This window comes from Streptomyces sp. NPDC051104 (assembly GCF_040682835.1).
GTDB lineage: Bacteria > Actinomycetota > Actinomycetes > Streptomycetales > Streptomycetaceae > Streptomyces > Streptomyces cynarae.
The window spans coordinates 43,929-101,599 of the sequence record NZ_JBFBBS010000009.1; the positions used below are offsets into that span (position 1 = coordinate 43,929).

Annotated in this window: 42 protein-coding genes and 11 pseudogenes (1 of these 53 only partly in view); 35 read left to right on the top strand and 18 right to left on the bottom strand. The window is 71.5% G+C overall.

Going from position 1 to position 57,671, the window contains the following annotated elements; translation table 11 throughout:
* From AB0N14_RS15825 to AB0N14_RS15845, 5 genes are all read left to right on the top strand, one after another.
* Positions 1-2,405, top strand: a 2,405-nt coding sequence (locus AB0N14_RS15825) for a Pls/PosA family non-ribosomal peptide synthetase (protein ID WP_366026227.1), incomplete at its 5' end; no start/stop codon positions are given.
* A 482-nt stretch (positions 2,406-2,887) separates the two neighbouring features.
* Positions 2,888-3,037: a hypothetical protein gene (locus tag AB0N14_RS15830; protein WP_366026228.1), complete on the top strand. Its 150-nt coding sequence runs from the start codon at positions 2,888-2,890 to the stop codon at positions 3,035-3,037.
* A 30-nt stretch (positions 3,038-3,067) separates the two neighbouring features.
* Positions 3,068-4,063 (top strand): TauD/TfdA family dioxygenase, encoded by a 996-nt coding sequence (locus tag AB0N14_RS15835; RefSeq protein WP_366026229.1) that lies wholly within the window; start codon positions 3,068-3,070, stop codon positions 4,061-4,063.
* A 194-nt stretch (positions 4,064-4,257) separates the two neighbouring features.
* On the top strand, positions 4,258-5,853 hold the full coding sequence (locus tag AB0N14_RS15840) for an acyl-CoA ligase (AMP-forming), exosortase A system-associated (RefSeq protein WP_366026230.1): 1,596 nt from the start codon (positions 4,258-4,260) through the stop codon (positions 5,851-5,853).
* A gap of 137 nt (positions 5,854-5,990) precedes the next feature.
* Entirely contained in the window at positions 5,991-6,263 is a 273-nt protein-coding gene (locus AB0N14_RS15845; protein ID WP_366026231.1) for an acyl carrier protein, read from the top strand.
* Between the two features lie 47 nt (positions 6,264-6,310).
* Here AB0N14_RS15845 and AB0N14_RS15850 read toward each other — a convergent pair.
* The 4 genes and pseudogenes from AB0N14_RS15850 to AB0N14_RS15865 all read right to left on the bottom strand — a co-directional run.
* Positions 6,311-6,627, bottom strand: a pseudogene (locus tag AB0N14_RS15850) (transposase); the annotation flags it as partial.
* Positions 6,628-6,643: 16 nt separating this feature from the next.
* Positions 6,644-6,907: pseudogene (locus AB0N14_RS15855) on the bottom strand (GTPase RsgA); the annotation flags it as partial.
* Positions 6,908-6,938: 31 nt separating this feature from the next.
* Positions 6,939-8,441 (bottom strand): cellulose-binding domain-containing protein, encoded by a 1,503-nt coding sequence (locus tag AB0N14_RS15860; protein WP_366026232.1) that lies wholly within the window; start codon positions 8,439-8,441, stop codon positions 6,939-6,941.
* A gap of 217 nt (positions 8,442-8,658) precedes the next feature.
* On the bottom strand, positions 8,659-10,014 hold the full coding sequence (locus AB0N14_RS15865; RefSeq protein ID WP_366026234.1) for a radical SAM protein: 1,356 nt from the start codon (positions 10,012-10,014) through the stop codon (positions 8,659-8,661).
* 223 nt (positions 10,015-10,237) lie between these two features.
* Between AB0N14_RS15865 and AB0N14_RS15870 the strand changes: the two genes are divergently transcribed.
* The 7 genes and pseudogenes from AB0N14_RS15870 to AB0N14_RS15900 form a co-directional block, all read left to right on the top strand.
* Complete coding sequence (locus AB0N14_RS15870) at positions 10,238-11,482, top strand: D-arabinono-1,4-lactone oxidase (RefSeq protein WP_366026235.1); 1,245 nt, start codon at positions 10,238-10,240, stop codon at positions 11,480-11,482.
* Positions 11,483-11,544: 62 nt separating this feature from the next.
* Positions 11,545-11,700: pseudogene (locus AB0N14_RS15875) on the top strand (transcriptional regulator); the annotation flags it as partial.
* A gap of 18 nt (positions 11,701-11,718) precedes the next feature.
* Complete coding sequence (locus tag AB0N14_RS15880; protein WP_366026236.1) at positions 11,719-12,129, top strand: glycoside hydrolase; 411 nt, start codon at positions 11,719-11,721, stop codon at positions 12,127-12,129.
* 26 nt (positions 12,130-12,155) lie between these two features.
* The gene (locus AB0N14_RS15885) at positions 12,156-12,638 is read left to right on the top strand and encodes a ricin-type beta-trefoil lectin domain protein (RefSeq protein ID WP_366026237.1); all 483 of its coding nucleotides are present in this window, start codon (positions 12,156-12,158) and stop codon (positions 12,636-12,638) included.
* A pseudogene (locus AB0N14_RS15890) lies at positions 12,530-12,937 on the top strand (carbohydrate ABC transporter permease); the annotation flags it as partial. The gene AB0N14_RS15885 and the pseudogene AB0N14_RS15890, both read left to right, overlap by 109 nt.
* Before the next feature lies 1 nt (position 12,938).
* Positions 12,939-14,893: pseudogene (locus AB0N14_RS15895) on the top strand (glycoside hydrolase family 2 TIM barrel-domain containing protein); the annotation flags it as partial.
* 282 nt (positions 14,894-15,175) lie between these two features.
* Positions 15,176-15,271: pseudogene (locus tag AB0N14_RS15900) on the top strand (ABC transporter); the annotation flags it as partial.
* A gap of 41 nt (positions 15,272-15,312) precedes the next feature.
* Here the strand turns inward: AB0N14_RS15900 and AB0N14_RS15905 are convergent.
* Positions 15,313-16,554 carry an MFS transporter gene (locus tag AB0N14_RS15905; RefSeq protein WP_366026238.1) on the bottom strand — a complete coding sequence of 414 codons (1,242 nt, stop codon included), beginning with the start codon at positions 16,552-16,554 and terminating at the stop codon, positions 15,313-15,315.
* 367 nt (positions 16,555-16,921) lie between these two features.
* On the opposite strand from AB0N14_RS15905, the gene AB0N14_RS15910 reads away from it, so the two are divergent.
* Positions 16,922-17,239 carry an endo-1,4-beta-xylanase gene (locus tag AB0N14_RS15910; protein ID WP_366026415.1) on the top strand — a complete coding sequence of 106 codons (318 nt, stop codon included), beginning with the start codon at positions 16,922-16,924 and terminating at the stop codon, positions 17,237-17,239.
* On the opposite strand, the gene AB0N14_RS15915 is transcribed toward AB0N14_RS15910, so the two are convergent.
* The gene (locus tag AB0N14_RS15915; protein WP_366026239.1) at positions 17,236-17,880 is read right to left on the bottom strand and encodes a CBS domain-containing protein; all 645 of its coding nucleotides are present in this window, start codon (positions 17,878-17,880) and stop codon (positions 17,236-17,238) included. The genes AB0N14_RS15910 and AB0N14_RS15915 overlap by 4 nt on opposite strands.
* A 240-nt stretch (positions 17,881-18,120) precedes the next feature.
* Here AB0N14_RS15915 and AB0N14_RS15920 point away from each other — a divergent pair, with 240 nt between their 5' ends.
* The 3 genes from AB0N14_RS15920 (at position 18,121) to AB0N14_RS15930 (ending at position 20,569) form a co-directional block, all read left to right on the top strand.
* The gene (locus AB0N14_RS15920) at positions 18,121-18,708 is read left to right on the top strand and encodes a WHG domain-containing protein (RefSeq protein ID WP_366026240.1); all 588 of its coding nucleotides are present in this window, start codon (positions 18,121-18,123) and stop codon (positions 18,706-18,708) included.
* Positions 18,701-19,525 carry an alpha/beta hydrolase gene (locus AB0N14_RS15925; protein WP_366026241.1) on the top strand — a complete coding sequence of 275 codons (825 nt, stop codon included), beginning with the start codon at positions 18,701-18,703 and terminating at the stop codon, positions 19,523-19,525. Before AB0N14_RS15920 ends, AB0N14_RS15925 begins: the two co-directional genes overlap by 8 nt.
* Positions 19,526-19,588: 63 nt before the next feature.
* Positions 19,589-20,569, top strand: coding sequence for a phosphotransferase (locus tag AB0N14_RS15930; protein ID WP_366026242.1), 981 nt, complete (start codon positions 19,589-19,591; stop codon positions 20,567-20,569).
* An 83-nt stretch (positions 20,570-20,652) separates the two neighbouring features.
* Here AB0N14_RS15930 and AB0N14_RS15935 read toward each other — a convergent pair.
* From AB0N14_RS15935 to AB0N14_RS15950, 4 genes and pseudogenes are all read right to left on the bottom strand, one after another.
* Positions 20,653-21,215: pseudogene (locus tag AB0N14_RS15935) on the bottom strand (cellulase family glycosylhydrolase); the annotation flags it as partial.
* 71 nt (positions 21,216-21,286) lie between these two features.
* Positions 21,287-22,528, bottom strand: coding sequence for an ATP-grasp domain-containing protein (locus tag AB0N14_RS15940; protein ID WP_366026243.1), 1,242 nt, complete (start codon positions 22,526-22,528; stop codon positions 21,287-21,289).
* A 146-nt stretch (positions 22,529-22,674) separates the two neighbouring features.
* Entirely contained in the window at positions 22,675-23,415 is a 741-nt protein-coding gene (locus AB0N14_RS15945) for an SDR family oxidoreductase (RefSeq protein ID WP_366026244.1), read from the bottom strand.
* The gene (locus AB0N14_RS15950) at positions 23,415-24,755 is read right to left on the bottom strand and encodes a peptide ligase PGM1-related protein (protein ID WP_366026245.1); all 1,341 of its coding nucleotides are present in this window, start codon (positions 24,753-24,755) and stop codon (positions 23,415-23,417) included. Before AB0N14_RS15950 ends, AB0N14_RS15945 begins: the two co-directional genes overlap by 1 nt.
* 216 nt (positions 24,756-24,971) lie before the next feature.
* Here AB0N14_RS15950 and AB0N14_RS15955 point away from each other — a divergent pair, with 216 nt between their 5' ends.
* The 6 genes from AB0N14_RS15955 to AB0N14_RS15980 all read left to right on the top strand — a co-directional run bounded on the left by AB0N14_RS15955 (position 24,972) and on the right by AB0N14_RS15980 (position 33,219).
* Complete coding sequence (locus AB0N14_RS15955; protein ID WP_366026246.1) at positions 24,972-26,216, top strand: 3-deoxy-7-phosphoheptulonate synthase; 1,245 nt, start codon at positions 24,972-24,974, stop codon at positions 26,214-26,216.
* On the top strand, positions 26,213-26,869 hold the full coding sequence (locus AB0N14_RS15960; protein WP_366026247.1) for an isochorismatase family protein: 657 nt from the start codon (positions 26,213-26,215) through the stop codon (positions 26,867-26,869). Before AB0N14_RS15955 ends, AB0N14_RS15960 begins: the two co-directional genes overlap by 4 nt.
* Positions 26,866-28,800: an anthranilate synthase family protein gene (locus AB0N14_RS15965; protein WP_366026248.1), complete on the top strand. Its 1,935-nt coding sequence runs from the start codon at positions 26,866-26,868 to the stop codon at positions 28,798-28,800. The genes AB0N14_RS15960 and AB0N14_RS15965 overlap by 4 nt, the downstream gene beginning before the upstream one ends.
* Positions 28,801-28,837: 37 nt before the next feature.
* Positions 28,838-30,034: a hypothetical protein gene (locus AB0N14_RS15970; RefSeq protein ID WP_366026249.1), complete on the top strand. Its 1,197-nt coding sequence runs from the start codon at positions 28,838-28,840 to the stop codon at positions 30,032-30,034.
* Entirely contained in the window at positions 30,031-31,500 is a 1,470-nt protein-coding gene (locus AB0N14_RS15975) for an FAD-dependent oxidoreductase (RefSeq protein ID WP_366026250.1), read from the top strand. Before AB0N14_RS15970 ends, AB0N14_RS15975 begins: the two co-directional genes overlap by 4 nt.
* A gap of 132 nt (positions 31,501-31,632) precedes the next feature.
* Positions 31,633-33,219: a LuxR C-terminal-related transcriptional regulator gene (locus tag AB0N14_RS15980; protein ID WP_366026251.1), complete on the top strand. Its 1,587-nt coding sequence runs from the start codon at positions 31,633-31,635 to the stop codon at positions 33,217-33,219.
* A 42-nt stretch (positions 33,220-33,261) separates the two neighbouring features.
* On the opposite strand, the pseudogene AB0N14_RS15985 reads toward AB0N14_RS15980, so the two are convergent.
* The 3 genes and pseudogenes from AB0N14_RS15985 to AB0N14_RS15995 all read right to left on the bottom strand — a co-directional run.
* Positions 33,262-33,489 (bottom strand): annotated as a pseudogene (locus tag AB0N14_RS15985) (isocitrate lyase/phosphoenolpyruvate mutase family protein); the annotation flags it as partial.
* Complete coding sequence (locus AB0N14_RS15990) at positions 33,483-34,127, bottom strand: hypothetical protein (protein ID WP_366026252.1); 645 nt, start codon at positions 34,125-34,127, stop codon at positions 33,483-33,485. The gene AB0N14_RS15990 and the pseudogene AB0N14_RS15985, both read right to left, overlap by 7 nt.
* Before the next feature lie 153 nt (positions 34,128-34,280).
* Positions 34,281-35,040, bottom strand: a pseudogene (locus tag AB0N14_RS15995) (rhamnogalacturonan acetylesterase); the annotation flags it as partial.
* 41 nt (positions 35,041-35,081) lie between these two features.
* Here AB0N14_RS15995 and AB0N14_RS16000 point away from each other — a divergent pair.
* The 5 genes and pseudogenes from AB0N14_RS16000 to AB0N14_RS16020 all read left to right on the top strand — a co-directional run bounded on the left by AB0N14_RS16000 (position 35,082) and on the right by AB0N14_RS16020 (position 38,976).
* Entirely contained in the window at positions 35,082-36,620 is a 1,539-nt protein-coding gene (locus AB0N14_RS16000; protein WP_366026253.1) for a rhamnogalacturonan lyase B N-terminal domain-containing protein, read from the top strand.
* A 332-nt stretch (positions 36,621-36,952) separates the two neighbouring features.
* The gene (locus tag AB0N14_RS16005) at positions 36,953-37,327 is read left to right on the top strand and encodes a VOC family protein (protein WP_366026254.1); all 375 of its coding nucleotides are present in this window, start codon (positions 36,953-36,955) and stop codon (positions 37,325-37,327) included.
* A 106-nt stretch (positions 37,328-37,433) separates the two neighbouring features.
* Complete coding sequence (locus AB0N14_RS16010; RefSeq protein ID WP_366026255.1) at positions 37,434-37,970, top strand: GNAT family protein; 537 nt, start codon at positions 37,434-37,436, stop codon at positions 37,968-37,970.
* Between the two features lie 126 nt (positions 37,971-38,096).
* Positions 38,097-38,236: pseudogene (locus tag AB0N14_RS16015) on the top strand (IS5/IS1182 family transposase); the annotation flags it as partial.
* Positions 38,237-38,448: 212 nt separating this feature from the next.
* Positions 38,449-38,976, top strand: coding sequence for a DUF1062 domain-containing protein (locus AB0N14_RS16020; RefSeq protein WP_366026256.1), 528 nt, complete (start codon positions 38,449-38,451; stop codon positions 38,974-38,976).
* A gap of 97 nt (positions 38,977-39,073) precedes the next feature.
* Here the strand turns inward: AB0N14_RS16020 and AB0N14_RS16025 are convergent, their stop codons facing one another.
* Positions 39,074-39,997, bottom strand: coding sequence for a LysR substrate-binding domain-containing protein (locus tag AB0N14_RS16025; protein WP_366026257.1), 924 nt, complete (start codon positions 39,995-39,997; stop codon positions 39,074-39,076).
* A gap of 96 nt (positions 39,998-40,093) precedes the next feature.
* On the opposite strand from AB0N14_RS16025, the gene AB0N14_RS16030 reads away from it, so the two are divergent.
* The 4 genes from AB0N14_RS16030 to mmuM all read left to right on the top strand — a co-directional run bounded on the left by AB0N14_RS16030 (position 40,094) and on the right by mmuM (position 49,477).
* Positions 40,094-40,921, top strand: a complete 828-nt coding sequence (locus AB0N14_RS16030; protein ID WP_366026258.1) for an oxidoreductase — start codon at positions 40,094-40,096, stop codon at positions 40,919-40,921.
* 515 nt (positions 40,922-41,436) lie between these two features.
* Positions 41,437-45,714, top strand: a complete 4,278-nt coding sequence (locus tag AB0N14_RS16035; protein ID WP_366026259.1) for a HAMP domain-containing protein — start codon at positions 41,437-41,439, stop codon at positions 45,712-45,714.
* Between the two features lie 221 nt (positions 45,715-45,935).
* Entirely contained in the window at positions 45,936-48,467 is a 2,532-nt protein-coding gene (locus AB0N14_RS16040) for a SpoIIE family protein phosphatase (protein ID WP_366026260.1), read from the top strand.
* 80 nt (positions 48,468-48,547) lie between these two features.
* Entirely contained in the window at positions 48,548-49,477 is a 930-nt protein-coding gene (gene mmuM, locus AB0N14_RS16045) for a homocysteine S-methyltransferase (protein ID WP_366026261.1), read from the top strand.
* A 93-nt stretch (positions 49,478-49,570) separates the two neighbouring features.
* On the opposite strand, the gene AB0N14_RS16050 is transcribed toward mmuM, so the two are convergent.
* Positions 49,571-51,175, bottom strand: coding sequence for a carboxylesterase family protein (locus AB0N14_RS16050; RefSeq protein ID WP_366026262.1), 1,605 nt, complete (start codon positions 51,173-51,175; stop codon positions 49,571-49,573).
* A 155-nt stretch (positions 51,176-51,330) separates the two neighbouring features.
* Between AB0N14_RS16050 and AB0N14_RS16055 the strand changes: the two are divergent.
* Positions 51,331-51,456, top strand: a pseudogene (locus tag AB0N14_RS16055) (LacI family transcriptional regulator); the annotation flags it as partial.
* Here the strand turns inward: AB0N14_RS16055 and AB0N14_RS16060 are convergent.
* Positions 51,444-52,100, bottom strand: coding sequence for a ThuA domain-containing protein (locus AB0N14_RS16060; RefSeq protein WP_366026263.1), 657 nt, complete (start codon positions 52,098-52,100; stop codon positions 51,444-51,446). The pseudogene AB0N14_RS16055 and the gene AB0N14_RS16060 overlap by 13 nt on opposite strands.
* 124 nt (positions 52,101-52,224) lie before the next feature.
* Here AB0N14_RS16060 and AB0N14_RS16065 point away from each other — a divergent pair, with 124 nt between their 5' ends.
* Positions 52,225-52,626 carry a VOC family protein gene (locus tag AB0N14_RS16065; RefSeq protein WP_366026264.1) on the top strand — a complete coding sequence of 134 codons (402 nt, stop codon included), beginning with the start codon at positions 52,225-52,227 and terminating at the stop codon, positions 52,624-52,626.
* Here the strand turns inward: AB0N14_RS16065 and AB0N14_RS16070 are convergent.
* A complete protein-coding gene (locus AB0N14_RS16070) occupies positions 52,609-53,322 on the bottom strand; it encodes a helix-turn-helix transcriptional regulator (protein WP_366026265.1) in 714 nt (237 codons plus the stop codon). The genes AB0N14_RS16065 and AB0N14_RS16070 overlap by 18 nt on opposite strands.
* Before the next feature lie 22 nt (positions 53,323-53,344).
* Entirely contained in the window at positions 53,345-54,502 is a 1,158-nt protein-coding gene (locus AB0N14_RS16075; RefSeq protein WP_366026266.1) for a YihY/virulence factor BrkB family protein, read from the bottom strand.
* Between the two features lie 118 nt (positions 54,503-54,620).
* On the opposite strand from AB0N14_RS16075, the gene AB0N14_RS16080 reads away from it, so the two are divergent.
* Both AB0N14_RS16080 and AB0N14_RS16085 read left to right on the top strand, forming a co-directional pair.
* Positions 54,621-56,255, top strand: coding sequence for an acyl-CoA dehydrogenase family protein (locus AB0N14_RS16080; protein ID WP_366026267.1), 1,635 nt, complete (start codon positions 54,621-54,623; stop codon positions 56,253-56,255).
* A 302-nt stretch (positions 56,256-56,557) separates the two neighbouring features.
* Positions 56,558-57,671, top strand: partial view of a GAF domain-containing protein gene (locus AB0N14_RS16085; protein WP_366026268.1) — the 5' portion only. It continues 176 nt past the right edge of the window; only the first 1,114 of its 1,290 coding nucleotides appear in the window; the start codon lies at positions 56,558-56,560; its stop codon lies off the right edge, out of view.

Sequence of the window (57,671 nt, forward strand, 5' to 3'; positions counted from 1 at the left end):
CCCGGGCGCGCAAGCAGGCCGACCTGCCCTCCGTGTCGATGCCGGACGTCTACAAGCACCCGACGATTCGAAGACTTGCAGCCGCCCTCGCCAACACCACTACCGACACCAAAACCAGGCCTGCCTCGCAGCCAACTCCGGCGGCTCTCATTGAGCCGCCGAGGCGGGCGCGCAATGGTGAGTACGTCCTTTGCGGGGCGTTGCAGCTCCTGTTCCTCCTCGGCTACCCCGCCCTTACCGCGATCGTCGCGGTGAAGGGCTACGCATGGGCCTCGTCCAGCCCGAACCCGGTCGGCATCTACCTGCGGGCGGTCGCGTACGGCGGCGCGATGTTCCTCGGCCTCTGCGCCCTTCCGATCCTTCTCAAGTGGCTGCTTATTGGCCGGTGGAAGCCGCAGCAGATCCGCGTCTGGAGCATGGCGTACTTCCGCTTCTGGCTCGTCAAGACCCTGGTGCAGCGGAACCCGATGGCGCTGTTCGTCGGTTCACCGCTCTACGTGCTCTACCTGAGGGCACTGGGCGCGAAGGTCGGGCGCGGCGCCGTCATCTTCTCCAGGAACGTGCCCGTGTGCACCGACCTGCTCAGCATCGGCGACGGCGCGGTGATCCGGAAGGATTCGTTCTTCAACGGCTACCGGGCCCACAACGGCATCATCCAGACGGGCGCGGTCAGCCTTGGCAAGGACGCGCTCGTCGGCGAGATGACGGTGCTCGACATCTGGACCTCACTGGGTGACGGGGCCCAATTGGGGCACTCCTCCTCGCTGCACGCCGGACAGACCGTGCCCGACGGGGAGCGCTGGCACGGCTCCCCCGCGCAGCCGACCGACGTTGACTGCCAGCGGATCCCCACGATGGACGTCACCACCCGGCGACGGGTCGTCTTCGCGACCGTGCAGCTGGTGAACCTGCTTCTGGTGGGTACGCCGCTGATGTTCGTCATCGTGGTCCTCGCGCTCACGAAGATCCCGCAGCTCGTCACGCTGTTGGCCGCGGGACCGGTCTCCTTCACGAGCTGGGCGTTCTACCGCGACGACGCGCTGGTCATGTCCGCCGTGCTCTTCTTCGGCGCCGTGCTCGTCGGCCTCGTGTTCGTGGGAACCGTTCCGCGCGTGCTGAACCTCTTCATCAAGCCGGACAAGGTCTACCCGCTGTACGGATTCCACTACTGGATCCACCGCGCGATCGCCCGCACGAGCAACAGCAGGTTCCACGTAACTCTCTTCGGTGGCACCTCATACATCGTCCACTACCTGCGTTGGCTGGGCTACGACCTTCGCGGGGTGCGGCAGACCGGTTCGAACTTCGGCGAAATGGTCAAGCACGACACCCCGTTCCTCAGCGCGGTCGGCAGCGGAACGATGGTCGCGGACGGGCTGTCCGTCATCAATGCCGATTACTCGAACACGTCTTTCCGGGTGTCCCGCGTGTCGATTGGGGCAGAGAACTTCCTCGGGAACATGATCGCCTATCCCGCGCAGGGCAAGACGGGCGACAACTGCCTCCTCGCGACGAAGGTCATGGCTCCCCTCGACGGACAGGTGCGGGAAGGCGTGGGCCTGCTGGGCGCGCCCAGCTTCGTGATCCCGCGGTCGGTCAAGCGTGACAAGCAACTCGACCTGGGGAGCAAGGACGAGCTGCACCGCCGCCTCCGGGCCAAGAACGTCTACAACACCATCAGCATGGCGCTGTTCCTGCTGGTGCGCTGGATCTTCATCTTCATCGTCACCGTGCTCTACCTGGCCGCCATCGACCTCTGGGGCTCCCTGGGTGCGCTCGCGTTTGCACTGGCCACCGCCGGGGTCTTCGTCTTCACCGTCGCCTACAACGTCCTGGTCGACCGGCTGGTCCGGCCGCTGCAGGCCTTGCGGCCGCAGGGCTGCTCGATCTACGACCGCGCCTTCTGGCGGCACGAACGCTTCTGGAAAGTGAGTTCCCTCGCCTATGTCCTCGTCTTCAACGGCACCCCGCTCAAGAACGTGATCTGGCGGCTGCTGGGTATGCGGATCGGCCGCCGGGTCTTCGACGACGGCCTCCGCGTGCCCGAGCGGACGTTCACCACGATCGGGGACGACTGCACCCTCAATGTGGACACCATCATTCAGTGCCACTCGCAGGAGGACGGAGGATTCAAGTCGGACCGCATCGTGATCGGTGCTGACTGCACGCTCGGTGTCGGCGCATTCGTCCACTACGGCGTGACAATGGGCGACGGCGCGGTGCTTGCCACCAGCTCCTTCCTCATGAAGGGCGAGGAAATGCCACCGCACGCACTGTGGGGCGGGAACCCGGCCAAGAAGATGCGCGAGCAGTCGGCTGACCTTTCAGGTGCGCAGGATCAGCCTCGACGACTGCGCCGCCGTGCTCGTCCGCGGCGACTGACACCCGGCAAACGTGCATCGTAGGGACGATTCGATGGACAATCGGATTGAAACCGGCCGGGAGTTCTGGCGGGCTGTCCTGCGCGCGGGCCGCGCGACCGCGATCCCGCGGTGGACGCTCGACCCGGCACCGGGCGTCGCCGAGCACGTCGCGACCCTTGATGACGACCTCGCGGCAGGCGTGCGCCGGCCGGCCTATGAGCTGGAGCTGCCGCTGCACTCGGCGGCGCCGGCCGCGCACGCGAAGGTGCTGGCGGCGCTGTCCGGCGAGCAGGACGTGGTGATCGGCTACGCGGCCGGGCCCGGTGGGCGGCCGCTGCCCCGCCCGCTCACGACCGAAGCCCGCTCCTGGCGGTCGCTGCTGCAGGACACCGCTCGGGTCGAGTCGGGACCTGCTACAGCAACAGGGACTTCGCGCTGGACGAGTTCAAGCGCGAGCCGGGCGTGGCCGGGCCGGCGTTCGAGACCGAGTTCGACCCGATCGGTGCGGCACGTCGCTGTCGGCGGTGCGGCTGGCGATCGCCCTGGACCGCGCAGTCTCCCTAGAGGACCTCACCCACCACCCGGTCCTCGCCGATCTGGCCGTGCTGGTCGACGACAGGCTCGAGACAGCACCGGGCGTGCCATGTGTCACCGAATCGGTGGCTCCTTCCTGAGTGGACATCGAGGAACCAAGGAGAAACGAGATGTCGTCCTCTTCCCAGGCGGCGCTGCTCGAGGTGGACCTGCGACCCGGCAAACCGCCGATCCTCCACACCAGGCCTGCCGACGACGCGGTGCGCTGGGCAGCCGAGCACCGCGTGGCGCTGCGCGCGGTGGTCGCCGAGCACGGATCGGTCCTCGTCCGCGACCTCGGGCTGCGCGACGCGGCCGAGACCGTCGCCGTCTTCCACCAACTGGCCCGCACAGGTGTGATGACCGAGAGAGAGGCCTTCGCCTCCCGGCGGACCTACGCAGAGGGCGTGTACTCCTCCTCGAAGTGGCCGCCGAACCAGCCGATGTGCATGCACCACGAACTGAGCTACCGGCTGGAGTTTCCCGGCCTGATGCTCTTCGCGTGCCTGTCCGCGCCCGCCAAGGGCGGGGCGACCGGCGTGGCGGACTCGACGGCCGCGCTCGACGCGCTGCCCGGTGACCTCGTTGAACGGTTCGAGCGGGAGGGCTGGATGCTCGTCCGCAACTACAACGAGGAGATCGGCACGTCGGTCGCCGAGGCGTTCGGCACCGAGGACCGTGGCGCGGTCGAGAGCTACTGCCGCGCCAATGCCATCGAGTTCGAGTGGCAACCCGATGGAGGGCTGTGCACCTGGCAGCGCCGCAGCGCGGTGGTGCGGCACCCGGTCACCGGGCGGCGCTGCTGGTTCAACCAGATCGCCTTCCTCAACGAGTGGACGCTCGACCCCGAGGTGCACGAGTTCCTAGTCGACACCTACGGCGCCGAGGGGTTGCCGTTCACCACCCGCTTCGGGGGCGGCGACCCGATAGGCGAGGACGTCGTGCAGCTGCTCAACGAGGTGTACAAGGCCAAAACCATGCGGGAGCCCTGGCAGGCGGGCGATCTGATGCTCGTCGACAACATCCGCAGCGCACACAGCAGGGAGCCCTTCACCGGACCGCGTGAAGTCCTGGTCGGGATGGTCGACCCGGTGCGCCTGGCCGACTGCTCGCCGACCGTCAGGTGAACGCCGGATGACCACGTCCCTCGTGCGACCGTTGGCGGTCGTCTCCGGTGCCCAGGTCCACCGCGCGAGCTGTCGAACCCCCGCGTCCAGCGCCCAGGCGATCCCGGCCCTGCCCTCGGAGACGAGCCGGCGCAGGGCAGGGGGCTGGGATTCGTCGGCTGCCAGGCAAAGGCGACAGAAAGGAATCCGCCGAAATGATCACCCGATTGCCGGACCTCGTTGCGAGATCCGCCCAACGCAACTCCGGTGCGCCCGCCCTGACCGCACGGACGACCACGGTCTCCTACACCGATCTGCACGAGCGGACGGAGCTCGCAGCCGCCGGCCTGCGCGACCTCGGCCTCGATGGTGGCGAGCGCGTCGCGGTCTTCCTCGACAAGAGGATCGAGACCGTCGTGGCGCTGCTCGCCTGCTCGCGGGCCGGTGGCGTGTTCGTCCCGGTGAATCCCGCGCTGCGGGCCGGACAGGTGAGGCACATCCTCGACGACTGCGCCGTGCGGGTACTGGTGACCTCCACGGACCGGCTGCGGACCCTGCGCGCCGAGCTCGCCGCCTGCAAGTCACTCTCCCACGTCCTCGTGCTGGGCGACTGGCTTGTTGAGGACGAGGAAGCCCCTTACCGCGTGCTCCCATGGTCGATGGTCGCCGAGGGCGCGAGCCAGGCCGTGTGTCCTCCGACGGGCGGCGTCGACACGGATGTGGCCGCGATCCTCTACACGTCGGGGAGCACCGGGGCCCCGAAGGGCGTCGTGCTGTCGCACCGCAACCTCGTCGTCGGCGCGGAGAGCGTCAGCACTTACCTGAACAACACGGCAGAGGACCGAATCCTGGCCGTTCTCCCGCTGAGCTTCGACGCCGGACTGAGCCAATTGACGACCGGCTTCTGCGTCGGCGCCCATGTGGTGCTCGCCAACTACCTGCTGCCGGGGGATGTCGTCCGGCCGTGCGCGAAGCACCGCATCACCGGGCTGGTGGGCATACCGCCGCTATGGATCCAGCTCGCAGCCCAGACGTGGCCGTCCGAGGCCGTGGCCGGGGTGCGCTACTTCGCAAACACCGGGGGGCGACTCCCGCGCGTTACCCTGGAACGACTGCGAGCGATCTTCCCGACCGCAGCGCCATACCTGATGTACGGCCTCACAGAGGCGTTCCGCTCCACCTACCTCGATCCCCGGGAGGTCGACCGGCGGCCCGATTCGATCGGCAAGGCCATCCCGAACGCCGAGATACTCGTGGTCCGGGAGGACGGCGGCCTGTGTGGTCCGGGAGAGCCGGGTGAACTGGTGCACCGAGGTCCGCTTGTCACGTTGGGTTATTGGAATGACGCGGAGCGCACGGCCGAGCGGTTCCGGCCGCCGCCGAACCGTCCGGTCGAGTTGTGTACGCCCGAGCTGGCGGTCTGGTCCGGCGATGTCGTCGTCCGCGACGAGGAGGGCTTCCTGTACTTCGTCGGACGGCGTGACGACATGATCAAGACACGGGGATATCGGGTCAGCCCGCAAGAGATCGAGGAAGTGGCGTACGAGACTGGCCTGGTCCACGATGCCGTCGCGCTCGGCCTCGAGGACGAGGCACTTGGCCACCGGACCGTCCTCGTCGTGACACCTTGCGATCCCGCCGGCTTCGACCCGGCCGCGGTGACCGCACGCCTGCGGCAGGAACTACCCGGCTACATGGTGCCCGCCGAGGTGGTGGTTCTTGATGTCCTGCCTCGAACGCCGAACGGCAAATTCGACCGGGCATTCCTTCGCCACGAGCTCACCGCCTCCCGCCCTCAGGACCCCGCATGACCGCAGGCTCTTCGCGCACAGGCCCGCGCCTAAGGGATGACGGCCAGTCCCACAGCGTTCCTCGGCCATTCGACACCGACGGAGGTGTCGGTGTGGCGCAGGCCGCCGGGTCTGAACGACCGATGAGGAGAAGCCATATGACTCGCTCGCCAGAGATCTCGCAGGCGATTTTCGAGGACGTCAAGGCCGTCGTGGTGGTCACGCTGGACATCGAGGACCAGGCCGATGACCTCGGGCCGGAGACGGGACTGTACGGCAATCTTCCTGAGCTCGACTCGCTCACCGTCGTCAAGCTCATCGTCGCATTGCGGAAACGGTTCGGGATCGAGATCGAGATCGACGAGATCGTCGGTGACACCTTCGAAACCCTCGGGCGGCTCGCGGCCTTCGTGGAGTCCAAGGTGCGCTGAGAGGCGCTCCGCGGAGTCGAGTACAGGGCGTGTTTTCAATGTGCTGGTCACAGCCACTCATTGATGACGGCATTGCGGACAGTCGCCTCGTAGCGGACGGTGAGCTTGTCGTACCGCGTGGCGACCGCACGGTGCCTTTTGAGGCGATTGATGCCGCACTCGACCGCGTGGCGCTCGCGGTAGTCGACCGCGTCGAACTTCGGCGGGCGTCCGCCGCGGTAGCCGCGCTCCTTGCGGTCGGTGATCTGATCGTGCTTCTCGGGGACGTGCACTGGATTTGGCTTCGCCGCAGATAGGCGCGGTTCGCGCGGGAGCCGTACGCCTTGTCCGCGCGGACCTTGTCCGGCTTGGTGCACGGACGGCCCGGCCCGAGCCGGCGCGACCTGCCCCTCGGACCGCTTGGAGGAGGTGGAGCGCACGAAGGCGGTACGGCGCGGCAGATACGTCCGTACGCAGCGGGGGTTGCCCTCGGGTTCGACGGCGACCCAGTCGCCGGTGCACACGACCCGCAGGGGGCCGTGCGGGGTGACGAAGGCGGTGTCGGCGCGCAGCGGCCCGTCGGCGGTGACCACGTCGCACTGGCCTTGGTCGACGCGGACGACGCGCCCGGCGATCAGCCCCGCCGCCTTAGCCCGCCGCCTCAGCGGCCGGTCAACACCTTTTTTTCCGGCGGGTTCAGCTCACCGTAGTGCAGCGCGCCCCGTTCACCGTGAAGGCACGCGGCTGCGCGTTGCTGCCGTGCCAGGAGGAGAGGAAGCCGACCGTGAACGTGCCGTTCGCGGCGACCCGCTTGTTGTAGTCGGCGGCCTTCACGGTGACCTCGGGGCCGTCCTGGGCGTAGGTGCCGTCCCACATCTGGGTGATGCGCTGGCCGTCCTGGAACGTCCAGCCGATGCGCCAGTCGGCGAGCGCCCTGGTCGAGGTCACCGTGACCGTGGCCTGGGCCTGGAAGCCGTCCGGCCACTGGTTCACCACCTCGTACTTCACCCGGCACGTCGGCGGGGTGGCCTTGTCGGGGCCGGAGGCGGTGGACGGGTCGTCGACCGGGCTCGTCGACGTGCCCTGCGGTTCGGTGTCGGAGTCCCCGCTCCTCGTCGCGCTGTGGGAGCCGGCCGGACGGGAGGTGGCGGAGGCGCCGGCCGTGCCGTTGCCGGCGGACGGGCCGCGGGGCGACGAGGACAGCCCCGGTGCGGTGACCGACTGGCCGGTCACCGCGCTGCCCGCGGTGGTGTCGTCCCCGTCCGAGCTGCCCAGTTGCAGCAGCGAGACGGTGAGCGCGAGCGCGGACACGATCACGGCGGCGGCGAGGATCCCGGTGCGGCCGATCCGGGACCGTGCCTGGTCCCCCACGGTGATGCCCCGGTCCGTGCCCGCGTCCGCGCGCCCGCCGGTCAGTCCGGCCTCCGCCGCCCGGCGGCGCCGCTCCAGATAGGCGAGCCCGCCCCAGCCGATCACCCCGCTCGCGAGTGCGGCGGGCGTGCCGCCGCCGTGCAGCCTGAGGCAGGCCGCCGCCTCCGCGCACTCCACGCAGGTCGCGAGGTGCCGGGAGAGGTCCTCGGGCGTCTCCGCGCCCGAGGAGCGGGTGACCGCGTCGAGCAGCCGGGCGTAGCTGCGGCAGTCGGGGTCCATGGGCGTGTCGAGGTGGTTGCGCTGGCAACGGTCCCGGAACAGGGCCCGTACCTGGGCCAGTTCCTCGGCGGCGGACGCCGGGTCCAGGCCGAGCCGGCGGGCCACCTCGGGCAGCGGCAGCGCCTCGACCTCCGCGAGCCACAGCAGGGCCGCGTCCGCTTCCTGCATGTCCTTCAGGCCGCGCAGGGCGAGCGGGCGCTGGAGGGGCGGCCCGGTGTAGCGGGCGGCGTGGTCGGAGTTGAGCCACAGTCGCAGGTCGGGGTCGAGGTGGTGTCCCCTGCCCTCCGTCTCCCAGGCCGCGGCGGTGGTGCGCACCGAGGTCAGCAGCAGGGGGATCCGGGGCAGGCGTGGCACGCGGCGCCCGGTGGCCTTCCCCTGGGCCTGGCCCGCGCGGACCTCCTGGATGCCGTGGGAGAAGGCCTCGGTGGCCAGCTGCCTGCCGACGGCCGAACCGGACGTGCACAGGTCGGCGTACGACAGGACCGCGTCCCAGCACTCCGAGAACAGTGCGGCCTCGGCGGCGTCCTGGGGGGTCGGCAGGTCGGGCATGGGGGGCTCCTGCGTCAACTGCTTCCACAAGCCAAGCCAACTCACCCGAGAGACAAGGGAGTTGAGGGTCGCCTCAACGACAGGCCCAGAGCCTTTCACGACTCCCACACAACTGACAAGCGGCGTATTCAAATGCCGTTGCCGGTGGTTGCGCGCTGTGGAGTTGTACGACCACGACCCCGCTGCGACTCAGCGCGCGGGGCCCGTGATCGCATTGTTACGCATGTGCCGGTTCTTCGACCTTTTCGCCCACGGCTTCGTCCGCCGGGAGACTGTCCATGAACGAACTGACGGAGAACACCGCCCGGCCCGGGCCGGGCGGGCCGTAGCCGGGGGGCGAGGACAGCCCGAAGTCGTCCATGGTGGCGCGGTAGGCCTCCAGCAGCCGGATGTGGTACTCCAGCGGCGCGCCCTGCGGGTTGGCCTTGCCGAGCGGGGTCGTGGGCTCCGGGCACCAGGTGGTGAAGCGGGGCGTGATGCCGTGCGACATGAAGAAGCGCAGGCCCTCGGTGGTGGAGGCGATGGCCTCGTCGACCGTGGCGAAGCCGAAGGGCTCGGCCATCTCCACGCCCGCGACGAAGTTGGGGATCACGTTGCGCGCGCCGAAGACCTCCGCGGAGTCGAGGATGCGCCGGTGCCACTCGTCCCGGCCGACGTAACGCTCCTTGCCGGGGCAGTAGAGCTCGAACAGGCGGCGGTCCCACACCTCGAAGTTGGGGTGGTAGATCTGGACGCCGTAGTCCTTGAAGCGCTGTACGTCGTCCTTCGGCAGCGCCTGCGCGACCACCTTGCCGATCCAGCGGCCGGGGAAGCGCTCCTCGATGGCCTTGGCGTAGTGCCCGTAGAAGTCGGCCTCGTCACGGCCGGCCACCTTGGAGGTGATCGCGCCGCCGGTGAGGGTGTAGGCCGTGGACGCCTTCTGGGCGTCGTAGCGGTCGATGATCTCGAGCGCCTCCAGCACCTCCTCGACGTCCTTGACGCCCGTGTACGGCCGCCCGGCCGCCTTGTGCTGGCGCCAGTTGTGGTTGATGTCGCAGTACTGGCACTCCTCCTTGGCGCCGAAGTACTGGCAGACCCGGAAGACGGTCAGATAGATCAGGTAGCCCCACTGGATGGTGGGGGCGACCTCCATCACGGACTTCCCGTTGGAGAGGGTGTGCCGGTAGTACTCCGGCATGGGCGGCACGCCGACGTCCGCGATCCGCCTGCCGTCGAGGTACAGCCCGAGCAGGCCCTCGTCGTCGGCGGCGACCCGGTACGGCGAGGCGGGGTTCACCCGTACGGAGACGACGGTCCGCCGCAGGTCGTAGGGGCCGCCGGTGAGGATGATCTCCTCGGGCGGACGGCGCAGCGCGGCCTCGCCCAGCTCCGGCAGGGTGCCGTGGTCGAAGGAGAAGATGAAGTACGACTTCGGCTTTACGTCGCCGGCGGCCTCGTTGGCGGTGTCACTGAGCGCCGACTGGTCGAAGGCGACTCCACCCCGCAGCAGGTCCTCCTTGAAGACGGCCTCCCGCGGCACGTGCGGGAAACGCTCCATCAGGTCCTCGACCAGCGCGGTGCGACTGTCACCCATCCCGTTCTCCTCGCTCCCGGCGTGCATTGCTCGACTCCTCACGGTATGCCTCCGCCGGACGGCCGGACGTGCCGGGTCCCCGCCCGACGCACACGTTGCCCACTTCTGCCGCTTTTCGCCCTGTTCGCAGGTCGGGTTCAGCATGCGAACGGGGCTTGATCACCCAGTGCCGTTCGGCTGGGATTCCGGTAGCCACTGGCATTCCCCGGGGAGGGACGACGGCATGACCGAGACCGTGACCAACTGGGCCGGCAACATCACCTACGCCGCCAAGGAACTGCACCGCCCGCACTCACTTCAGGCGCTGCGCTCGCTCGTCGCGGACAGCGCGGCCGTGCGGGTGCTCGGCAGCGGGCACTCGTTCAACGAGATCGCCGAACCGGGCGCCGACGGCGTCCTGCTCTCCCTCGTCGCCCTGCCGGACGAGGTCGACGTCGACACGGCGGCCCGCACGGTGCGCGTCGGCGGTGGAGTCCGGTACGCCGAGCTCGCCCGGGTGGTCCACGAGCACGGGCTCGCGCTGCACAACATGGCCTCCCTGCCGCACATCTCGGTGGCGGGCTCGGTGGCGACCGGCACCCACGGCTCGGGCGTCACCAACGGCTCGCTCGCCTCGGCCGTGCGCGAGGTGGAGCTGGTCACCGCGGACGGGTCGACGGTACTGATCTCCCGGGGCGAGCCCCGGTTCGACGGTGCCGTGACCTCCCTCGGCGCGCTCGGCGTGGTCACGGCCCTCTCCCTCGACCTGGAGCCGTCGTACGAGGTCGAACAGCACGTCTTCACCGAGCTGCCCCTGGAGGGCCTCGACTACGAGACCGTGGCGGCGACCGCGTACAGCGTGAGCCTGTTCACCGACTGGCGCGCCCCGGGCTTCAGGCAGGTGTGGCTCAAGCGCCGCACGGACCAGCCGCTGCCCGACTTCCCGTGGGCCTCCCCGGCCACCGAGGCGATGCACCCGGTGCCGGGCATGCCCGCGGTCAACTGCACCGAACAGTTCGGCGTCCCGGGCCCCTGGCACGAGCGGCTGCCGCACTTCCGGGCGGACTTCACCCCGAGCAGCGGCGCCGAGCTGCAGTCCGAGTACCTGCTGCCGCGCCCGTACGCGCCGGCGGCACTGCAGGCCCTCGACGCGATCCGGGCGACGGTCGCCCCCGTGCTGCAGACCTGCGAGGTGCGGACGGTTGCCGCCGACGCGCAGTGGCTGAGTCCGGCGTACGGGCGGGACACCGTGGCGCTGCACTTCACCTGGGTCGAGGACACGGCGGCCGTGCTGCCCGTGGTGCGGCGGGTCGAGGAGGCGCTGGACGGTTTGGAGGCGCGGCCGCACTGGGGCAAGATCTTCACTCTGCCTCCGCAGGTGCTCCGCGAGCGCTACCCGCGGCTGGAGGACTTCACGGCGCTGGCGGCGGAGCTGGACCCGGCGGGCAAGTTCCGGAACGCGTTCGTGCGGGAGGTTCTCGGCTTTTGAGACAGGGGCGCGGCCGACTTCCCCGACTTCCTAAACCCCCTTTCCTAAGCCTTGTAGAAAGCCCGGTCCCGGCGTAGCAGATCGTCCTGTCCCCCATCCCCACCGACCCGGTGTGCCTCGGAGCCGCGACCTTCGCCCTCGAAGGCGCGCTCCAGTCGGTCAGCCAGAGGCCCAGAAGCGCCACCCTCACGAGGAGCCGTACCGCGCCACCTTCATGACGACGGAAGGGACGCACGTTGACGCGCACCAGCAGATCCACGATCCGTTCCCCCCGCAGATCCGTCCGCGCGACAGCCGCAGCCGCACTCGCTGTCACGGGCGCCCTGATCTCCGCCCCACCCGCGGGCGCCGCCGAACCCCAGGCGGCCGAGGTCTCCCCGCACGCCGCTCAGAGCATCGACAACATCGGCGCCTCCGGTGCCTGGTGGGTCAACGACCTCCAGCACTTCTCGCCGGCCGTCCAGGCCCGGGTCGCGGGGCTGCTCTTCTCGAAGGAGGGCCTGGACCTCAGCTCGTACCGCTACAACATCGGCGGTGGCGGCGTCGCGGTCACCACCCCGGCCCGCGCCGCCGAGGACTTCCTGAACGCCGACGGCACCTATGACTGGAACAGGGACAAGGGCGCAACACCACCGGCACGGCGCTGAACCTGCACTTCAACAGCAAGGCGCCGGTGCGGGCCGAGAAGGCGGTCAGGACGTCGGCCACGGAGAACTGGGCCTCGGTCGACAAGCCGGCCGTGAACGGCTCCACGGTCTCCGCCACGCTCGCCGGGCGCTCGATCACGACCTTCGTGCTCGACCAGCGCGGGCACGCCACGACGGCCGTGAGGGGCGCCTTGAAGGGCGCGCAGTCCGGCAAGTGCCTGACGGCGGGCGCCTCGGGTGCCGCGATCGACACCTGCACGGGCGGGACCGAGCAGTCCTGGTCGTACGACGCGGACGGCACCCTGAAGGGCGCGAACGGCTATCTGACCGCCGGAAGTTCGGGGCTCACCGCCGCCGCCGACCACACCGGTGACGCCACCCAGCGGTGGCTGCTCAACGCGAGTGGTTCTCCAGCCACATCCAGTGGAGCAACATCGCCGAGCCGTTCCACGACGTCACCGTCGACTTCGGCCGCTCGCTCGTCAACTCCGCGATCGTCGCGGTACTGACGACGGTCGGCACCCTCCTGGTCTGCTCCCTCGCCGGCTACGGCCTCGCCCGCATCCCCTACCGCCACGCCAACAAGGTCTTCTACGCGGTCCTGGCGACCCTGATAGTCCCCACGGCCGTCACCTTCGTGCCGAATTTCGTCCTCGTGTCGTCACTCGGCTGGGTGGACTCCTACCGCGGACTCATCATCCCGGGCCTCTTCAGCGGTTTTACCTGCTTCCTGTTCCGGCAGTACTTCCTCGGGTTCCCCAAGGAGCTGGAGGAGGCGGCGCGCGTGGACGGGCTCAGCTACTGGGGTGGGCGTCAACCGGCACGAGTGGCACCCGGAGAAGGGCCGCGCGCTCGACCTGGAGACGATGCGCGAGGACGTGCTGCTGATGAAGCGGCACAACATCAACGCCGTCCGCACCTCCCACTACCCGCCGCACCCGGCCTTCCTGGACCTGTGCGACGAGTACGGCCTGTGGGTCATCGACGAGTGCGACCTGGAGACCCACGGCTTCGTCGAGCAGGCCTGGCGCGACAACCCGGTCGACGACGACCGCTGGACCCCGGCGCTGCTCGACCGGGCCGCCCGTATGGTCGAGCGCGACAAGAACCACCCGTCGGTCGTGATCTGGTCCCTCGGCAACGAGGCCGGCACCGGGCGCGGGCTGACGGCGATGGCCGAGTGGATCCACGGGCGTGACTCCTCACGGCTGGTGCACTACGAGGGCGACATCAACTGCCGTGACACGGACCTGTACTCGCGGATGTACGCGAGCCACGCCGAGGTGGAGCAGATCGGCCGCCACCTGGACGGGGGCACCCACAAGCGGCGTGAGCTGCCGTTCATCCTGTGCGAGTACGGGCACGCCATGGGCAACGGCCCCGGCGGCATCGCCGACTACCAGCGGCTGTTCGAGTCCTACGACCGGCTCCAGGGCGGCTTCATCTGGGAGTGGATCGACCACGGCATCAAGCACCCGGAGCTGGGCTACGCCTACGGCGGCGACTTCGGCGAGGAGCTGCACGACGGGAACTTCGTCTGCGACGGTCTGCTGTTCCCGGACCGTGAGCCGTCGCCGGGCCTCGTCGAGTACAAGAAGGTGATCGAGCCGGTCCGCGTCGAGGGCGACGGTGACGGCGGTACCGTGCGGATCCGCAACGCCCACGACTTCGCGGATCTCTCCGCGCTCGCCTTCGAGTGGTCCTTCCAGGTCGACGGCGAGACCGTGGAGTCGGGCTCGCTGTCGGTGCCGGTGCTCGCGGCCGGAGAGTCGGCGGAGGTCAAGCTGCCCGAGCCCCCCCCGAGGTGCGCCGCGGTGAGACGCAGTGGACGGTGCGGGCGGTGCTGGCGGCGGACACCGCGTGGGGCACGAAGGGCCACCAGGTGGCGTGGGGCCAGTTCCCGGTCACCGGACGTGTGCCGGTCCCGGCCGCCGGGGGCCTGGCTCCCGTGCTCACCGACGGCCGGATCACCCTCGGCCCGGGCACCTTCGACGCCCGCACGGGCGCGCTGACGGCCGTCGGCGGCGTGGACGTGACCGGCCTGCGCCTGGACGTGTGGCGGGCCACCACCGACAACGACAACCGCGCCGAGTGGCAGACCGACCTCCGCTACGGCTTCATGTGGCGCAAGCTGGGCCTGCACCGCATGCGGCACCGTCTGGACGCGGTGGAGCTCGGCGACGGGGCACTGACCGTGCGGACCCGGGTGGCGCCCGCCGCCTGGGAGGTGGGCCTCGCCACCGTGTACCGCTGGTCGTCGGACGGGGAGAGGCTGCGGCTGGCCGTGTCCGTCACACCCGAGGGCGACTGGACGGTGCCGCTGCCCCGGCTCGGCATCCGGTTCGGGCTGTCCGGCGGGGCGGACAGGGTCACCTGGTTCGGGGGCGGCCCCGGCGAGGCGTACCCGGACACCAGGTCGGCCTCTCAGCTCGGCCGCTGGGAGTCCACGGTCGACGGGCTGCAGACGCCGTACGTGCGCCCGCAGGAGAACGGCGCCCGCGCCGACGTCCGGTGGGCGGAGATCGGCGGGCTGCGCATCGAGGGCGACCCGGAGTTCTTCTTCACCGCCCGGCGCTGGACGACAGAGCAGCTGGACGCCGCCCGGCACCGCACCGACCTCACGCCCGGCGACACGGTGTGGGTCACCCTCGACCACGGCCAGCACGGTATCGGTTCCCAGTCGTGCGGTCCGGGCCCGTTGCCGCAGTACTTCCTGCGGGCCGAGCCCGCGGAGTTCTCCTTCGTGTTCTCGGAGGTCAGTTGACGGACACGGTCCTGAGGACCTCCGCGGCCGGACGGCTGTTCAGTCGTCCGGCCGCGGCCGCGTCCTGCGTCGGTTTCGTCCTCATCGGCGTGCTCCAGGCGCTCTACGGCCCGGCGGTCCCGGGCCTGCGCGCCGCGTACGGCCTGTCGCCGTCGGGCGCCGGTCTCGGCCTGAGCCTGCACTTCACGGGCGGCGTCGCCGGCGTCCTCGCCTTCAACGCCATCCACTCCCGGATCAGCAACCGGACGCTACCGGCGGCGAGTTACGGGCTGATGGCGGCGGGCGGCGGCCTCACCGCTGCTCGGGCTGCTGGCGTATCTGGGGTCGCGGCTGCTGTGGCGGTGGAGCCTGGGGCACTACACGGGGGTGAACGGGTGAGAGCCTGTGGGTGACACAGGCTCTGACGACGCCGGAGCCGCTCAGGCGGCCTCGGCGGCCGTCTCCGGGTGCCGGGTCCGTACGGGTGTGAGCAGGGCCAGGCCCGCGATGCCCACGCAGCAGGACCCGGCCACCACCCCCACCGCCGCCGTGCCGTGGTGCTGGGCCCCCCAGGTGAGCACGGCAGCGCCGACCGGGGCCGCCGCGTAGTGGATCGTCCAGAACGCGGAGGTGACCCGGCCCAGCAGGTGCTCGGGGGTCACCTGCTGGCGCAGGGACATGGAGCAGGTCCCGGCGATGCTGACGCATCCGAGGAACGCCGCCATGAGGAAGGCGACGGCCGGTACGTGACGGGCCCAGCCGATGCCGGCGAGCGCGCAGCCGCACACGGTCACGGCCCCGATCCAGGTGGGCCCGAAACCGAGCCCCTGCCGTACCCGTGCCACCAGCAGGGCCCCGGCGATGGTTCCGAGAGCGCCGACCGCGAGGACGGTGCCGACGGTGCCGTCGCTCTGCCCGAGGTCGTGCTTGAGGTGGTAGATGAGCACGTCGTTGAGGCCCAGCTCCAGAAAGCTGAACAGGGACAGGAGCACGGTCAGGGCGCGCAGCATCGGGTGGCGCCGCAGGAAGGACGCTCCCGCCAGCAGGTCCTTCCACAGTCCCCGCCGGGTGGTTGCCGGGTCGGGCGACGGGGACTGCCGGAGCCGTACAAGGGTCAGGCAGACCGCCGACACGCCGAAGCTCACCGCGTCCACCGCGACGGCTCCGGCCGGCCCCGTCCACGCGGCCACGACACCCGCGCCGAGCGGGCCGACCACCCCCGCCGCCGCGGCCGTCGCGTTCAGCCGGCCGTTCGCGGCGGTGATCCGCTCGCCGTCGACCAGGCCCCGCACCACGGTGACGTACGCGACCGAGAACACCATTCCGACGGCCTCGCACAGCGGCAGCACCGCGTACAGCAGCCAGACCCGCGGTCCGGTGAGCCACACCAGGGGAACCAGCCCGTACAGCACCATCCGCACCAGGTCGCAGGCGATCAGCAGCTTCCTGCGGTCCAACCGGTCCACCACCACACCGGCGAACACCCCCGCCAGCACCGACGCCGCGCCTCCGACCGCCGTCAACAGCCCCATCCGAGCGACGGACCCGGTCGCCTCCAGCACCAGCAGCGGCAGCGCGATCAGGGCGAAGGAGTCACCGAGGACGGAGAGGGTCTGCGCGGCCCAGAAGATCCCGAAGTCCCGGTTCCGTCCCGGCGATCCGACACCTGTGGCCTTCCGCACCGGCAGCTCCCCCCTGCACGCACACGTTCGAACGCGACGAACGATCAAGACGTACCACCGTACGCCGACCAGGCGGCGGCCTGGAGCCGTCCCGCCACGCTGGTGCCGTCCGCGACACGGCAACTTTTCCGCGCACCGCGGCGACCGCAGGGTGACGCACCGCACCCGCAGCCCCCACCTCGCGAGGAGTCACCGTGTCGCGTACCCCGAGAAGCCGTCGTCGCCGTATCCTCCGCCCCTCCCCCTCGCCGCCGCGGCGGTCCTGACCGCCGCGGCGATCGCGCTCCCGCAACTGACGCCGGACGCCCAGGCCGCCACCACCCTGCGCGGCTACGCCGACGGGCGCGGGGTGAAGATCGGGGCGGCCGTGGGCGACGTCCCCCTGCAGAGCGACGCGTCCTACACCACCGTCCCCGACCGCGAGTTCAACTCCGTCACCGCCGAGAACGCGATGAGGTGGGACGCCGTCGAGCCGACCCGGGGCTCCTTCGACTGGCCGCCGCCGACCGGCTGGTGGCGCACGCCGCCGCGCACGACCAGGGCGTGCGCGGCCACATTGAGTGGTTCGCCTACAGCGAGGGCCAGGAGAGCAGCCAGTTCATCGTCAGTCCGAAATCGATCAGTGTGCTCCACAATGCGTCGTGCGAAACTGCGCGCGGCGCCTACGCGACCGGACAGACCCTAGCGCGCCCGGGCGGTGACGAGATGGGCGTCCACGGCGACGACACCGTCGACGCCCTGGCACAGCCCCACCACCACCGGTCCGAGACGCGGCTCCGGGACGTGGCCCCGCAGGATGACGGCACCCTCACGGACCTCGACCGCGATGGTTCCCTCGGCCAGGCCGAGGATGCGGCCCAGGACGTCCCGTTCGACCTCGCCGCGGATCTCGGCATCGGAGCGGATGAAGGCGTCCAGCAGGTCGCTGCGGCTGACGATGCCGGTGAGCAGGCCGTCGTCGTCGACCACCGGCAGTTGCTTGACGTGCCGCCTGCGAAGTTCCCGCGCGGCCCGGGGGATCGTCCAGTCGGCGCGGGCGGTGTAAACGGGACTGCTCATGAGCGCGCCCGCCGTCCGGGCCCGCGCCTTTCCCCAGGCACGCTCGTCGTCCCCGTCTCGCCCCAGCGGGTCCGGCATCCCGGTCTCGTGCCGCAGCGCGTCGGAGGCGGACACGACACCGATCGGAGCGCCGTCCTCGTCGACGACCGGTGCCGCGGCGATGTCGTTCGCGTCCAGCAGGGCGGCGACCTCGTGGAACGGTGTGCCGGGGCGGAAGGTGATCACGTCCTCGGTCATCACGTCACCGACCGTGCGGCGGTGCAGCATGACAATCAGCCTCCTGCGCGATGCGACGAGGCGGCCGGGGTCGGACCGCCGGAGCGGACGGCGCACGACGCGTCGGCCTCCGCAGCCCCCGCCGGCCCGTCCACGCCGTTCCACCCACCTATCACAGCACCATGCCGCGCGGGCGGCCAGTGACGTTCGGCCTGGCACCGTAATCCGCGCGCGAGTCTCCCCTACCCAGGCTAGCCTGTTGCCTAGGATCCCTAGGTTTAAGGACTTCTCATGCCCCGTGCCGGACTCACCGTCGAGCGGATCGTCACGGCGGCAGCCGACCTCGCGGACGAAGCCGGCTTCGAGAACGTCACCGTCTCCGCGCTGGCCCGCCACTTCGGCGTGAAGGACGCCAGCCTGTACTCGCACGTCAGGAACCTTCAGGACCTGCGCACCCGCATCGCGCTCCTCGCCGGCGGCGAGATGATCGACGACATCGCCGCCGCCGTCGCCGGGCGCGCCGGCAAGGACGCGCTGGCGGCGTTCGCGGGCGCCTATCGGGAGTACGCCCACCGGCACCCGGGCCGGTACGCGGCCACCCAGATCCGTGTCGACCAGTCGCTCGTCGCCGGGTCCCCCGCCCTGCGCCGCACCGCCGAGATCACCTACGGCATGCTCCGCGCCTACGGCCTCGAGGAACCTGACCTGACCGACGCCGTCCGCCTGCTGCGCAGCACGTTCCACGGCTACTGCGCCTTGGAGGCCGGCGGCGGCTTCGGCGCGCCCCGCGACGTACAGGCGTCCTGGGACAGGGCGATCGAGGCCCTGCACATCACTCTCAAGAACTGGCCCCGTGAGGAGACGGAGGACCGTGACTGACCTCTGCTACGACGTGTGCGGCTCCGGTCCCGTCCTGCTGGTCGTTCCCGGCGGGGCCGGGCACCCCATGGGGCTGGACGGGATGACGGACCACCTCACCGACCGCTTCACCGTGGTCACGTACGACCCGCTCGGCCTCGCACACGGCCACCTCGGACGGCCCGTCACCGACCAGCGGGTCTCGGACTGGAGCGACGGCGCGCGCCGGGTACTCGAAGCCGTCCTTCCCGAAGGCGCCTCCGCGTACGTCCTCGGCCTGAGTTCAGGCGGCATCGCGGCCCTCGACCTGCTCGCCCGCCACCCCGGCCGGCTGCGGCATGTTGTCGCGCACGAGCCGCCCGTCGTGGAGGTGCTCCCGGACGCGGCCCGGCAGCGGGCGATGTTCGCAGAGGTGCGCGACACCCATCGGACGGCCGGGCTGAAGGTGGCCGGGGCCCGGCTGGCAGCGGGGCTGGAGGGCCGGGCCGCTGCCGACGTCATGGACGCCGAACCACCGGCGGCCGGGGAGGAGTTGGCCCACCCCATGGGCATCTTCCTGACCCGCGTCCTGCCCACGTTCACGGCGTACACACCGGACGTGGCCGCCCTGAAGACCGCGTCCGCACGTCTCACCCTCGCCGCGGGCGTGGACTCGCGCGGCGGTCTCCTCCACCGCACAGCCACGTCGGCGGCCGAGCTGACCGGCGCGGCGTTCACCGAGTTCCCGGGCGGCCACGTCGGTATGGCGGAACGCCCGGAGGAGTTCGCGGCGCGTCTGGTGGACGCCCTGGTCGCTGCGGCCGGAACGCCGGGTGAGCCGGAAGCAGGCATGCGATAGTCGGCGTTGGCCATCGACATCCGGAAGGGATGTCCCGGAGAGACGTCCTGGAGAGAGACCCGCATGCACGACGCAGCCGACTTGATAGCGGAGACCTACGCGCTCGGTGCGGGACCGTGGACGATGACACCCGTCACCCGCGGCGCACTGGGCCAGATCTGGAAGCTTTCCGGAAACGGGTCCTCATGGGCGGTGAAGGAACTCCTCTTCGGCTGCGACGAGGAACAGGTCCGCCGGGAGGCCGCATTACGGAGCGCCGCCGAGCGCCTGGGCATCGCGTCGCCGCGGCTGTTCCCCGATCGCCGGGGCGCGTACGTCTCACAGCTCGCCGCTTCCTCGGGCGGGTCCTACGCCAAGCTGTACGACTGGATCGACGGCAGCCGGGCGGACGCGTCCGATCCGGACGTCCTGGACTGGTTCGGCCGGACCATGGCTCTTCTTCACAGGGCGGGAGAGGGCGCGAGCGAGACGCCGAACGCCTGGTACGAGCGGTGTCCTCAGGACGCCGACTGGAAAAACCTCCTCAAGAAGGTTCATCAGGCCGGCCTGCCGTGGTCGGACGCGCTGGGCCGGTTCGTCGCCACTTCCGCGGCAGAGCTGGCGCACTGGGTGACCCCGGCCGACCCCGGCGATCTGGTGACGTCGCATCTCGACCTGCAGCCCCAGAACGTCCTGGTGGGCTCGAACGGGCCAGTCCTTCTCGACTGGGACGATGCCGGGTCCACCTCGGCGGAACGCGAGCTCGCACGGGCCGTGTACGTGTGGTCGGGCGGCAATCGGCTGAACACCGATTCCGCCCGGCGATTGGTGCGGGCCTACCGGAGCGCCGGAGGCCGGGCCGTGATCAAGGATCCGCATTCCTTCTCGATGCTTTTTGCGACGCACTTGAACTACATCCACGTGCAAGCGGAGTGCGCCGTCGACCCGGCCGTGACCGCCGCGCAGAGGGAGTTCGCGAGCAACCAGGTCGTCGCTTGCTTGGGCAGCGTCCCGGACCTGGCCGTCGTCTCCAGGCTGACCGGGGCACTCGAGACCGAGTGGTGAAACGCCGGCGGGCGGAGCCCCCGGAGGCGTGCGCGGAGCGTATCGCGCACGCGCTGCCCTCCCCCGGGGCCACCGGGTTGTGGTTACTGTTCCGTCGCCGGGTGCCCCTTGCCCCACGCCCAGGCCAGGCGGTTCGCGCCGAAGGCGTCGTAGGTGTCGCCGGTGCGCAGGCCCGGCCAGTAGACCGAGCCCATGTGGAGTTCACGGAAGACGTCCGTGTCGGCCTGGATGAAGGCCACCGAGTTGGGGTCGCCGCTTGCCGACGCGGGCTGGTTGTAGTTCAGTCCGGTCGTCATGGGGGCGCCGAACTCGTCGGCGACCGTGCGCCAGGCGCAGTTCCCGAGGCGCGCCTTGAGGTCGCTGACCCACTCCGAGTAGGTGGCACTCTGCTTCCAGAAGCCGTAGTGGTGCAGGGACAGATACGTGCCGTCGAGGCGGTGGTCCGCGCAGACGCTGACGACGCTGTCGTTGTAGCCGCTGCCGCTGACGAAGATCCTGTTCCTGGGGACGGCGCGGTAAGTGCTGATCCACTGCGCCGCCAGGTCGGCCCACGCCTGCGCGGTGTAGCCGTGCGGCTCGTTCACCGGCTCGAAGTAGACCAGCGGTTGCGCTGGTAGGCGCCGGTGACGGTGCCCCACATGCGCCAGTCGTCGGGATGGCCGGTGATGAGCCTGCCCAGATTGCTGATCACAAGCGTCCCCATGCCGCCTCCTTGCGTCAGGACGTGTACAGAGGGCTGCTCTCCCACGTGCGGATCGTCCGGTAGTCCGCCTCGATCCGCTCCCGGGTGGCAGCGCTGAGGTAGACGAAGCCGGGTGAGGTCAACAGGTCCCGGGTGCGGGGCAGTGCGTCGCCGGGACGGGCGACGGCGGCGACGGCCACCGCGGTGGGCAGGTCGTTGAAGCGGGACGTCCACTGAAGGTCGCGGACCGTGCCGGGGAAGTGGTTGATCAGGGAGACGTAGCGGACCGGCTGCTCCCAGCGCAGCGGCAGCCGGGCCGCGGACAGCTCCGCCGGGTTGGCGATCGCGGCGGCGAGCAGGGCGGCGTGGGAGTGGCCCGCGAGCTTCGCGGAGACCCAGGGCAGCACTCCCCCGCCCAGCCGGGCGCCAGGGTCGATCAGCACGGGACCGCGGGCGGTGAGCACCACCTCGCTGTGGGCGGCGCCGGTGCGGATGCCGAGCGCGGACAGCGCCCGCCACAGGTAGGCGTGGAGGTCGCGGATCTCCGGTGCCCCGGGGTCGGCGGGTTCCTCGAAGTCGAAGACCGGCGCGCCCTCGGGGGTGCGGTCCTTGGTGTACCGCCAGGTCTCCACCTCGATGTGCCTGCCCTCCACGGAGACCGTGTTGACGTAGTACTCCGGACCCTGAAGGAACTCCTGGACCAGGGCGGTGTCGTTGCGGTGACCGAAGAGGTTCGCAGTGTCCAGCACGGCTGCGGCGGCCCCCCGCGCCTCGGCGGCCGTACGGCAGATGCGGACGTGATCGGAGCCGGCGCTGTCGACCGGCTTGACCACCACGGCGTCCAGTCCGCTGCCGGTGAACCACTCGGCTGCCTCGTCGGCGGTCGTCACCAGCGTGCTGAGCGGGGCGTCCAGGCCGGCCGCGCGCAGCACCTCGGCCATACGGAACTTGCTGCGCCGGGCGGGCGCCAGGCCGACGTCGTTGCCCGGCAGCCCGGCCAGCTGCGCCAGCCGGTCGGCCAGGATGACGCCGGACTCGGTGCCGGCGACGACGTGCCGCACGTCGCGCTCGGTGAGACGGGCCGCGACCGCCTGCGGGTCGGGGTCGTAGCCGAGGTCCTCGGCGTAGTCGGCGGGGTGGAAGGTGGGAACGTAGTACGGGGCGAGGGTGGGGCCGCTGCGTGCGTGCAGCACCTCGGCGCCGCGGTCGAGCAGTTCCTTCACGAGCTGCGCCCCGGTGGAGTAGCCGTCGACGACGGCCACACGGAGTGCGGACATGGATGGTCGTCCTCTCTGGTCCGGGCCGGGCGGTGTCCGGTGCATCGGGCCGGTCGCGGGCGGGGCGCGCCCTGTGACGCGCACGTGGGTGGCCAGGGTCTTTCGTTTGCATCAGGCCGGAGCCCGGCTTGATCCGAACAAGGGCCCTAGGCGCTCAGTCCGCCGTCGATCACCAGGTCGTGGCCCACGACGAAGGCCGCGGCGGGCGAGGCCAGCCACAGCACCGCGGCGGCGACCTCCTCGGGGCGGGCCAGGCGGCCGGCGGGTATGTCGCGGGCCACCCGGTCGTCCCGGTCGGTGGGCGTCTCACCGGGCCAGACGGCCATCGCGGTGTCGGTGGGGCCGGGGCTGACCGCGTTGATGCGGATGCCGTGCGGGATGTACTCGCGGGCCGCGGAGCGCGTGAGCGTGCTGAGCGCGGACTTGCTGGCCGCGTACGCGGACTGGTGGGTCACACGCATGTGCGGGCCGATCCGTGAGGAGACGTTGACGATGGTGCCGCCGCCCTGGCGGAGCATGTGCTCGATCTCGTACTTCATGCACAGCCAAGTGCCGTTGACGTTGACGGAGACGACCTCCTCCCACTCGGCGGGCGTCATGTCGGCCGTCAGGCCCCAGGACGGCAGCCCGGCACAGTTGACCGCGGTGTCCAGGCTGCCGTACCGGTCGACGGCCGCACCGGCCGCACGCGCCGCCTCGTCGGGGACCGTGATGTCGGCGAGGACGTGGGAGGCGGTGCCGCCGTTCTCCTCGATCGCCTTGACGGTCTCGATGAGCGTGTGTGCCCGGCGGCCGGCCACGACCACCTTCGCCCCCTGGGCCGCGAGGGCGACGGCCGTGGCCCGTCCTATGCCGGAACCACCCCCGGTCACCAGGGCCGTCCGCATCAGTCGTCCTCCAGGCCCAGGACCCGGATCAGCCGGGCCTCCATGGCCTGTGCCTCGGGTAGGTCGGGGGCCACGATGAGGCACTGGCCGGAGGGGCCGGGCGTGCCGTGGCTGTCGCCGGCGATGACGACCCCGGTCCGGGTCTCCGGGTCGAAGGCGAGGCCCTGCTCCTCGAGGGTCGCCACCGCCCGGGCCAGGGAGTCCCAGCCGCAGCGGCTGCGGGCGATGAGGGCGCGGTCGCGCCAGTGCTCGGGGCCCAGCAGATGGGCGCCGATACGGTGGATGTGCGTGGAGCCGCCGACGCGTCCGTTGAACTCGTTGAAGAGGATCTCACCGGTGGGGACGACGATCGCGTCGATGCTCATCGGCCCCCGGTAGCCGAGGGCCCGCACGGTGTCGCCGATGCGCCGGGCGTGGTCCAGGAAGCCCGGGAAGGACGGCAGGTCCGCCGAGGGCGGCGGGATGACCAGGCCGTTGTTGACGGGTGCCATGCGCATCTCGCCGTAGCCGACGGTGGTGACGTCCTCGTCGGTGATGTACAGCTCGATGTAGATGGGGACGGAGCCGTCGATGTACCTCTCCACGACGACCCGGCGGCTGCCGTCGTGGCTGTAGCGGTCCCACGAGCCGGTCAGATGCCGGAGCAGGGCGGTGTCGTCGAGGGGGTCGAGCACGGTGACGCGCTCGGCGCCGTACCCCTGAAGGACCTCGGCGGGAGCCAGGATCTCGTTGCCGTAGCCGCCGCCGTGCACGTCCTGTTTGACGATCACCGGCTGCCCTGCGCGCAGCAGCGGCCGGACGAACTCCGCCGCCTCGTCGACGGAGGCCACGGTGCGGCCGCGGGGCACGGGTATGCCGATCCCGGCGGCCAGCGTACGGAAGAACGTCTTGCTGTTGACGAGTTCGTTCCCGCCGGCCTGCAGGAAGGCGGCCGCGGGCAGTGGATCCTTCAGCTCCAGGGATTCCGCGAGGCTTGTTATCGGGGCATCCACGTAGAAGGGAAAGAGCCGGTCGGCGCCGCGGTCGACCGCGAGCTTCTTCAATTGCCCGAGGAATTCCGGATGGTGCAGCCGGTCGTCGTAGAGCAGTGCACTTTCCCGGCGGCCCGGCGGCGGCACCAGCACAACGGGGCGGGAATCCTCGATGCCGAGTCGCCGCCACACGTACGAGAGGAATTCCGGATCCGGTTCGGTGGGCAGCACGATGATGTCGTTCGCCCCCGCACACCAGGCCAGCCGATGGGTCACCGCGGCGAGATAGGTGAGGTACTCGGCCGGGAGAGCGCGGTCGCCTTCGACGGTCTCCTCGGTCAACTGGTTTCCGATGATGATTTTGGCCATTGTCGTGCTTGCCTCCGGATAAGGTTCCGCCTTGTGAGCGACCGACACCGGAGGACAGGATCCAGGGGCCTTTCGAATTCCAGCAACTACCCGACCGGGTAGGTCGGAAGAAAGGCCGATCACCGCCCACCTACCCAAGTGAGTAGGTGCTTTCTGGATCACCTCTCCGTAGGCTTCCGGTGCATATTCCGCCCGGTCGATCGAGGAGACCATGAGGTGAATGGACAGGCGCTCGCCGGTTCCGGCGTCGGCCTGAGGCCCCTGTGGGACGACGAGATCCGGCACTGGCGGCGGTTCCCGGCCCACCAGCAGCCGGAGTGGCACGAGACGGCGGAACCCGCCGTGAAGAGCCTGACCGAACTCCCGGGACTTGTCGACGAGGACGAGGTCGACACGTTCGGCGCACTGCTCGCCGAGGCGGCCTCCGGCGCCCTCGGTGTCGTCCAGGCCGGGGACTGTGCCGAGGACCCCGGACACTGCGTACCCGAATGCCTCTCGGCCAAGGCGGAGTTGCTGCGCACCCTGGCGGCTGCGCTGACCGCCGCGACGGGCCGCGAGACCCTGACGGTCGGACGCATCGCCGGACAGTTCGCCAAGCCGCGGTCCCGGGCGACCGAAGTGGTCGACGGTGTCGCCCTGCCGTCGTTCCGCGGCCTGATGGTCAACGCCCCCGGCCCCGACCCGGCGGCCCGCAGACCGGACCCCGGACGGCTGCTCACCTGCTACGCGGCGGCCCGCACCGCGGTGGAGTTCCTGCGGGGGCACACCGCGCCGGACCAGCCGCACCGCAGGTTCTGGACCAGCCACGAGGCCCTGGTGCTCGACTACGAGCTGCCGCTCGCCCGCCGGACCCCGGACGGCCGGCTGCTGCTGACCTCCACCCACTGGCCCTGGGTGGGCGACCGCACCCGCGACCCGGAGGGCGCCCACGTGCGGCTGCTCGCGGAGGTGGCCAACCCCGTGGCGTGCAAGGTCGGCCCCACCATGACCACCGCCGCGCTGCTGCGGCTGTGCGCCCTGCTCGATCCGCACCGCACGCCGGGCCGGCTGACCCTGATCGCCCGGATGGGGCCCGGCCAGGCGGCCCGCCGGCTGCCCGGACTCGTCGCCGCCGTACGCGCCGCGGGCCACCCGGTGCTGTGGCTGTGCGACCCGCTGCACGCCAACACGATCACCGCGCCCGACGGTCTGAAGACCCGCCTCGTCGCCACGGCCGTGGCCGAGATACGGGCGTTCTGCGCCGCCGTCCAGGCGGCGGGCGGCGTGGCCGGCGGCCTGCACCTGGAGGCGACCCCCGAACCGGTCGCCGAATGCCTGTGGCACGCCTCGGAGGCACGGCCCGACGACCCTGCCGCCTACACCACACTGTGCGATCCCCGCCTCAACCGCGCCCAGGCGCTGGCCGCCGTGGAGGCGTGGCGGTACGCCGGCGCGCCCGGGACCGAGGAGGACGTCCGATGACCTCGATCGCCCCCGTCGCCCCCTACGACCTGCCCGTGGAGGCCCTCACCGGAGCCGACCGCACCGGTTGGCGTCCCGACCCGCGCCGTGCCGCGCTGCTCGTCCACGACATGCAGCGGTACTTCCTGCGCCCGTTCCGCCAGGACGTCCCGCCGCTGTCGGTGGCGCTGCCCAACGCGGTGCTGCTGCGTCAGACGTGCGCCTCGGTGGGCGTGCCCGTCCTCTACACGGCTCAGCCCGGCGGCATGACCGAGGAACAGCGCGGGCTGCTCGGCGCGTTCTGGGGTCCCGGCATGGCCGCCGCCCCCGAGGACCGGCTCGTCGTCGACGAGCTCGCACCGGCCGCGGCGGACCGGGTGCTGACCAAGTGGCGCTACAGCGCCTTCCAGCGGACCCCGCTCCTGGACCTGTTGCACGCCGCGGGCCGCGACCAGCTCATCGTCTGCGGTGTCTACGCGCACCTCGGCTGTCTGATCACCGCCGTGGACGCCTTCAGCCACGACATCCAGCCGTTCCTGGTGACCGACGCGGTGGCCGACTTCAGCGCCGAGGACCACCGCCTCGCCGTGTCGTACGCGGGCCGCGCCTGCGCGGCGACACCGACCACCAAGCAGGTCGTCGAGGACCTGCTGCGCGGGGAGGGTGCGCAGTGAGGCCGCTTCAGGCCCTGTGGCAGGGGCCGGACGTCCGTCCCTTCGCGCTGCTCCACCGTCCTGAGTCCGCGCCCGGAGTCGTCGAGGTGCTCACCGGTGACGTCACCGAACTGCGGAGCCTGGACCGACTGCCCGCACCCGACCCCCGTGGAGGCCGTCACCAGACGCTCGCGGTGCTGCCGTATCGTCAGATCGGCGAGCGGAGCTTCGCGTTCCCGGAGGACCACGCGCCGCTGCTCGCGCTGGCCGTGGACGAGCAGTGGACGCTGCCCCTTCAGGAGGCGCTGCGCCGGCTCCCCGACGAGCCGATCGCGTTGACGGACGCCGGGTTCGACGTCGACGACGACGCGTACGCGGACACGGTCCGCCGGCTGATCGCCGAGGAGATAGGGCGCGGCGAGGGCGCCAACTTCGTCGTCAAGCGCTCCTTCACCGCCCGCATCGACGGCTACTCCCCCCGGCTCGCCTGCGCCCTGCTGCGCCGGCTGCTGCTCCAGGAGGGCGGCGCCTACTGGACGTTCGCGGTGTACACGGGGGAGCACACCTTCGTGGGCGCCAGCCCCGAGCGCCACATCAGCCTGCGGGACGGTACGGCCGTCATGAATCCGATCAGCGGCACCTACCGGTTCCCCGAGGACGGTCCGAGCCTCGCCGGAACGCTGGAGTTCCTCGCCGACACCAAGGAGTCGGACGAGCTGTACATGGTGGTCGACGAGGAACTGAAGATGATGGCCTCGGTGTGCGAGGGCGGCGGCCGGGTCGTCGGCCCGCGCCTGAAGGAGATAGCGCATCTCGCGCACACCGAGTACTTCATCGAGGGCCGCTCCACGCTGCCCGTGCACGAGGTGCTGCGGCGCACGCTGTTCGCCCCGACCGTCACCGGCTCCCCGCTGGAGAGCGCCTGCCGGGCCATCGCCCGCTACGAGCCGCAGGGCCGCGGCTATTGCAGTGGCGCGCTGGCCCTGATCGGCACCGACCCGCGGGGCCTGCCGGAGCTGGATTCCGCGATCCTCATCCGTACCGCGCACATCGACCGTTCGGGCGGACTGAGCCTCGGCGTCGGCGCCACCGTCGTACGGCACTCCGACCCGGCCGCGGAGGCGGCGGAGACCCGGGCGAAGGCGGCCGGCCTGCTGCGCGCGCTACAGGGCCCGCCACCCGGGGCCGACCCGCGCGGGGCCGGCCGCCGGCCGCTGGCGGACGAGCCCGCGGTGCGCCGGGCGCTGGCGGACCGCAACACGGGGCTGGCACGGTTCTGGCTGGCCGGACAGGGCGAGGACGGTCCCCCGGCCGCCCTCCCCCGCCACCGGATCCTGGTGATCGACGCGGAGGACAGCTTCACCGCCATGCTGGCGCACCAGATCCGTACGCTGGGACCGGAGGTGGCGGTACGCCGGTTCGACGAGGCCGTCGATCCGGCCGCGTACGACCTGGTGCTGGCCGGCCCCGGTCCCGGTGATCCCCGTGACCTCGCCCATCCGAAGATCGCGGCGCTGCGTGCGACCCTGCGCGACGTGCTGGCGCGGCGTCGGCCGTTGCTCGCCGTCTGCCTCGGGCACCAGGTGCTCAGCGGGCTCCTGGGGCTGGAACTGGTCCGGCGCGAGCGCTCGAACCAGGGGCTGCGGCGGGAGATCGACCTGTTCGGCCGGCGGGTGCGGGTGGGCTTCTACAACACCTTCGCCGCCCGCGCCGGCGCCGGCACCCTGCCGCCCGGGATCCTGGACCGCTGCGTCGACGTCTGCCGGGACGAGGCGACGGGCGAGGTGCACGCCCTGCGCGCGCCCGGACTGCGTTCCTTCCAGTTCCACCCCGAATCGGTGCTCAGCACGGACGGGTTCGGCGTCCTCGCGGAAACCCTGGAGGAGTTGCTGCCGCGCCCCGTTCCGCACCCGGCCTCGTCCCCCGCGCCCGCCTCGTACGCCCTGAAGTGAGAGCAGCCCATGAGTTACCGCACGATCCTCACCCCGCATGACCGGAGCTTGGGCCTTCACCGCGTCCATGACCCGGCTGCCCGTCGCGATGGCGCCGCTGGCCATGGTCTTCCTCGGCCACGGGGCCACCGGTGGCTACTCGACGGGCAGCGTGCTGGCCGCGTTCTTCATCGCGGGTGAAGTGGTGGGCGCCTGGGCCCTGGGCACGTTCCTGCATCCGCGCCGGCTGCGCCTGCACCTGTCGACGGGGCTCGGTGTCGGAGCGGCGGCGTTCACCGCGCTCGCCCTGTGGCCCGACGCGGCGCTGCCCGTCCTCGCCGCCGCCTCGTTCGTGGCCGGCGGGGCGCCCGCCGCGAGCCCCGGCGCCCTGCGCACGCTGCTGACCTCCGTGGTGGACGACAAAGATGTCGCCCGGGCGTTCAGCGCGGACTCCATCCTCACGGAACTGGTGTGGCTCGCCGCGCCCGGCCTGGTGGTGCTGCTCGCCCTTCAGGCCGGTCCGGGCGTGCCGATGGCGGTGTGCGCGCTGTGTCTCGTGCTCGGCACGGCGATGGTGTTCACGCTGCGCTCCGCCAAGGCGGTGGAGGCGGACGCGGCCGAGGGCGGTGAACGCGCGCCCACCTCCGTGGTGCTGTCCGGCTGGCCCATCTACGTCACCAGTGCGGCGGCGATGTCCCTGATGGCCGTCTCCGAACTGGTCCTGACCCCGCTGCTGCAGTACCGCGACCTGCCGGTCGGCCTGGCCGGCGTGCTGCTGATGGTGTTCGCGGGTCTGTCGGCCCTCGGCGCCTTCGTCTACGGGCTCAGGTCCTGGCCGGGCACGGCCAGGACGCACAGTCTGGTCTGTCTGGTCGGCACCGCCGCCGGCTTCACCGTCGTGGCGCTCGTACCGGGCCTGACCGGTATCGTCGTGGGCTTCCTCGCGGCGGGCGTCCTGCAGGCCGTGGTCATGGTGACCCGCAACCTGTCGCTGCGCGAGGCGCTGCCGACCAGCGCCCACACCGCGGGCTACTCGGTGATGTACGCCGTCCAGGGCATCGGCTACTCGCTGTCGGCGGTCTTCGCCGCGGTGATGCTCGACCGGTCCACGCCCAGCGCCGCCATCCTCACCGGGGTGGCGTTCACCCTGCTGCTGACCGCGGTCAGCAGCCTGGCCGAGCGGCGCGCACAGCCCGCCACGGCACCTCTTACCGTCGAGAAGCAGTGCGAGACTCCGGAGAGCACCCCTTCATGAGGACCACGACTCCCTGGGAATCCACCGAACCGCTGCCCGAGCGAAGCACTCCCGCCGCTCTGGCCGCCGTCCCCGCCGACGGACTGCCCGGTGCGACCCGCCCGCGTCGGCGCGTCCTGGTCATCGGGGCGGGCATGGCGGGCCTGGTGGCCGGCTACGAACTGCTGCGCCGCGGGCACGAACCGCTGATCCTGGAGGCCCGCGCCCGCGTCGGCGGTCGCATCCACACCGTGCGGGACCTCGCACCGGGCCTGTACGCCGAGTTCGGCGCCATGCGCATCCCGCGCGTGCACGCGCTGACCCTGGGCTACTGCCGGGAGTTCGGCCTCGCCCTGCGGCCCGGCACCGCGCGCAACCCGAGGACGCTCGCGTACATCGGGGGCCGCCGGCTCACCCTGGAGGAGGCCGAGGCCGATCCGCGGCTGCTGCCGTTCCCGCTGGCCTCGTACGAGGCGAACCGCACCCGCGAGGAGATGTGGCGGGAGGCCACCGAGGAGATACGGGACCTCTACCAGCGTGAGGGCAGGGAGGCGCTGGAGGCGCTGGCCGCCAAGTACGACGCGTACTCGATCCGAGGCTTCCTCAAGGCGCGGGGCTGGTCGGAGGGCGCGATCGAACGCTACGCCGTGATGTCGTTCTCCGAGTCCACCCTCAACACGGCCGTCATGCAGGAGTTCCGGGAGGTGATCGGAGAGGCGTACGACGACGTGCAGGAAGTCGTCGGCGGAATGGACCGGTTGCCGATGGCCTTTTACGAACGGCTCGCGTCCCACATCCGCTTCGGAGTGGAGGTCACCGCGCTGGAACAGGACGGCACTTCGGTGACGGTGCGGACCCGGGTGGGCGGCGACCGCGTCTCCTTCACCGGTGACGAGGCCATTTGCACGCTTCCGTTCTCCGTACTGCGCGGGCTCGAGGTGAATCCCGCGTTCTCGCACGGGAAACAGAAGGCCGTACGGCAACTCCACTACGACGCCGCGACGAAGATCTTCTTCCAGGTGCGCCGCCCGTTCTGGGAGGAGACCGACGGGATTCGCGGCGGCACCACCGTGACCGACCTTCCGGTGCGCCGCGTCATTTACCCGGCCCACCCCGACTCGCCCACGTCCCGAACCGTGCTGCTGGCCAGTTACACCTGGGGGCAGGACGCCCTGCAGTGGTCGGCGATGAGCCCTGACCAGCGGGTGGAACGGGCGCTGCGCGACGTCTCCCGCATCCATCCGCACATACTGGACGAGTTCGAGGCGGGAATCAGCCACTCCTGGTACCAGGATCCCTACGCAATGGGCGCTTATGCCCTGTTCGAACCGGAGCAGCAGACCTCTCTGGCGGCCGATATCAATCGCTCCGAGGGCCGTATCCATTGCGCCGGTGAACACTGCTCGCAGTGGCCTGCCTGGATCGAGGGGGCGGTGGAATCGGGTATCCGGGCGGCCCGCCGAATACATCTCGGCCAGATTGTGTGAACAGCATACGAAAAGCGTGACCAGGCCACCTTGATCGCGATCTGTCATGCTCCCGCTACGATAAGCTCCTCACGTCTAACAGAGCTGAAACACAGCCGATGGGAGACGGGGGAAAGCGGCATGGGGACCGTCATGACCAGGGATGACGCGACGGCCGTGGTGGGACGGGTCGTGGAACTGCTCCAGGACCTGGCGGACGTTCCGATCGAGACCCTGCGCAGCATCGCCCAGGAGTCCTCGGTCACGCACGCGGTTCAGCTCACCGAAGCACTGTTGCAGTTGACCCCGTCGGGTTCGTCGGCCGGCTGGCTGCGCTGCCTGCTGTCCGAGCTGCTCTTCATCGCGGGCCGGCCCGCCGACAGCGTGGCCACCGTGGCGGCGCTGCCGCAGGGCGCGGTGGCGCCGTCCGTCGCCGGAAGTGCGGCCGTGGCCGAGGTGCTCTCCGGCGCGTTGCTGCACCCGCGCTCGGCGGAGGCTTCCGCCCGCCGGCGGCTGCGGGCGGTCGCGGGGGACATCGACCAGGATCCGGCGGCGATCGCGGCGGCCTCGGTGCTGGCGGACTGCCGGGCGCGGGCCGGGGACATGGAGGAGGCCCTTTACTGGTCACGTCTGGTGGCGCACCACGCCGACCTGGTGCCCTCCCCGTTCTGGAGCATGCACCTGCTGGTCGAGGCGGCTGCGCGGCTGGCGGACGCCGGTGAGGACGCGGAGGCGGAGACACTGGCCGAACGGGTCCCCGCGCGGTGGGACCGGGCGCCCTACCCGGGCATCGAGGCCGCCCTTGCCCGGGTGCAGGCCAAGGTGCTGATCCAGCGCGGCCTGTGGTCTCCGCTGAACAGACAGATCAATGACGCCGCGGCGGCCGCGACTCCGGAGCGGGGGGAGCGCCTGCACGCGCCGCTGCTGCTGGCGCAGTTGAGCATCGCCGCCGTGTACGCCGGCGACCTGCCCACCGCGCAGACCCGCCTCGAGGCCTGCCGGCGGCTTCTGCCGGAGCGGGGCGCCGCGGTGTGGGACGCCCGGCACGCACCCGAGGTGCCGTGGGCGGAACTGTTGTGGGAGGAGTGCGACGGCAGCTCGAAACGGGCCGTGCACCGGCTCACCCGGCTGGCCCGCGACTCACGCGCCCCGCTGGTGCGGCTCTTCGCGACGGTGCCCGGCGCGGCGGCCTGGGCGGCCCGGATCGCGGTGGACGCCGGTCAGCGCGGCCTGGCCCGCCACATCGGCGCCGTCACCGAGGACGTACGCGCCCTGCAGCCGACCCGGGCGGCCCTGTCGGCCGAGCATGTCCGGGGCGTGCTCGACCGCGACCCGGTGGCCTTGGCGAGGGCGGCGACCCAGCACCGGCACGCCTGGGCGAGGGCACGTGCGGCGAGCGATCTCGCCTCCAGCCTGGAGGACCGGGCCGGTCCTCCCCCGGCATGGCAGAGCGAGCCGGGACGGCACCGCGGCAGCTGGCATGTGGTGCCGACCGCGCAGCCCGAACGGGACGACGACGGGCAGCAGTCGGGTTGGGAGGCCCTCAGCGGGCGGGAGCAGCAGGTGGCACGGCTGGCGGCAGCGGGTCTGACGAACCGGCAGATCGCCTCGCGGGTGCACTGCTCCGTCCACACGGTCAACTTCCATCTGCGCAGCGTGTTCCGGAAGCTCAAGATCACCTCCCGGGTGGAGATCGGCCGCCATCTGGCTTCCGAGGCTCCCGCGCACCGGACGGGGTGAGCCGCGCACCGTCGGCGCCGGCCCTGTGTGGTGCTTCCGTTGCTACCGGCCGGGGCGTGGGCCGCAGAGCGCCTGGACGTCGTCGTACGACGGCGCAGTGCCTTCCGGAGCGCGCCCGGCCGCGATGTCCGCCGCCGTCTCCAGGGCAGCGCCGAGGGCGCGCCGGTAGAGGAGCGAGCCGAGGCTGACGCGGCGTACGCCGAGGTCGGCGAGGGCGGGACCGGTCGGTGAGTGAAGGACGTTGAGCGGGACCTCCACGTGCTTCACGAGGTGGGTGATCCCCGGTACGTCGACGGATTCCCCTCGGAATCGACCTCCGTGTCCACCAGCCGTCCCACCACCGTGATGCCGCGCCTCGGCAGCACGAGGGCATCACGGATACCCGTCCAGAGCATGTGCACGGTCATGGCGCCCGGCAGCGACAACAGCGGCGCGACCATCCACAGCACGCCATCGCGCTCCTTGTCCTCTACTCGGACGAAGATCACCAAGAGCACCAGTAACCAGACCCCGGCCCCGATCACGACTCCCCGCGGGAATCCGTCCAGGCGCTTAGGCTTGTCCGGCAGCGGTTCCACTCCGACCAGGCGTGAGCCGTCGCCGCGGCGTTCATCCGCGTCCCTGACCGGCATGGCCTCCGCGACCGTCGCGGCGAAGGCGCGCACCGCCGGGGGGCTGCCACTGTGCACCTCGTACGTCTGCGGGCGCGAACCGTCGGACGTCAGTATCAGAACCAGGGTCGCCCCGCGTGAGCCTCCGGCTTCCACCCGCTCGACGGCCTCCAACGGGATCCGCCGCCGGACCCCGCCACCCTCGAGCAGCAGGTCTCCGGCGCGCAGCCGCGCGGTCGTCCCCCGCCCGCGCAGCACCACGTCGGCCCGGGGCAGCGGTCTGTCGTGTTCCCCCATGTGGCGCACTGTAGCGGCCTTTGGCATCCCCCTGGCCGCCCCGCCCGTCAGGGGCGAACCCGAGGCACAGACCTGGGGCGCCCCGGTTCCGGTCGGGACGCCCCAGGGGCTTTCGGTCGGGGACTGTCGGCGAGTTCCCCGTTCGGGCGGGGCCTAACGTGAAAGACCCTCCGGTATCAGATCTTGCGCCACCAACTCGTCGCGCACCAGACCCGCGTACACAGTCGCGCCATGGACGGACGTATGCGTGTTGTCCCGCTTCTCGTCGTACAGGTAGACCGACTTGGAGCCCTCGACGCCCAGAGATTCCACCAGCGCCTTGGTCCTGTCCGTCAGGTCGATCAGCGGGACGTGCTCGGCGGCGGCCAGCGAGCGGATCACCGCGGGGTGGTCCACGCCGAGGCCGTTCACCAGCAGCGCGGTGTTGTTGTTCAGCGTACCGTCAGCATTGAACCAGCGGCGGACGATCGGCGTCACGAGCACCGGCTCGCCACCCTTGTCCCGCACGCCCGCGACGAGGGTCTCCAGGTTCGTCCGGTAGGTCGTCTCGTCGGTCTGCTTGTCGTTGTGGGCGAGTTGGACGAGGACCAGGTCGTGCGGGCGGATCAACGGCTGAACGGCCGCCCACAGTCGGGGGTTGGCGAGGTAGGTGACCGTACTCTCGCCGGAGTCGGCGTAGTTGGCGACGGCGACCCCCCTGCGGAGGTACTGCGGCAGCCGCTGGCCCCAGCCCGAGTACGGGTCGGCGGGGCTGGTCGCACACCGTCGAGTCGCCGATGAGGAAGATCCGGCGGACGTGGCCCGCCGGGGTCACGCGGATGTCCGCGAGGGCCGGGGCCGGGCCGCCGATCGTCAGGTCGAGGCCCGGGGAGCCGTCCGGGCCGGTGGGTTCGCCTTCCGGCGTACGGACGTGACACCCGGAGCACCCCCCACCTCCGAAGGAGGCATCCCCCCATGTCCGGAACCGATCCCAGACCGGTCCGTCGCCGTACCCTCGTGCTGGGCACCGCGGCCCTCGCCGGCCCGCTCGCATCCCAGGCGTCGGCCGCGAGCTTCGGCTGGAGCGACGACGGCTCGAACTACGTCGTCGACACCGGGGCCAACCTCGTCTTCAAGGTCAGCGAGACCAACGGCGACCTGACCTCGCTGGTCTACCGGGGCACCGAGTACCAGGGCTACGGGGGCAAGAACTCGCACATCGAGTCCGGCCTCGGCACCTCCACGGTCACCATCAAGCAGTCCGGCTCGACGATCCTGATCTCCGTCGCGTACGGCACGCTGCGGCACTACTACGCGGCCCGCAGCGGCGAGAACAACATCTACCTGTGGACCGACAAGGCGGACTCGTCCGTCACGGCGACCCGGTACATCGTGCGCGTCAAGGCGGGTAAGTTCCTCAACGACGAGCCCGACTCCTACACCTACGCGCCCACCACCATCGAGGCCTCGGACGTGTTCGAGAAGTCCGACGGCCAGACCCGCTCGAAGCACTACTCCAAGCGCCGGGTCATCGACTACGACTACATCGGCCGGGCGGCCGGCGGGGTCGGCCTGTGGATCGTGCGCAGCAATCACGAGAAGGCCTCCGGCGGCCCGTTCTACCGCTCCCTGTTGCGGCATCAGAGCGCGGACGGCAGCGGCCTGTACGAGATCCTGTACTACGGCGAGAACCAGACCGAGGCGGAGCGCTACGGCCTCCAGGGCCCGTACGTCATCGCCTTCACGGACGGCGCAGCGCCCTCGTCGTCGCTCTACCACGACAACCTCTCCACCTCCTCGTCGCAGTACTGGGGTTCCGCCCGGTCCTCCGACGGTTGGTTCTCGATCTCACGGGTGCTGCCGGGGACGTACACGCTGACCGTCCACAAGGGCGAACTCGCCGTGTACACCGGCTCGGTGACCGTCTCGGCGGGCGCGACGACCACCCTGAACACGATCAGCATCCCGTCCTCGAACGACCCGGGCAACGCGAGCGCGATCTGGCGGATCGGCACCTGGGACGGCACACCGAGCGGGTTCAAGAACGCGGACCTGATGGCGTACGCCCATCCGTCCGACGTGCGGGCCGCGTCCTGGACCGGCAACGTGGTGATCGGCAGCGGCAGCGAGACATCGACCTTCCCCTGCTACCTGTGGAAGGACGTCAACAGCGGACTGATCGTCTACTTCGGGCTGTCCGCGGCGCAGGCCGCTGCCGCGCACACCCTGCGGATCGGCGTGACCACGGCCTACGCGAACGGCCGGCCGCAGATCACCGTCAACAACTGGACCTCGTCGATCCCCTCGCCGCCCACCCAGCCGAGCACGCGGTCGCTGACCGTGGGCTCGTACCGGGGCAACAACTACACGTTCACCTACAGCGTTCCGGCCAGTGCCTGGCTCACGGACACCAGCCAGTGCAACGTGCTGAAGATCAACGTGGTGAGCGGCTCGGGGACGACGGGCTATCTCAGCGCGGGTACGGCGATCGACGCGATCGACCTGCTGGCCTGAGCCACGGCTGGCGTCATGTTCCGCGCACCCACTGCTGGTTGGTGGCTCCGTTAGAGGTTGACGTGCTTTCTGGCCTAAAGTCCAGGGATTCCGGCCTGGGTCGTGTGACCCTTCCGGGGGCTTCCTGCTTCAACGCGCTGTGCGGGCACGTGTGCCCGTCTTACCGGCACTCCACAGGCGTTTGGCGTCTCCACCCGTCCGGTGGGGACGGTTCGCCGGTGAAGCCCGGCGGCGGTCCGGCGTGCCGCCGCGCATGCCCGCCACGGTGGTGGGTACGACCCCTCCCGTACGGGGGCGTCGCGGAAGCGGCCGAAGAGCGAGGGGTGTCGGAAGTGATTCGAAAGCTGCAGGCGGTCGCGCTGGACTGCGCTGATCCGGTACGGCTTGCGGAGTTTTACGCGGATCTGCTCGGTGGCCGGGTGGTCGCGGACCCTGAGGAGGCCGACTGGGTCGAGGTGCACGGGTTCGAGGGGACACCGCTGGCCTGCCAGCGGGTCGACGGTTACCGACCACCCGAATGGCCCGGCCAGGAGCGCCCGCAGCAGCTCCACCTGGACTTCGACGTGGACGATCTCGACGGAGAGGAGAAGCGGGCGCTCGCCCTCGGTGCGACCGTGCTGGAGCGGACGGACCAGCTCCGCCCGGGGGCCAACTGGCGGATCTACGCGGACCCGGCCGGCCATCCGTTCTGCCTCTGCCTCCACTGAGTCCATCGGGCCCACTGTCCTGGCTCAACGGCTACCGCCGCCACACCGACTGAGCCGGCGTCCTATTCGTTTGCCGCAGGTCGGAGCGGTCGGATAGGAAGCCTTCATGCTGAAGGGCGACAAGGTCGGGCTGAGGGCCCGGCACGAGGACGACATCCCGGTCCTGCGGGCCGAGCTCTACGACGACGTGGTCAACTCCTCGCGGGCCGAAGGCGGGCCGTGGCGGCCGATCACGCCCGGCTCGAAGGATCCGCGGCTCGTGGTGGACGACAAGGAGCAGAGGCTCGTCCCGTTCTCGGTGGTGGAGCTGGACGGCGGCACGCTGGTCGGCACCGCGACGCTGTGGGGCATCGACACCCACAACCGGTCCGCGCACATCGGCCTCGGACTGCTGCCGTCCTGCCGCGGCAAGGGCTACGGCACCGACGTGGTCGCGGTGCTGTGCCACTACGGTTTCGTCGTGCGCGGCCTGCACCGGCTGCAGATAGAGACGCTGTCGGACAACGCCGCGATGCTGCGCTCCGCCGAGCGCAACGGCTTCGTCCGCGAGGGCGTGCTGCGCTCCTCGGCCTGGGTGATGGGCGAGTTCCTGAACGAGGTGCTGCTCGGGCTCCTTGCCCAGGACTGGAAGCCGGACTCGTGACGAACGACGAGTGGCCCGGCTGAAGCCGCATTTGCCCAAGGCGGGTCGGCGGGGCGGGTGTTGGAAGAGCCACCGCGGGGTGATCGGCGGGTCCGCTTCCGGAGCCGCGACGCCCGCCTGGGCTGCGGGCATCCTCGCACCCGCCCCGATCACCTCGGCGGCGACACGGCGTACAGCTCCCGCCGCAACCGCCGCTACCTGCGCAGACGCCACAGCAGACCATCCCCGAGCCGAAGGACCAGCGGGCCAGCCGCGAGCGCCGGGGCAGCAAAGCGCTCGAAAACCAGTGGAACGCCGCCGCTGTGCGCCATTACCGTGCTGCTGAGCCAAGACGTCTAGGCAAGGACGTGCCGTTGTACACCGTGTGAGACCTCCCGAGCGCTGATTGGTCGCGCGTCGCGCATGTGCGCCGCGCTTCTTTTTGCTGCGGACTTCTCACTGAAACCGGTGTACTTCTGTGCTCACAAACTGGGTGGTCATGCCCACCTGCCTGCCGCTCGTACTCCGCCGCTGCCACGCGTGCGCGTCCGAGCGCTTCCAGGCGAACGGCAAATTCCGCGTCAACGCGAACCACAAGCTCCTCGACGCCTGGCTCCTCGTGCTCTGTACCGCTTGCGGGGAAACTGCGAAGCTCACGGTCCTGGAGCGGATGAATGTGCGCTCCGTACGACCTGCGCTTCTGGACCGGCTGCATGACAACGACCCTGGCCTGGCGGCTGAGCTGCTCCAGGATCCGGTCGTGCGGCGCCGTAATCGCATCGCCCTGGACTGGGACGACGCCTGGCGCCTCGACACCGGCGGATCGGATCACCTGGACCGCGAGGTGATCGACGTCTCGGTCCGCTTCGCGGCACGGATCCCTGTCCGGCCGGTGCGACTGGTCGCTGAAGGTTGCGGTCTTCCGCGGGCCGAGGTCGAGAGGCTGATCACGGAGGGGAGACTCGTCTCGGCGGTCCGGCTGAGCAGCAAGCTCTCCGGCGACTTCACCTTCACGCTCAAGCGCTGAGCCCTCCTCGGGACCGGGGGCCTGTCCGGCAAGATCCGCCGGACAGGCCCCCGGTAGTCTTCCGACATCTCGGCTTTCGGGTCGAGCCGCCGGGGGGTCAGGCGACCTGGGCGCTGCCTCCTGAGCGTGCCGCCCGGGCTACTTCGCGTGCCGCTCGCACGTAGTCCCGTACCAGTGGCCGTCGGTCGCCGGCGCGGCGGGCCAGGGCCAGGCGGCTGGGCGACAGCCCGTCGACGGGTCGGGTGACCACCCCGCCGAGGCTGATCAGGGGAGCGTTGCCGGCCGCCACCAGGCAGACGCCGCGGCCGTCCACCAGCGCCTCGTACGTCTCGTCCGTCCCGGCGATCTCGGCGCCGATGCGCGGCGGCCGGCCGCCGCGGGCGTCCAGGGCGAGCCAGTGGTCGCGCAGCGCCCCGGCGGCGGGCGGGAGCGCCAGGAACGGCTCGTCGAGCAGATCGGCGAAGTGCACCGTCTCCCGGGCGGCCAGCGGATGCGTCTCGGGCAGGGCGACCAGCCGCGGCTCCTCGGCGACCACCACGTGGACGTACCGGTCCTGGTCCGGAACCGGCAGCCAGACGAACGCCACGTCGACCGAGCCGTCCGCCAGCCCGGCGGTCGGGTCCTCCCAGCCGATCTGCCGCAGCCGGACCGTGGCCGCCGGGTGCGCCTGCGTGAACCGGGAGCGGATCGCCGGGAGCAGTCCGCCGCGGGCGGGGCTGGTGCTCATCCCGACGACCAGGGTCGCCGCCTGCTCGGTCTTGGCGCGCTCGACCGCGCCCGCGGCCTCGTCCCACGCGGCCAGCACCCGGCGGGCGTGCGGCAGCAGCGCCTCGCCCGCCGGGGTCAGCCGTACGCCCCGCGGTTCCCGCACGAACAGCGGTGCACCCAACTGCCGCTCCAGCGCCCGGATCTGCTTGCTGAGCGCGGGCTGGGACACGTACAGCCGCTCGGCGGCCCGCGTGAAGTGCAGTTCCTCGGCGACGGCGACGAAGTACCGCAGATCCCGCCCGTGCACGTCCATTACCAACGGCTGTCACGGCGGGTCTTGGACGGGCCAACGGTTTGGCGACAGCCTTGTGAGCGGCAGGAGTTGAGGAACGCACGTCAGGAGCTGACGATGAACAAGGTATGGCTGGTGACCGGTGCGAGCAGCGGACTGGGCCGGGCGATCACCGATGCGGCGGTCGGCGCCGGGGACGTGGTGGTCGCCTCCGCCCGCCGCACCGAGGCGCTGGCGGACCTGGTCGCGGCGCACCCCGACCAGGTGGAGGCGGTGGCCCTCGACGTCACGGACACCGCCGCCGCGGAGACGGTGGTACGGGACGTGGTCGAGCGGCACGGGCGGATCGACGTCCTCGTCAACAACGCGGGCCGCACCCACGTCGGCGCGGTCGAGGAGACGACCGAAGCCGAACTGCGCTCGCTGTTCGACGTGCACTTCTTCGGGCCGGCCGCCCTGGTGCGGGCCGCACTGCCGTCCATGCGGGCCCGCCGCTCGGGGGCCATCGTGCAGATGAGCAGCATGGGCGGGCAGATGTCGGCGCCCGGCTTCTCGGCGTACAGCGCCACGAAGTTCGCCCTGGAGGGGCTGTCGGAGGCCCTCGCGCCCGAGGTGCGGCCGCTCGGCATCAAGGTGCTGATCGTGGAGCCGGGCGCCTTCCGCACCAGCCTGATGGGCAACGCCGGGGCGAGCACACGGATCGAGGACTACGCGGCGACGGTCGGCGCGACCCGGGCGATGGTGGCCGGGGGCGACGAGCAGCAACCGGGCGACCCGGCGAAGGCCGCCGCCGCGATCCTCGCCGCCCTGGAGGCCGAGGAGACGCCCCTTCGGCTGCCGCTGGGCAACGACGGAGTGGACGCGGTGCTCGGGCACCTGGACCAGGTGCGGGCGGAGATCATGGCCTGGGAGAAGGTGACGCGGGCGACGGCGTTCGACGACTGACGCCGCCCAGGCCGACGGGCCAGGCGGGAACCCCGGTTGCGGCGCCGGCCGCCGGGCCTCCTCGGCGGCGGCCCGGCGCGGCGGGGGCGCGCTCCGGGTCGGTCGCCTCGGTGGTGCTGGTGGCAGTCGTGACGCTTTCGGGTGACGGGGGACGGCCCGTGCGGGGGCGCACGGAGGGGGCGGGAAGGGCTGGATCGTAAGCCGGCATCCGCATGGTGGGCGATCTGTTCACCTACTGGACATACAAGGCCTTCGGTCGCCCTGTCGGCCACCGGTGTGAAAACTTGATTGAGTACCCCGGACCGGCTTGCACATGCCTGCCTCGCGGGCCTTTTTTCGGCGAGCTGAGATGTTTCCGCGACGCTTTGTTCGCCGCAGGCCGACTGAGTTAACCTGCGACGGATTTTCTCATCCCGGCAGATCCGTGAACTGCGGAAATGCGGGGCGATGGGCGAGGCCCGGCACGGTTCCGAGTCCTCGGCGCGAGGACTCTTGGGGAGCGGAACGAGGTGCGCATGACCAGCAAGACGACCGAGGTTGTGGATCGGGGCCCGGGTGAGCGGGAGCTGCGGCGGCTTCTGGCCGGACTGACCGCCGTTCGGGACGGCGACTTCGGCACACGGCTGCCGTCCGACGGGGAGGGTCTGCTCGGCGACATCGCCACCGTCTTCAACGGCATGGTGGACCAGTTGTCCGTGTTCACCTCGGAAGTGACGCGCGTGGCGCGCGAGGTGGGCACCGAGGGCACGCTGGGCGGTCAGGCGGAGGTGCCGGGGGTCTCGGGCACCTGGGCCGACCTGACCGACTCGGTCAACGCCATGGCGGGCAACCTCACCACGCAGGTCCGTGACATCGCCCAGGTGGCGACCGCGGTGGCCAAGGGCGATCTGTCGCAGAAGGTCGACGTGCCCGCGCGCGGCGAGATCCTGCAGCTCAAGGAGACCGTCAACACGATGGTCGACCAGCTGTCGTCGTTCGCCGACGAGGTCACCCGCGTCGCGCGCGAGGTCGGCAGCGAGGGCCGGCTCGGCGGTCAGGCCCAGGTGCCCGGCGTCGCCGGTGTGTGGCGTGACCTGACCGACTCCGTCAACTTCATGGCGGGCAACCTCACCTCCCAGGTCCGCAACATCGCCCAGGTGACGACCGCGGTCGCCCAGGGCGACCTCTCCCAGAAGATCACCGTCGACGCCCGCGGCGAGATCCTCGAACTGAAGAACACCATCAACACGATGGTCGACCAGCTCTCCGCCTTCGCCGACGAGGTCACCCGCGTCGCCCGCGAAGTGGGCACCGATGGCCGGCTGGGCGGCCAGGCGGACGTCAAGGGTGTGAAGGGCACCTGGCGTGACCTGACCGACTCCGTCAACTTCATGGCGGGCAACCTCACCGCGCAGGTCCGCAACGTCGCCCAGGTGGCCACCGCGGTCGCCCAGGGCGACCTCTCCCAGAAGATCACCGTCGACGCCCGCGGCGAGATCCTCGAACTGAAGAACACCATCAACACGATGGTCGACCAGCTCTCCGCCTTCGCCGACGAGGTCACCCGCGTCGCCCGCGAGGTCGGCACCGAGGGCAACCTGGGCGGCCAGGCCATCGTCCGGGGTGTATCGGGCACCTGGAAGGACCTGACGGACAACGTCAACGTGATGGCGTCCAACCTGACGGGTCAGGTCCGCTCGATCGCCCAGGTCGCCACGGCCGTGGCGCGCGGCGACCTGTCGCAGAAGATCACGGTCGAGGCCAAGGGCGAGGTCGCGGCCCTGGCGGACGTCATCAACACGATGGTCGACACGCTGTCCGCGTTCGCCGACGAGGTCACCCGCGTCGCCCGCGAGGTCGGCACGGAGGGACGTCTCGGGGGTCAGGCGAACGTGCCGAACGTGGCGGGCACGTGGAAGGACCTGACGGACAACGTCAACTCGATGGCCAACAACCTCACCGGCCAGGTGCGCAACATCGCCCTGGTGACGACGGCGGTGGCGGGCGGCGACCTGTCGAAGAAGATCGACGTCGACGCCCGGGGCGAGATCCTGGAGCTCAAGACCACCATCAACACGATGGTCGACCAGCTGTCCTCGTTCGCCGCGGAGGTCACCCGTGTCGCCCGCGAGGTCGGCAGCGAGGGCCGGCTCGGCGGCCAGGCCGAGGTGGAGGGCGTCGAGGGCACCTGGAAGCGGCTGACGGAGAACGTCAACGAACTGGCCGGGAACCTGACCCGGCAGGTCCGCGCGATCGCCGAGGTCGCGAGCGCCGTCGCCGAGGGCGACCTGACCCGCTCGATCACCGTGGAGGCGTCGGGCGAGGTCGCCGAGCTCAAGGACAACATCAACACCATGGTCGAGTCCCTGCGCGAGACCACGCGGGCCAACCAGGAGCAGGACTGGCTGAAGACCAACCTGGCCCGGATCTCCGGCCTGATGCAGGGCCACCGGGAACTGCCCGTCGTCGCCGAGCTGATCATGGACGAGCTGACCCCGCTGGTCTCGGCCCAGTACGGCGCCTTCTACCTGGCGGAGGACACCGAGCGCGGCCCCGAACTGCGGCTGGTGGGCTCGTACGGCTATCCCGACGACGAGGAGCGGACCGCCCGCATCCCCTTCGGCCGCTCGCTGGTCGGACAGGCGGCGCGGGGCCGCCGCCCCATCAGCGTGGAGGACCTGCCGCCGGGCTATGTGACCATCTCCTCGGGGCTCGGGCAGGCGGTGCCGAGCGCCCTGGTGGTACTGCCCGTCGTGGTCGAGGACCAGGTCCTCGGCGTCATCGAGCTGGCCTCCGTCACCCGGTTCACCCAGATCCACCAGGACTTCCTGGCACAGCTGATGCCGACCATCGGTGTCAACCTCAACACCATCGTGGCCAACGCCCGCACCGACGAGCTCCTCGAGGAGTCCCAACGGCTGACCGCCGAGCTCCAGTCACGGTCCGAGGAGTTGCAGGTCCAGCAGGAGGAACTGCAGCGCTCCAACGCCGAACTGGAGGAGAAGGCGTCCCTGCTGGCCTCGCAGAACCGCGACATCGAGGCCAAGAACCTTCAGATCGAGCAGGCACGGCAGGAACTGGAGACCCGCGCCCAGGAGCTGGCGCTGGCCTCCAAGTACAAGTCGGAGTTCCTGGCGAACATGAGCCACGAGCTGCGCACCCCGCTGAACAGCCTGCTGATCCTCGCCCAGCTGCTCGCACAGAACCCGTCCCGCAACCTCACCCCCAAGCAGGTCGAGTACGCGGGCATCATCCACTCGGCGGGCTCGGACCTGCTCCAGCTGATCAACGACATCCTCGATCTGTCGAAGGTCGAGGCCGGCAAGATGGACGTCGCTCCCGAACGCGTCCCGCTGCGGAAGCTGCTGGAGTACGTCGAGGCGACGTTCCGGCCGATGACGACGCAGAAGAGCCTGGACTTCACGGTGGCCACCGCGCCGGGCACACCCGCCGACCTGCTCACCGACGACTCCAGGCTGCGCCAGATCCTGCGCAACCTGCTGTCGAACGCGGTCAAGTTCACCGAGCAGGGAAGTGTCGAGCTGCGCATCGAACCCGCCGCCGACCGGGAGGTGCCCGCGGGCGTCCACCGCGGTGGTCCCGTCGTGGCCTTCCGGGTGAAGGACACCGGCATCGGCATTCCCCGGCAGCAACTGGAGACGATCTTCGGGGCGTTCCAGCAGGCGGACGGGACGACGAGCCGCAAGTACGGCGGCACCGGCCTCGGCCTGTCGATCACACGGGAGATCGCCCATCTGCTCGGCGGCGCCGTCACGGTCGACAGCACGCCCGGTCAGGGCAGCACGTTCACGCTCTATCTGCCCGTCGCACGCGCCGACTTCGAGGAACTGGCGGACGGCGGCGGCCGGCGGGCGGAGCAGAAGCCGCAGGAGACGGTTCCCTCCGAGGCGGTGCCGGCGCCGCTCGCGGCCGCCGGCCCGAAGCAGGCGCCCGGGCAGCGCAGACGCCGCCTGCTGATCGTCGAGGAGCGCCCGCGCGGTCTGCTCACCCTCGTCGCGGAGAGCGCGGTCGCGGACATCGCGCAGGACGCCGGCGATCCGCGCGGGGCGATCGACATCATCACCGCCGCGGGGGCGCAGGATGCGGCGAGCGCGCTGGCCGCGGAACCCTGCCACTGTGTCGTTCTCGAACTCGGTAGGCCGGACGCCGAGGGCGCGCGCTTCCTGGACGCCATGCAGGGCGACTCCGCGCTGGCCAGTGTGCCGGTGCTCGTCCACACGGGGCACCGCGTGGACCTGGCCCAGGAGCAGTCCTTGCGGTCCCGTGCGGGGGGCCGGCCGCTGGACTTCCTGTCCAGCCTGGACGAACTGCGTGAACGCATCACGCTGCACCTGTCCGCCGAGGAACCCGGAGACGTACTGTCGCTGGTCCGCTCCGAGGAACCCCAGTACGCGGCCGGGCAGCCCGTGGACGACACCTTCCTCGGTCGCAAGGTGCTCGTGGTGGACGACGACGCGCGCAACCTCTTCGCGCTCAGCGGCATCCTCGAACTCCACGGCTTCCAGGTCCTGCACGCGGACAACGGCCGCAAGGGCATCGAGATGCTGCTCGCCCACCCGGACGTCGCGCTGGTTCTGATGGACGTGATGATGCCGGAGATGGACGGGTACGCCGCCACCGCCGAGATCCGCACCATGCCGCAGTACGCGGACCTGCCGATCATCGCGGTCACCGCGAAGGCGATGCCGGGCGACCAGGAGAAGAGCCTCGCGTCCGGCGCGAACGACTACGTGACCAAACCCGTCGACACCAACGACCTCATCGCCCGCGTCCGACGCTGGCTGCCCGTCTGAGGAAGGGACGCACCCGCCGTGCGCACCAGCCGACCGGGCGCCCACCGGCGCCGTCCCAGCCGAGGAACAGGCCAACCGTGAGCAATCCCCAGCAACCGCCCGAGCCGGAGGGCGTACGCGCTCCGGCCGGTGAACAGGCCGCCACCGAGCCGCGGGGCGGAGGGCCGGCCGCCGCTGAGCCGCGGAGCGGGAGCCCGGCTGCTGCCGAGCCACCTGGCCGGATGGCAGCAGCCGCCGAGCCGCTCGATCCGGCGCCGGCCGCCGCCCAGCCGCTCGGTCCGACGGCGGCTGGCACCGGGGCCGTGGCCGAGGCCGAGGCCCTGGCCGGCCCCGTTCCGGTCGGCGGTCACCCGGGCGAGGCCGAGGCCGCCGACGAGGACGGGCGCGGGCAGACGTCGCCCGTCGGCAGGCTCGCCGCGACCGTGGAGCGGCTGCGTCGCGAGGTGCGGGCGGCGCAGGCGGAGGCGGACGGGCGTGCCCTGATCGAACTGGCCAAGGGCATCCTGGTCGAGCGGCTGGGATGCGGGCCGGCGCAGGCCGCCAGGCAACTCGCCGAGCTGGCCAAACAGGCGGGTGTGACCCCGCTCGAATTCGCCGTCGAGGTCATCAACCAGGCCTCCCGTGACCGGCTCTCCGAGGTGGCCGCCGCCTTCCTCGCGATCACGACGGACTCCGCGGACTCGGCGGCCTCCGACGAGGCGGGTGGTCCGCCTGCGAACCGGTCCTCCGTCGTACGGCTGCGCGCCGCCGAGAGCGGTGCGCTGGCCGCCCACGACACCCAGGCCGTCGCCGACTCCCTGCTGGAGCACGCCCTCACGCCGCTCGGCGCGGTGGCCGTGGCCATCTGGGCCGTGGGGTCGGACGGTTCCCTCAGCCTGGCGGGCAGTGCGGGGTTCTCATCGGCGGAGGCGGGCCGCTGGCGGTATGTGCCCCCGGGCGTGGCCACCGTGGCGCGCCGCGGTCTGGCCGAGCGCGCGGGGCACTGGATCGGCTCCCTGTCCGAGACGGGCCTGCCCTCCATCGGCCAGCACCTCTACCCGGACGGCGGCAGGGTCGCCGTTCCCGCCGGCACCGGCGGGCGGATCCACGGAGTGCTGGAGATCGTCTGGCCCGCGCCGCTGGGACCGCAGCCACCGCAGATCGTCCGTCAGGTCAAGGCCCTGGCCGAACTGTGCGCCCACACCCTGGAGACCTACGCCCTCCAGTACCCCGACGGCGTCCCGATGCCCGGGGTCCTGCCGCACGTCGCCGAGCTGATGGACCTGGCCGACGGGCTCCACGACCCCGCCCTGGTGCTCGTGCCGCACCTGGACGGCAGCGGGGAGCTCGTCGACTTCCGCATCCAGCACGTGAACAGCCGCTTCCTCGACCCCGCCGGCCGGCCGCGCGGCGTCGTCAACGGTGCCCTGCTGCTGGAGGCGTACCCGCTGGCCGCCGGCGAGAGCGAGCTGTTCGACCGGATCGAGCGCGTATACGCCACCGGGGAGCCGTTCCGCGCCCACCGGATGAGGCTCACCGCCCTGGTGGACGACGTCCCGCTGGCGGCGGTCGCCGACATCAACATCACCAGGCACGTCGGCAACGTCCTGCTCATCTGGCGCGTCGAGGACGAGACGGCACGCCTGGCGAGCCTGCTCCAGCACGCCCAGCGCCTCGGCCGGATCGGCGGCTTCGAGGAGAACCTGCTCACCGGCGAGATCACCTGGAACGGGCAGCTGTACAGCCTCTACGGCAAACCCACCTCGAGCGCCCCGGCGTCGCTGGAGGACCTGCCCGCGCACGCCCATCCCGACGACGCCGTCGCCATCGGCAGGTTCCTGCGCACCCTGCTCCACCACCGGCGTCCCGCGTCCACGGCCTTCCGTCTGCAGCGCCCCGACGGCGTGACGCGCCACATCCGCGTGGTGGCCGAGCCGGTGCTCGACTCCGACGGCCGGCCGTTCGTCGTCCGCGGCGCCTACCAGGACATCTCCGCCCACCACTGGACGGAGGTCGCGCTCGCCGCCACTCGTGACCAGCTCGCCCACACCGAGCAGCAGGCGAGCGAACGCAACCGGCTCACCCTCCAGCTCCAGCACGCCATCATGCCCCCGGCGCAGGCGCCGCTGGAGGCTCCCGGCCTGCAGGTGGCCGTACGCTACCGGCCCGCGGAGACGGAACAGCTGGTCGGCGGCGACTGGTACGACGCGGTCGTGCTGCCGTCCGAGCTGGTGCTGCTGTGCGTGGGCGACGTGGCCGGACACGGCATAGAGGCGGCCACCAGCATGGTCGTGCTGCGCAACGCGCTGCGGGGGCTCGCCGTGACGGGCGCCGGCCCCGGCCAGTTGCTGTCCTGGCTCAACATGGTGGCCCACCATCTGACCGGCGCGGTCACCGCCACGGCGGTCTGCGGCCTGTACGACCCGGCTCGCCACACCCTGCGGTGGGCCAGGGCGGGCCATCTCCCGCCGGTCCTGGTGCGGGGCGCCGAGGCCGCGCCGCTGCCCCTGGTGAAGGGGCTGCTGCTGGGCGCCGTGCCCGAGGCGACGTACGAGGAGCACGAGGTCCAGCTGGCCGTCGACGACACCCTGCTGATGTACACGGACGGGCTGATCGAACGCCGTGACCGTTCCGTGGAGGAGTCGCTGGCGCAGCTGCTGACGGCCGCGCGCACGGTGTCCCCCACACTGGACCAGCAGCTGGACCGCCTGCTCACCTACAGCAAGTCGGACACGGACGACGACACCTGCATCGTGGGCATCCGCGTTGCCTGACGGGTGTACGACGGAGACCCGGGATGCCCGCGTGCCGGACGGCCCCGGGGGCCCACCCGCCCTTCGACTAGCGTCATGACATGACCAGCAACACCACTCCCACCCTCGCCGAGGCGCTGGCCGCCGGAACCCTCGTCCTGGACGGCGGCATGTCGAACCAGCTCGAGTCGGCCGGGCACGACCTGAGCGACGAGCTGTGGTCGGCACGGCTGCTCGCGGAGCGGCCGCAGGCGATCACGGAGGCGCACCTCGCGTACTACGAGGCGGGCGCGGACGTGGCGATCACGTCCAGCTACCAGGCGACGTTCGAGGGCTTCGCGAAGCGCGGCATCGACCGCGACCGAGCGGCCGCGCTCCTCTCCCTCAGCGTCGGACTGGCCCGCGAGGCGGCAGCACAGGCACGGGAGAAGGGCGTCACGCGTCCGCTGTGGGTGGCGGCGTCCGTCGGCCCGTACGGGGCGATGCTCGCGGACGGCTCCGAGTACCGGGGCCGCTACGGCCTCACGGTCGCCGAGCTGGAGGCCTTCCACCGCCCGCGCCTGGAGGTGCTCGCGGCGGCCGGCCCGGACGTCCTGGCGCTGGAGACGATCCCGGACACGGACGAGGCCGCCGCACTCCTGCGGGCCGTGCGCGGCCTGGGCGTCCCCGCCTGGCTGTCGTACAGCGTCTCCGGCGACCGCACGCGCGCGGGCCAGCCCCTTCAGGAGGCGTTCGCCCTGGCAGCCGAGGCGGACGAGGTGATCGCGGTGGGCGTGAACTGCTGCGCGCCCGAGGACGTGGACGGCGCGATCGCGACGCCGGCACGGGTCACCGGCAAGCCGGTGGTGGTCTATCCCAACAGCGGCGAGTCCTGGGACGCCGAGGCCCGAGCCTGGGACGGCCGCTCGACGTTCAGGACGTCGGAGGTGACCGGTTGGCGCGAGGCCGGGGCGCGGCTGATCGGGGGCTGCTGTCGGGTGGGACCGGAGGGGATCGGGCGGATCGCGGGGGCGTTGGGGGCCAGGGCATGAACCCGCGTGAAAGACCCGCGTGAACAAGACATCGGTCTGTGGCCCCGTTGACCGACGTGACCGACGCCTCGGTCCATCGACCCCGTTGAACCGTCACTGCCGCCCCGCCCCGCCCGGACGCCGCAGTCGCCGTACCACCGATTGCGGCACCGCGCCCCGCCGTGCCGCCCCGTCTCCCTGTGCGAGGGGCGGCTCCGGGCGGATGCGGGCCGCCTCCCACAGTGCCATCTCCGTGTCGCGGGGGCCGTACGCCAGCGGCTCCCCGTCCCCGCCGAAGATCCGCACCGGGTGCCTGGCGTCCCACGCCGGCCAGCCCGGGTCGCCGTCCGTCGCGAAACGCACCCATGCCCCGTGCATCTCGCGGGCCAGGGCGCGCGGGGCGTTCGGCCCCGCCAGTTTCGCCGACTCCGGGACCTCCGCGCTGTCGAAGACGAAGCCCAGCTCCAGGGCGTGGCAGGCGCCCAGGCCGGGAACGTTGGAGCGCCAGGCGAACTCGTAGACGTACGTGGGCGCGTGGCCGGCGCGGGCGTCGGCCACGCGGTGCAGGGGGTGGCGGAGCAGGTGGTCCGTCACCATCTGGCCCACCACGTCGGAGACGGGCGCGTCCGGGTGGGCGGTGCGGTAGCCGCGCGGGACCTCGGGGCCGCAGTGGCAGCGGGCCATCGCGCCGGCCACGGCGACCGGGCCCAGGCGGTCGATGCGTTCGGCCAGGCCGGTGGGGGCCAGCCAGAGGCGGTACTCCTCGCTGGTCCAGCCCATCAGCAGGGGTACGTCGCGGGCGGCGCCGTCCAGCAGGGCCTCCAGCGGGTCGCGCGGTACCAGGTCGCCGTCCACGACGATCCCGAAGGCGGGGCCGCCGAGGATCGGGCTCGCCCGGCGGCCCATCTCCGCCTGCGCCTCGGCCAGCACCGTACGGTCCACCGCGGCGAACGCCGTCGCCGTCGCCGTCACCTTCAGCCTCACCGCCATGCGCCGCACCAGGCGCCGTACCTTCTCCCGTTCGGTGGCCTCCGGCGGCCCGCTCTGCAGCACCGCCCGCCCGAACAGCCCCCGGGCGCGGGGGCTCGCCAGCAGCGCGCCGATGCTGATCGCGCCCGCCGACTCGCCGAAGACGGTCACCCGGTCCGGGTCGCCGCCGAACTCCGCGACGGCCTCCTGCACCCACTCCAGCGCGGCGAGTTGGTCGCGCAGCCCGGGGTTGGGCGGAGCGTCCGGGAAGAGGCCGTAACCCTCGACTCCCAGGCGGTAGTTGAAGGAGACGAAGACCACGCCGTCACGGGCGAAGGCGCTGCCGTCGTACACGGGCACGGCCGACGAGCCCCGGGTCAGGGCGCCGCCGTGGATCCACACCATCACCGGCAGCCGGGCCCCGGCAACCGGCTCCGGCGTCCACACGTTGAGGTTCAGGCAGTCGTCCCCGGCGACCACCGGGTCGGACAGATAGCGGGCGAAGGCCTCCGAGTACGGCGGTTTCGGCGGCGTCGGCCCGAACGCGCCCGCGTCGCGCACCCCGTCCCACGGCTGGGGCGGCACCGGCGGGCGGAAGCGGTGGGGGCCGAAGGGCGCGGCGGCGTACGGGATGCCGCGGAAGACGGCGACCCCGTGCTCGTACCGGCCGCGCACAGCCCCGTAGGGGGTGCGGACCACGGGGTCCGCAGGGTGCGCCGGGCTCAGGGTCACGTCGTCCACAGGGTCCATCCGGCCTCTCCTCACCGCGGGGGCTGCCCACATCAGATGACTTCCCCCGTTCGCGACACCGCGCATCCGGTGTCTTCCACCGCAACTCACCACGGCCTTAATGTAGAAAGCGCTTGCCATGAATGGTTGCCGTCAACGGAGTTCCAGGGCCCCCCGCGACGGCGCTGCGGCTGCTGGTGCGCATGATGGCCGGCGCACGGCCGGAGGGCACCCGCACCGAACTGTCGACACGGCTGGTGGAACGGGCCAGCACGGCGCCACCACGCCGCTACTCCGCCTGAGCCGCCCAACGGATGCCGCCGAGGAGGTGGGCGCGGAAGTCGGGGTCCTGGTACGCCTGCGAGGCGTGTCCGAGTGCCGTGTAGAAGACCCGGCCCGCGCCCTGCTCACGGCACCAGGCGAGCGGATGGTCGGCGCCCATGCCGCCGCCCTCGTACGACGACTCGTCGGCGGAGACGAGCACCCGGACCGAATCACGGGGATTGGTACGAAAGTCGTACCACTCGTCCGTGAACTCCCAGACGGCGGGCAGGTGCCGCGTCGCCGGATGACCGCGGTCCTCGACGACAGCCTTGCCCGGCTGGTACGCGGGGTGCCGGTCGAACCAGGCGCCCAGCACTTCGCCGTAGTACGGCCAGTCGTACTCGGTGCAGGCGGCCGCGTGCACGCCGACGAAACCGCCGCCGTCCCCCAGGTACGCCATGAACTGTGTCCGCCCCGCCGGGGTCAGCACCTCACCGCTGGTGGAGAGGAAGACGACCGCGCCGTACGCGCCGAGGGGAGCCTCGAAGACCCCCGGGTCCTCGGTGGCGTCGACCCCGAAACCGTGCGCGGCCCCGAGGTCGCGTACGGCGGCGACGGCATCGGGGATGGAATCGTGGCGGTAGGCGGTGGTGCGGGAGTACACGAGCACGCGGAACGGCATGGCACCGAGCCTAGGCGTGTGGCGAGGCCGTCCCAACAGCAGGCGAGCACCGAAACTTTCGGCCTCCGGGGACCTGTCCGATTCCTTCAAGACCCGCCCCCGATCGCCCGCCTAGCGTGGCCGCATGACTCCACGATTCGATGTGACCGGCCTCGTCGTCTCCGACCTGGCCGCCTCCCTCACCTTCTACCGCCGTCTCGGGCTCGTCTTCCCCGAGGGTGCCGAGGAGCTGCCGCACGTCGAGGCGGAATTGCCCGGTGGGCTGCGGTTCGCTCTGGACCCCGAGGAGACCGTGCGGTCCTTCCACCCCGGGTGGCGGCCGCCCGTCGGCGGCGGACGTGTCTCGCTCGCCTTCCGTTGCGGCTCCCCCGCCGAGGTGGACGGCGTCCACGAGGACCTGGTGGGCGCCGGGTACCACGGCGAGCTCAAGCCGTGGGACGCGGTGTGGGGGATGCGGTACGCGGTCGTGCACGACCCCGACGGCAACGGGGTGGACCTGTTCGCGGACCTATCCCCGCGCCAGTAGGTCCCCGAGCGGCATCCCCGCCAGATCCCGCACGTCCCGGGCCAGATGCGCCTGGTCGGCGAAGCCCGAGCGGGCCGCGGTCTCGGCGAACGGCACCCCCGAGCGGGCCAGCGCCAGGGCGCGTTGCAGCCGCAGCACGCGGGCCAGGGTCTTCGGCCCGTAGCCGAACGCGGCGAGCGAGCGGCGGTGCAACTGGCGTGCGCTCAGCCCGAGGGCGTCGGCGGTGGCGGCGACCGGACGGCCCGAGCCGAGTGACGCGACCAGCGCGCCGAGCAGCGGGTCGGGGTCCGAGGAGCGGGCGGCGCGCTCCAGGGCGATCTCCTCCAGCGCCGTGGCGGGGTCGGCGGCGGCGTCCACGCGGCCGGTCAGCCGGCGCACCTCGGCCGCGGGCCACAGGTCGGCCAGCTCGACGCGCCGGTCACGCAGTTCCTGGGCGGGGACGCCCAGGTAGGCGGGTGCGGTGCCCGGGTGGAAACGGACGCCGGCCCAGCGGACGGGCGGGCCCCCCGGGCGGTGCGCGCGCGTGTCGGGGCCGGCGACCAGGAGCCTGCCCTCGGTCCACAGCAGGTCCATGCAGCCGTCGGGCAGCACCGGCCATCCGGCGGCGGAGGGCAGGTTGGTCCATACGACGGCGCCCGGGAGCCGGGACGACCGCTCGGCGTACCCGGCGGTCGCGAAGCCTCGGTCGACAGCCACGCCCCTCAGGCTATGCCGGCGCTCAGTCCGCCGGTCCCTCCCTCTTCTGCGGGTGGATCTGGCCGCTGCGCACCTGCGTGCGCAGACGGGAGGTGACGTCCTCCGGGGGCAGGAAGCGGGACCAGCGTTCCGGGAACTCCGAGGGCATGTCCGGGTCGTCCGGGTCATCGGGGTCGACCGCGCGGGCCGCGGCGGCGCGGGCCATGTACTCGGCGGCCTGCTCCGCGCGCAGCCGCTCGTTCGCCTCGCGGGCCGCCGCCGTCGCCGCGGCCGGCCACACGCGGTCGATCGCGGCGTTGACGGCGGCGCCCACCAGGACGGCGAAGGCGGACACGCCGATCCACAGCAGGACGGCCACGGGGGCGGCCAGCGAACCGTAGATGGTGGGGCCCTCGACCGTGTGCGTCAGGTAGATGCGCAGCAGGAAGCTGCCCAGCACCCACATCGCGAGGGCGACCAGGGCTCCCGGCACGTCCTCCACCCACGGTGAGCGCACGGGGACGGACACGTGGTAGAGCGTGGTCAGGAACACGATCGACAGGACGATGACCACCGGCCAGTACAGGACCTGCACCACGGTCGTCGACCAGGGCACGACGTTCACCACCGCGTCCGGGCCCGCCACCATCAGCGGCAGCGCGACCGAGCCGATCAGCAGCGCCACGATGAACAGCACGAACGCCAGCAGCCGGGTCTTCACGATGCCCCGGGTGCCGTCGAGCCCGTACATCACCGTGATCGTGTCGATGAAGACGTTCACCGCGCGGGAGCCGGACCACAGGGCGAAGAGGAAACCGATGGAGACGACGTCGGGCCGGCCGGCCTTGAGCACGTCGTGCAGGATCGGCTGGGCGATCTCCTTGACGCCCCGGTCGGACAGCACCGTGCGGGACGCGTCCAGGATGTTGTTCTGCAGGCTCTGGATGGTGTCGGTCCCGGTCCAGTGGTCGACGTAGCCGAGCAGTCCGACCAGGCACAACAGCAGCGGCGGCACGGAGAGCAGGGTGAAGAAGGCCGCCTCGGCGGCCAGCCCCAGGACGCGGTACTCCATGCACGAGTTGACGATGTCCTTCAGCAGCAGCCAGGCGGTCCTGCGCTTGGAGACGTTCCGGTAGAGGGCACGCGCCCGGTGGAGACGGCCGGGCGGCCGCTCGGAGGTTTCACTTGCTGCTGGCTGCACGCCCTAACGGTAGCCGCCGCCCGGGCCCCCACTCACCCCGCAGGGGGGCGGGCCCGGTGTGGCGCACACCCTCGGCGATACGGGTGACCGATCGCGTACCGAGGGGTAGGTTCGCCCCATGGCAGCCAGCACGCACACCGTGACCAATCAGGCTCCGCCGCTGGTCGGATATGACGTCTTCGCCGCTGATCGTGCCCTCGTGGAGGCCGTCGAGCGGCATCTTGACCCCGCGCTCCTGGACGAGGTGCGCGCCGAGCTGTCGGGGCTCGGGCTCAGCGCGGGCTCCGCGCAGGTGCAGGAGTGGGGGGCACAGGCCAACGAGAACCCACCCAAGCTGCGGACCCACGACCGCTACGGCAACCGCATCGACGAGGTGGAGTTCCACCCGTCCTGGCACCGCCTCCTCGGCAAGGGCGTCGCCGCGGGGCTGACCGCGGCCTGGACGCGGCCGGGCGGGCATGTGCGCCGGGCAGCGGCGTTCGTGATCTGGAGCCAGGTGGAGGCGGGCAACGGCTGCCCGCTGTCGATGACGCACGCCGCCGTGCCCGCGCTGCGCACGGATCCCGCCCTCGCCGCCGAGTGGGAGCCCCGGCTGACCTCGCTGGTCTACGACCGGGGGCTGCGCCCGGCCGCCGAGAAGGCCGGCGTGATCTTCGGGATGGGCATGACGGAGAAGCAGGGCGGCAGCGACGTACGCGCCAACACGACGACGGCCCGGCCGCTCGCCGAGGACGGCACGTACGAGCTGACCGGCCACAAATGGTTCTGCTCGGCGCCCATGTCGGACGGGTTCCTGATGCTGGCGCAGGCCCCGGGAGGGCTGACCTGCTTCCTGGTGCCGCGGGTGCTCGAGGACGGCACGCGGAACGTGTTCATGATCCAGCGGTTGAAGGACAAGCTCGGCAACCGGTCCAACGCCTCCAGCGAGGTCGAGCTCGACGGCACCGGGGCGCGCCGGGTCGGCGAGGAGGGGCGCGGGGTGCGCACCATCATCGAGATGGTGGCGGCGACCCGGCTCGACTGCGTCCTCGGCTCGGCGTCGTTGATGCGGCAGGCGGTGGTGCAGGCGATCCACCACTGCACCTATCGGGAGGCGTTCGGCGGGCGGCTCCTGGACAAGCCGCTGATGCGCAACGTGCTCGCGGATCTGGCCCTGGAGTCGGAGGCGGCGACGGTGCTGGGGCTGCGGCTGGCGGCGGCGTACGACGACGGGAGCGAGCGGGAGCGGGCGTTCCTCAGGCTCGCGGTGCCGGCCGCCAAGTACTGGGTGACCAAGCGGTGCACGCCGGTGGTGACGGAGGCCGCCGAGTGCCTCGGCGGCAACGGCTACGTCGAGGAGTCCGGCATGCCCCGGCTGCTGCGCGAGTCGCCGCTCAACTCCATCTGGGAGGGCGCGGGCAATGTGCAGGCGCTCGACGTGCTGCGCGCGCTCCAGCGTGAGCCGCACGCCCTGGAGGCCTTCCTCCAGGAGGTAGGCCGGGCGCGCGGCGCGGACCACCGTCTGGACGGCGCGATCAAGAACCTGCTCACCGAACTCGCCGACCTGGAGGGCGTCGAGGCCCGGGCGCGCCGCCTGGTGGAGCGGATCGCGCTGGTGCTCCAGGGGGCGCTCCTTGTGCAATACGCGCCCCCGGAGGTCGCGGACGCCTTCTGTGCCTCACGCCTGGGCGGCGACTGGGGCACGGCGTTCGGCACTCTGCCGCACACCCTGGATCTGGCCACGGTGGTCGAGCGGGCGCGGCCGGTCGCCTGAGGTGCTCCTGCCGTGGGGATCGATGGCGGCGGGGGTGGTGCTGCGCCGACTCGGCACCACCCCCGCCTGCCGGCCCCGTTCAAGGAGCGCGGACGCCGCCCGAGCGGCGTCGCACAAGTTTCAACCACGGCTTGGCCCTTCGCCAGGGTTGCACAGGGTTGCAACCCGCGCCCGCTCTGGCCGGACTTCCCCCCTCCGCCGGCCGTGGACGGCAGTATGAGACCCACCGTCGACACGGGCCGGGGGACGCCCTCCGGCCGGAATCCGTCGACGGGGACGGACAACCTTGGGGGAGGTTTCCAGTGGCGTATTCGGCCAGAGAGGTCACGCGGCTCGCCGCCCTGGACGTCGGGCAGGCGGCGCGCCTGCTCAACGAGGTGCGCAGCGCGACGCTCGCGGGGCAGCACGCTCCCGTCCCGCCGCGTCCGGTGATCGAGGCGTCCTGGGGGCGGATGCTGCGCCGCGGCGTCGACCCCGACAACGACGTCCGTGCCGACCCGCTGGGCCGTGACGAGATCGAGCGCCGCCGCCGGGACTCCCCGCTGCGGCAAGTGCTGCCGGTGCTGCGCGAGGGCCTGCTGTCGGTGGCGGACGTCGCGCACCACATCATGGTCGTCGCGGACGCGGACGGGCGGATCCTGTGGCGCGAGGGAAGCGCGCCGGTGCTGCGCAAGGCGGACGGGCTGGGCTTCGAGCCGGGCGCGGACTGGGGCGAGGGGGTCGTCGGCACCAACGGCGTGGGGACCCCGACGGTGACCCGGCGACCCGTACAGGTGTTCGCATCCGAGCACTTCGTACGCTCCCACGCCTCCTGGACATGCACCGGCGCCCCGATCACGGACCCGCGCGACGGCCGGCTGATCGGGGTTGTGGACGTGAGCGGCCCGCTGGAGACGATGCATCCGGCGACGCTCGCGTGGGTGGAGTCGGTGGCCCGGCTCGCGGAGGCCCGGCTGCGGGAGGCGCATCTGAACGCGCTCGAGAGGCTGCGCGCGGTGGCGGCGCCGCTGCTCGCGCGGCTCGGCGGCCGGGCGGTGGCCGTGGACAAGGACGGCTGGACGGCGGCGGTGACCGGGATGCCGTACACAGGCCGGGTGGCGCTGCCCGCGTCGCTCGGGCCCGGCCGCTGTCTGCTGCCGGCGCTGGGCCCCTGCACGGTGGAGCCGCTGCCGGGCGGCTGGCTGATCCGCGCCGCGGACGCGCCCGCGCCCGCGCAGGTGACTCGGATCGTCCTGGACGTCTCGCATCCGCGCCGCTGCTCGGTGACGGTCTTCGGGGACACGGGCTCCTGGGCCCATGAACTCAGCCCCCGGCACGCGGAACTGCTGTACCTGCTGGCCCTGCACCGCGAGGGCCGCACGGCCGCGGCCCTGGCGTCCGACCTGTTCGGCGACCCGGCCCGCACGGTCACGGTCC

What these genes read in the sequence shown, in the direction of transcription:
- AB0N14_RS15940 (WP_366026243.1), bottom strand. Translation starts at nt 22,528, where the DNA reads ATGTCCGCACTCCGTGTGGCCGTCGTCGACGGCTACTCCACCGGGGCG.
- AB0N14_RS15915 (WP_366026239.1), bottom strand. Translation starts at nt 17,880, where the DNA reads ATGCTGCACCGCCGCACGGTCGGTGACGTGATGACCGAGGACGTGATC.
- AB0N14_RS15980 (WP_366026251.1), top strand. Translation starts at nt 31,633, where the DNA reads ATGACCAGGGATGACGCGACGGCCGTGGTGGGACGGGTCGTGGAACTG.
- AB0N14_RS15845 (WP_366026231.1), top strand. Translation starts at nt 5,991, where the DNA reads ATGACTCGCTCGCCAGAGATCTCGCAGGCGATTTTCGAGGACGTCAAG.
- AB0N14_RS15870 (WP_366026235.1), top strand. Translation starts at nt 10,238, where the DNA reads ATGACCGAGACCGTGACCAACTGGGCCGGCAACATCACCTACGCCGCC.
- AB0N14_RS16050 (WP_366026262.1), bottom strand. Translation starts at nt 51,175, where the DNA reads ATGGACCCTGTGGACGACGTGACCCTGAGCCCGGCGCACCCTGCGGAC.
- AB0N14_RS16000 (WP_366026253.1), top strand. Translation starts at nt 35,082, where the DNA reads ATGTCCGGAACCGATCCCAGACCGGTCCGTCGCCGTACCCTCGTGCTG.
- AB0N14_RS16035 (WP_366026259.1), top strand. Translation starts at nt 41,437, where the DNA reads ATGACCAGCAAGACGACCGAGGTTGTGGATCGGGGCCCGGGTGAGCGG.
- AB0N14_RS16065 (WP_366026264.1), top strand. Translation starts at nt 52,225, where the DNA reads ATGACTCCACGATTCGATGTGACCGGCCTCGTCGTCTCCGACCTGGCC.
- AB0N14_RS15960 (WP_366026247.1), top strand. Translation starts at nt 26,213, where the DNA reads ATGACCTCGATCGCCCCCGTCGCCCCCTACGACCTGCCCGTGGAGGCC.
- AB0N14_RS15970 (WP_366026249.1), top strand. Translation starts at nt 28,838, where the DNA reads ATGACCGGAGCTTGGGCCTTCACCGCGTCCATGACCCGGCTGCCCGTC.
- AB0N14_RS15950 (WP_366026245.1), bottom strand. Translation starts at nt 24,755, where the DNA reads ATGGCCAAAATCATCATCGGAAACCAGTTGACCGAGGAGACCGTCGAA.
- AB0N14_RS15930 (WP_366026242.1), top strand. Translation starts at nt 19,589, where the DNA reads ATGCACGACGCAGCCGACTTGATAGCGGAGACCTACGCGCTCGGTGCG.
- AB0N14_RS16010 (WP_366026255.1), top strand. Translation starts at nt 37,434, where the DNA reads ATGCTGAAGGGCGACAAGGTCGGGCTGAGGGCCCGGCACGAGGACGAC.
- mmuM (WP_366026261.1), top strand. Translation starts at nt 48,548, where the DNA reads ATGACCAGCAACACCACTCCCACCCTCGCCGAGGCGCTGGCCGCCGGA.
- AB0N14_RS15920 (WP_366026240.1), top strand. Translation starts at nt 18,121, where the DNA reads ATGCCCCGTGCCGGACTCACCGTCGAGCGGATCGTCACGGCGGCAGCC.
- AB0N14_RS16060 (WP_366026263.1), bottom strand. Translation starts at nt 52,100, where the DNA reads ATGCCGTTCCGCGTGCTCGTGTACTCCCGCACCACCGCCTACCGCCAC.
- AB0N14_RS15865 (WP_366026234.1), bottom strand. Translation starts at nt 10,014, where the DNA reads ATGGGTGACAGTCGCACCGCGCTGGTCGAGGACCTGATGGAGCGTTTC.
- AB0N14_RS15835 (WP_366026229.1), top strand. Translation starts at nt 3,068, where the DNA reads ATGTCGTCCTCTTCCCAGGCGGCGCTGCTCGAGGTGGACCTGCGACCC.
- AB0N14_RS16080 (WP_366026267.1), top strand. Translation starts at nt 54,621, where the DNA reads ATGGCAGCCAGCACGCACACCGTGACCAATCAGGCTCCGCCGCTGGTC.
- AB0N14_RS15975 (WP_366026250.1), top strand. Translation starts at nt 30,031, where the DNA reads ATGAGGACCACGACTCCCTGGGAATCCACCGAACCGCTGCCCGAGCGA.
- AB0N14_RS15990 (WP_366026252.1), bottom strand. Translation starts at nt 34,127, where the DNA reads ATGGGGGAACACGACAGACCGCTGCCCCGGGCCGACGTGGTGCTGCGC.
- AB0N14_RS16020 (WP_366026256.1), top strand. Translation starts at nt 38,449, where the DNA reads ATGCCCACCTGCCTGCCGCTCGTACTCCGCCGCTGCCACGCGTGCGCG.
- AB0N14_RS16030 (WP_366026258.1), top strand. Translation starts at nt 40,094, where the DNA reads ATGAACAAGGTATGGCTGGTGACCGGTGCGAGCAGCGGACTGGGCCGG.
- AB0N14_RS16025 (WP_366026257.1), bottom strand. Translation starts at nt 39,997, where the DNA reads ATGGACGTGCACGGGCGGGATCTGCGGTACTTCGTCGCCGTCGCCGAG.
- AB0N14_RS15840 (WP_366026230.1), top strand. Translation starts at nt 4,258, where the DNA reads ATGATCACCCGATTGCCGGACCTCGTTGCGAGATCCGCCCAACGCAAC.
- AB0N14_RS15945 (WP_366026244.1), bottom strand. Translation starts at nt 23,415, where the DNA reads ATGCGGACGGCCCTGGTGACCGGGGGTGGTTCCGGCATAGGACGGGCC.
- AB0N14_RS15860 (WP_366026232.1), bottom strand. Translation starts at nt 8,441, where the DNA reads ATGCCCGACCTGCCGACCCCCCAGGACGCCGCCGAGGCCGCACTGTTC.
- AB0N14_RS16040 (WP_366026260.1), top strand. Translation starts at nt 45,936, where the DNA reads ATGGCAGCAGCCGCCGAGCCGCTCGATCCGGCGCCGGCCGCCGCCCAG.